Here is a 57671-nt window from a genome sequence, read left to right on the forward strand (position 1 = left end):
CCTGTCAACGGAACATTTTCTACGCCAGTAGTGATAGGTTGAATAACTTACACCTATCTGTTGAAGGTACGACTTCAACGGCAGGTCGCTTTGTTGCACCTGTAATTCTAATTCTTCAAATTCTTGTCTGTTCATAATAATTGAGGTTTGATTGTATTCACTGCCGCAAAGCTACAACCAAACCTCAAAGTGTAAAAGGTGCATTTCTTCGAATGCTTACATTCTTCAAATTCTTGTCTGTTCATAATAATTGAGGTTTGATTGTATTCACTGCCGCAAAGCTACAACCAAACCTCAAAGTGTAAAAGGTGCATTTCTTCGAATGCTTACTATGAAGCTGAAAAGATTTTTATTACCGATTCTGGCATGGAGTGGGCTGATGCTCACTTCCTGTCATTGTGAGCATGAAGAAGATGACGGTCTTTTATCTTCCCTCCAGGTTGGCAATGTGGTCTGTTCGGACGGGAATATATTGTCCATGGACAGATTCAGGCAGTCCGGCAAGGAACCTGTTGCCATAGTTTTCCATGTAAACCGTAGTGCTGAAACTGATAATCTTGGTTATGCAGTTTACATTCATGATATGGAACCGCTGGCTTTTGCTGACAGTCTTGGGATTGACCAGGGTACTTCTGCATCATTGACCGAAGAAGACGGAAACAAGAACACTTATTCTTTGTTCAATAATGATGAAGTCAAGTCACCGATGGCTATCAAAACTTTTGATTTGTGGAGTTATGGGCAATCGGCCTATATTCCTTCTGTCCGGCAACTCTCTTATCTATTCACGGTCCGACATCTGGTTAATGAATGTATAAGCGAAGTCGGTGGAACCCAAATTAATCTGAACCCGGGTGAATGCTGGTTATGGTCATCTACTGAAGTGGAAGGCCAGAAGGAGAATAAGGCCTGGCTTTATTCCATGCAGTCTGGTACTATTCAGGAAACACCAAAGGATCAAGCGCATAAGTTCAGGCCTATTATTTCGATAAATAATATATAGAAAATTAGTGAATAAGGGGTATCAGATACCCTTATTCGCTTGATGTTGCTTTTTCCATTCAATAATTTCTTCAAATTTCTTCTTATAATATAAATCCCTATGACTTGTATAATTCATTCTCATCCAAGTATCAAAATCGTTAAATTCATCCATATAATAGAATGAACTATTATCTTTATAATAAATATGTTTATTGATAAATTTATCGAAGTAAAATTTGAAACCATTCTTTTGGAATAAATCATAATAGAAGAAAAATGTCTTTATAGTCATAACTATTAAAGGCTTACACTTATCTTTTGAAGTCTTTAAATTTTGATTTATTCCCTTTTGATACCATTCATTAGCGATGGCAGACAATGGGACTTGAGCTATTTCAGAATTTTCCAATACTAATACAGGATAATAAAATGATATTGATTTTGGATCAATCGTATCCCATTTAAAATCAAAATTCTCTAATCTAACAATATGATTAACCAGTTGGCCTACACCTTCAGGCTTTTCTTTTTCTATTGCTTGTTTTACTCCATCTTTAAGACTCCAACGCTTCACGCTTAATTTATTCTCCAACTCATCGATAATATCATCTACACTTGCTTTTACTTTTAAATCTCCATTTAGTTTAATTGCTTTACATTCAAAAATAAAAGCACTATCACCTTCTCTAAAATAAAAATCAGGTTGATTTTCTTCCTCTTTAGTATTTATAAAATCCTCTTTTTTTATATCTTGCAGCAGAGGAAAACATTTATCAAGATTTCTTCCATCTAAACATTCTAATATAGAATGATCAAATAAATATTTCTCTACAAATGTGTCCTTATAGAATTGATTAAAGGATTTTTTTCTATATTTTAAATTATAGGATAATAAATCAAAATATATACTGTTATATAGCCTTTTATTCAATAATTGCTTATTGTATACTAAATATTTACCATCATTCATACTTATTAATGGTCGTGAACGAAATACAACAATATCTCTATTATCATCATCACTTTCAATATAGGCGTCTTCATTAAGAGATATTTTTTGAAGTACATTTGCATTAAATATATGATCGGGATCATTCAGTTTAACATCTAAAAAACCTAAACCTTGTTTAAATGCGACCAAGTTTAAACCGACAATAGTCAGGAAATATTCCCTCCAATCATTTATTGAAAAATGATTCAAAAAGGTCTTGTAAATAACTTCACATTCAAAGTTTGATGAAATAAATTCAAAAAAAGTCAAAGCATAATACATTTGCTCTGACAAATCAAGAGTCTCATTATTATTTGTAAATTCATTTGTCGCATAAAGTCCAACATACATCATACGTGCCAAATCATCTTTTTCCTTTATACTTGGCTGATATGGGGTAACCTTTTGTTCATTTATAGCCAATAATAAATCAAAAGTTTTAATTTCTGCCATATAAGAATTGTATTTGTCATGACAGAGTTCGGGCCTTATACTAAATATTAGTTTAAGAAACTCTAAGAAAGTTTTTTGAGATGCATATGACACATTATATGGTAAAGTTTTATTACGTTTGATATAATTATATATCTTATGCATCATTTCGTCGATTAACTCTGATTTATATGAAAAGAAGCGTTTCTTTTCCATGTCAGATATTCTACACAAACCGTAATTTTGTCCAAGAACTAAAACCATTCGTAAAAGCGTATTCCTAGAAAAATTATAGATTTCCTTCTTTATATCTAGAAATTTCCCTGGATATAATGAAGAATATTCCAATAATAATTGGGTATGAAATTCATATCCTTTTTTTGAATCTCCCATTATTATTCTTTTTGCGTTGTAGTTTTCAAGATATATTTCACGCCTACTTTCTGATAAACTGTTTTTTTTACGAGTATTCTTATTCCTTGAATAACAACGCCTTATATTCCCCTTAAGTGAGCATAAAATTTGATGTTTTTTATTCTTAAGTTTACGTATGCTCTTATGGCTTTTATATTTATGTTTCATATCTCTTATTCAGTTTAAAATTTCAAATCACATGAACATAAATGAGTTGCATATATAATCCTATTTCAGGTTCTCTTTCATATAATCACAATCTGATTCAGCGGCTAACAATTGATTATCTTCCTGTATCTCATACAGCTTTACACTTCTGTCATTCAAATATATATGATTAAGTGTATATGCTAATGACTCTAGCGTTTGCTCACGTATTACAGGTTTTAATTGGCATTCCCATATCGTAATACAATGCCATCCCATAGCAGCCAGTTCCTTTTGCTCCCTAATGTCCCGTTCTTTATTTCTCTGTATCTTGTTTTCCCAAAATTCTGTATTTGTTTTAGGAAGAACAGAATATTTACATCCATCATGACCGTGCCAAAAACAGCCATTTACGAAAATAACCGTTCTGTATTTTTTCAACACGATATCAGGATGTCCAGGCAGACGAGGATGATTCAACCGATATCGAAATCCACGGCTAAACAAATATTTTCTCACTAATAGTTCTGGTTTTGTATTTTTACTGCGCACAGCCGACATATTTCTATGACGTTGTTCTTTTGTCAATCGATCTGTCATATAATATATTTATTCAGCAATAAAGATTCTTCTTGAAATCAATATCAATGTAAATATGCATCCAATATAATCCTTTTTCAGAAAGTGGACTTCAATATCTATTTTTTAAATCTTATCTGAAGATTCAATTTAATATAAACCTCTCCATCCTCATTATACAATGAACCAAAGCAATATCTACTACGACTTGCACGTTCAAAACGTGTGTTATTATAAAGATAATCCTCCACATCATTTCTATTGTAGAAATGATAACAGACAATATCCCCATCCCTTTTAACAACAAGATATCCTCCGTTTGCGTCATATTGTCCTGTCCATTCTTTTGCTGGTGTCATACCTAACGCAGCATCAAGAAGTAAAACTTTCATTTTATGGGCATAGAAAGCTTCCTTATTAGCACCAGTAAAATTAAACGGATTACTTTCAGCTACCTTTTCAACAGCACTTCTTACTGAGGATGTTGAATCTGGTAGACTGTCTATAATCAAACAGTCCGCTATAAACTGTGGCATACAGCTATCCAGAAACAATAGGTTATTTTTGAAAACTGGATGATCAATATCATGGTACTCCAACTTACATCCCTTATCAAATATCGCTTTCATACGTGATAAATGCTCATCAATAGCGTTAATTTCCTGAATATCTCCAGCAGAAAGCGAAGTTCCAACTACACGATAAGTGATATTTGTGGTTTTTCCAGCATTTAGTAAAGTAGATGGAGTACCAAGCTGTGATTTAATACTGAATCCTAGAAGAGGTTTCATATTAGTACGTAAATCATGAATAACAATGTGAATATCTGACTTATCCAATGATTTGGCTTTAATCTTAGAACACCCCACTTCATTCATAAATTCTTCTGTCTGAGGTATTGAAAATGAAGCTCCCTTGGCATTCTTAATATCTTCCAAAAGCCTCATAGATTCTTCCATAAATTTATCCATTGATATACGCGCATATTCATTACCGTTTTCATCTATGATAACGATATTTTGCTCTATATCTGGTTTATATTCATATCTTTTGGATTCTTCACGTATTACATTTAAAATCGGGTAATACAAATCCAATTTATTCATGTCTGCATCTCCAGCATGAACCTTTCCTTCTCCTAGTAATCTGAATAGAGCATAAATTTCACTCCATTCCCCTTTATTTCCCGATAAAGCCATTTTCTTTAAGTGGTTTAAGTAATTGTTCTGCTGTAGCCTGAATTGCGGGAACAGCAACACTATTTCCAAATTGTTTATAAGCAGAGGCATCCGCTACAACTATTTTAAAAGTATCAGGATACCCCTGTAATCTGGCCCATTCACGTGGTGTCATTTTACGCCATCCTTGTTTATTTACTTCACCTTTAATTCTGGTTGTAGGAGTCAAGTCTGTTTGACGGAAATCTATAACAAGATTACTTTCGCGACCCATTCCTCCAACAACAATGGCATGCGCAACACCATCATCTGGGATAATATCGTATCCAAAGCCATTTCCCTTAGACTCATGTCTGGCTTTATGATTTATAAGAGTAGATATATATTGTGTTGAGAGATAATACTTTGCTGGAACAGGATTTTCTTCACGAACATCTATCCACTTCTTTGTTACTTCTTTCTGTTCAGGATATTTAAAATCATCTTTTTTTATTCCAAGATCTTTTCGAAAACCAACTATATATATACGTTCACGGTGTTGAGGAACACCGAAATACATAGCATTAACTATTTCAGGATCAGGAACGACATAACCAACTTCATCAAGAGTGTTAAGAATCGTTTTAAATGTTCGCCCTTTATCATGTATAACAAGTCCTTTCACATTCTCCAAGAAAAATGCTTTAGGTTGATAACGGCGTAGAATTTCTGCAACATCAAAAAACAAAGTTCCTCTAGTCTCCTCAAAGCCTAATTTTTTACCAGCAAGAGAGAAAGCCTGACATGGGAAGCCAGCACAAAGGATATCAAAATTAGCCGGAATCTTACTTTTTGTGCTTTCTTTTGTTATATCACCAAACGGCACTTCACCATAGTTGGCATAATAGGTTTTCTTAGCCTGTTCATCCCACTCTGAAGAAAACACACATTTGCCTCCCAAATTTTGCATTGCCATTCGGAATCCACCAATACCAGCGAATAAATCTATAAATGTAAATTTAGGATTCTCTGGTGCCTGAAACGGTGCTTGAAACAAATCTGGGAAAAGATAGGTTTGTAAAAGTACTGAAGATTCTCTTGCGCACTCCAAATCTTTTGTACAAATTTTCTTTTCACCTTTTATAAATTCATACCATAAGCCCAATATACTTTCTGCTTTGGATACATAAGGCAAGCTTATTTCAGAATCTTTCAATTGTAAATAATGGGTTATAAGAGCTGCCTGATCAATAAAAGAAATTATATTTCCATCATCATCTAAAGTTTCTTCTCCATATATTTGAACTTTACTTGCTTTCTTTTTACAGAAATCAAACAAGGAAAATGTTTTGTCTATACTCTTCATCGTTTGGAATTATATTTTATTAGGTACTCTTATTAACTCTTGAACTTCTACTTCTAATACTTGAGCTATCTTTATTAACATCTCTAAATTTGGTTGAAGATTATTAGTACACCATTTTGATATAGTTGCTTCATCTTTACCAAGCTTCTCAGCAAGTTGTCTATTTGTTATTTTTTTTTCTGCAAGAACAACTTTCAAGCGATTTAAATCTTTAGCCATAATCATATTAAACATTTATGCAAATATAGCGAAAAACCCCCAATTGCCCATAATAAATTGTATCAACATGAAAAAAACTTCAAGAATAAACAAACATTTGAAATATATTGCAAATGCTGTTTTCGTACTGCTACCATTTTTCTAACTCAGTCATTTAAACAAAATGATAACAGTCCGTCTCGATAATGCAGACTAAAGCTTCCACTGACGGAACGGCCTATATCCTTGAATACCCGTCTTAAAATACAGGCAAGCTGTTCCGACTGTTCGTATTTCATGCGATGCCCGGAACAACTTGCCTTATACTACAGAAACTTACTGGCTGACTTGCTTCGTATCCAGATACCAGGCAAGTTTCAGCCAACAGGTTCATCCTATCATGCAGATTAATCAGGCAGTTGCCAAAGACAGAACCTTTAAGGTTACGCTGCTCTTCACTTCAAAGGCTCTGACATTGGTAACTGATTTTCGATAACATGTCTGAAAACGAAAACAAGCAGGCCGTTCCGATGATGCAGGCTAAAGCTTGCAATGCCGGAACGTCCTATATCCCTGAATACTCGTCTTAAAATACAGGCAAGCTGTTCCGACTGTTCGTATTTCATGCGATGCCGGAACAACTTGCCTTATGCTCCAGAAACTAACTGGCTGACTTGCTTCGTATCCCGATACCAGGCAAGTTTCAGCCGACAGGTTCATACAATCATGCAGATAAATCAGGACTGTTGCCAAAGACAGAGCCTTTAAGGTTGCGCTACTCTTCACTTCAAAGGTTCTGACATTGGCAACCGGTTACCGGTGCTTTGTCTGAAAACGGATACTATGCTCTTCAGAAATCTTTGAATACTGAATATCAGGAAATCATTGGAGCATCATAGCCAGAACCGTTTCTTATGTGCAAAGGTACTGCGGACTGGAGAAACGCCAAGTGACGCTTGCACTTTCAGTCGGAGGACTTGACGGCAGCCTTCCGCAAATTTTCTCATACCTCAAAAATTTGGGTATTCCGTCTGCATCCTCTGACTTCACACTTGTCTTTTTCTCCCTTTGGTCCGCAGTTACAAATGCACATAAAACGGTTTTTCCCGGCCATGAAGCTCAATGAGCTTTACTGGAGGGAAAAGAATCGGAACTTCAAAATTCAAGTGTTATGCGAGCAAGAAAAATGAGTATCAAACAATATTTTAATTTTTAACTGATATGTGCAGATTGATGACAACACAACTGGCGGAAGCTCTGGAGGGTTATCCGTTCTACTCACAGGACGGCAAGGGAAAGGAGGCTGTTTGCCGTGCGGTTTTTGCCCTTGGTTCTGTAAGGTGGTTTATCCTTGAAGGAAACAGGGAGGATGACGATGTGATTCTATTCGGTATCGTAATCGGACTCATGGAGGATGAATACGGGTATATTTCCCTCAATGAGCTTTCGGATGTGGAGCTTGACCTGAGTGCTCAGGGGCTTGGCAAGCTTCAGGTAAGACAGCAGCAGAACTTTAAGCCGGTTCCGCTGAAACAGATTCAGGACAGCAGGCTTCAGGAATTTCATGCAAGGTTTGAATAGGCTGTAAGTAAACAGAAGTGGCCAGTCCTATCCGTCACGGACAAGACCGGCTGCTTATTATAGCAGGTAAATGAAAACAAAACTATAATTGTATGGTAAATGGAAAATTGTCGTAATATTTTTAATCTCTCTGCCCGACATGGGTGGAGCGTTTCTATGGAAAACAAGGATGGAATCCGGTATCTCAATTTCAGACGGAATACTTCGAGCGGTGTACCGTTCTGCTTTACCATTGAAGCCGGTGACGGTACAGCCGGCTGCATAGCAAAAGAAATATTCTCTTTCGTCAGTGCCGCTGTTCCTGAACAATGTGCAAGGGAATGGATGATTCAGTCGGGAGCAATGGAGCCGTCGGAGTTCCTTCAGGCCGTTTCCGACATGGAGGATGTCAGGCTAAGGGCAAGGCTGCTGGCTCTTGAACTTGCAGCCATGAATGTCAGATATAATGTCCTGGATACCATTCCATGGGACAGACTGAACTAACGGTGTTTCTTACGCTTGCGGCCACGTTTGGGCAGGCCAGTTTCCTTGTAGGCTATCAGGTCAGTTCCTCTGAACACCCTTTTTGCCTTATCAGGTATCTTCAGGAAAGCCAGCGGCTTTTCCAGATAACGGATATAGGCATAGATGGTGCAGCGGTGAACACCCAGATAGCGTGCTGCCTCCTTTACTGAATATGTCTTTTCCGGAACAACTTTCATTATTTCTCATGCTGGTTAATCTTTTCGTTTATTGGATGCCGTAAAGGTAAACATCTGATTATTAGCTGTCAATACGTCAAATATGGGATTATTCCGGAGATTGTGGGATTTGTATGGATTATGTGTTACCTGTCATATTCAATACGGCTGGGGTAAGGCGATTGATAACGAATCTTTTTTTATGAAAATCAGGAAGGCATATATTTGACGGTTGACAGCGTTGACAGCAAATCCAATGAAAATCCGACATAAAGTCTATCTGGGAAGTTTCTGTAATACAGTATATTATATTCTTTCTGATTTTTCTTATAAAGAATAGAGTATTATAATGTGTCAACGTTTGGCTATGGATTTTTAGCGGACTGAAAATTGTGGCTACGCCTGTCAACGTTTGTCAACGTATGATTTCTATGTGAAGTATCTGATACACTGACAGATACTCTCTGTCAACACTGTCACCATTGAAACGGGTGCATTTTATTATCTGAAAACATCTGATGCGAAAGGGATACATGGTTATCCCAATGTACCATTACAGCCACAGGTTTGTTCAGCATGCCTCTGCAGATATTTTTTTGCAAAGGTATCTCCGGCATTGCAAACGTCAAACACAGGGCTGAAAATCTTCCTCAAACGGGGTTGAGCGTATTTTCAGCTTCCCTTGTAGTTTGCCTTATTGAATGCCTGCGCTTCTGAGAACTGCAAAAATATCCTTCGGGCAAGCTGAAAAACTTGCAGACAGAAGGGAAAAAAATCAGAGCGTATGGTACAGATGGACGAAAGCATCAGAAAGCAGTTGGAAAAGCCACAGACATGGTTCTGCAAATATTTTCCCAAACGTATTCAGAATGTGGGCGAGAAGGAAATCGCCGACAGACAGTTGGTTTATGACTTCAAGGACGGAAGGTCTCATGAAGAGGTGGCACAGATGACGGCAGCAAGAATGATTGAGGAACACGGCAACAGATGCTCACAGTTGGTATTCATTCCGGTTCCGGCATCATCGGTAAGAAAGAATGAAATCCGGTATATGGACTTCTGCAAAAGGGTATGTGAACTCACAGGAGCAATAAACGGATATGACCATGTAAGGGTATGCGGAGAAAGACTTGCTATTCATGAAAACCGTAAGGCTGAAAAGGAAATCAGAAAGGTAAGCATCATCGAGTTTGATGAAGAGTGGTTCAGAGGAAAAGCAGTCATAGTCTTCGATGATGTAATCACACGCGGAATCAGTTTCGGTATGTATGCTAATCAGCTGGAGAGTTTCGGAGCGAATGTCATTGAAGGCATCTTCCTTGCAAGAACCCATTATAAAGTATAGAACTATGAACGGAATATTATCAGACAAATCAAAGTCACTGGCTTTCACGGGACACAGAACTATTCCCATAGAAAGGCAGAATGAAATAAGGGCACGGCTTGTTGAAGCCGTGTCGCTTGCATGCAGGTCAGGCATTACCTGTTTCTTCTCAGGCATGGCCATGGGATTCGACCTGATGGCAGCTGAAACTGTATTATCACTGAAGGGAAAGTATCCGGATATACGGCTCATTGCCGTTGTTCCTTTCAGAAGACAGAGTTGCCGGTGGCATTCCATGGAAAAGGAACGTTATCAGAATATAATTTCCAGGGCTGACCAGGTTATCGTATTGAGTGAACACTATTTTCACGGGTGTCTTCTAAGGCGCAATGACTTCATGCTGGAGCATTCATGTGGCGTGATAGCCTTTTATGACGGCAAGTCTTATGGTGGGACATTCTATACCTGCAGGGAGGCAATGAAGAAAGGCATGGACATAGTAAATCTGTACTGAAAACCAGTCCGGATTATACTGAAAATATTGTACAAAACAGATATGCAAATTTCTTGCATATCTCATTTATAATGCTTATATTTAGATAGTTAAACAAGTTATAAGAGGTGATTTTATGAATAATATCTACAACCGCTACATTTGGCTGCTGCATACAGTCTATCAGGAGAGAAAGGTCACTTTTGAAAGGCTTTGTGATATTTGGAAGCACCATTTCCTATACAATGGAAAGCCGCTGAGTCTGCGCACATTCCATCATCACCGGAAAATGATTGAGGAAAATTTTGATATAGTTATTGCGTGCAACAGAAAGGACTATACATATTATATCCAGAATCTGGATGAAATACTCGGTGACGGTTGCCGGAACTGGCTGTTCAACAGCCATATCATTGATGTGGCTTTGAAAAGCAGTCCGTGTCTGTTCCATCGTGTTGTACTGCCTGACATGTCTGGCGGTATTGAATACCTTCCTGATATATCGGAATGTATCAGCGATGGACATGAGCTGTACATATTCTACACCAATGACAAGGGCAATGAAGTGGAAGGCCGTTTCCGACCGGAAGGTTTGAAACTGTTTCATAACCGCTGGTATCTGCTCGGGTACAGGAACGGATCAGAGTTCTGTGCTGTGCCTCTTGATGCACTGACAAAAATCTATCTCAGCGGAAACAGGTTTCAGGCTGACTGCAGATTTTCGCTGGCTAATCGTCTTTCAGACTCTATTGGTGTTGTGGCTCCGACCGGACAGCAGCCGGAAGAGATTACTCTAAGGGCTTACGGTTCATTTGCAGATTATCTGAGAAAGCATCCTTTCCACCATTCTCAGGTGGAAAGGAATGATATGGGGACTTTTACGTCATTTGATTACACCCTTCTTGTGACTGACGAGCTGGTGAATGAAATCCTGGCTCTTGGTGATAAGGTGGAGATTGCTTATCCGGAAAAGTTGAGAATGAAGCTTTTTCAGAAAATTGGACGTATCAGAAACAGGTATATGGTAATATAGTTTCAACAAAAATATGATTGTAACCTTGTTACGGACAGTAAGTACAATCATTTTTAAAATCTTGAAGTAAATCTGCAACCTCCCTAAACATCTTACACGGCTTATTTATTAGACATTCTCCAATCTCAACATTGGCGTAAAGTCGTATTTTTGAATATAGCTTTTCCATATCAGTTAACCAGGCTACATTAAACGCTCTTATTAATAAAGATACTAATGCCGCATCATATGTATCAATATCTTCTTTTTCAAGACTAGGAAAAGTAGTATCAGCTTCCATTGCAATTTTAACATCAACTATTCCTGTAGGCATATTTCCAAAACCTATGAAAGAAGTTAAATTATAATTTTCACAGAACTCATAAGAATTACATGCTAATATAAAACATCTTTTTCCATAAAGTAGTTCTTGTATATTAGTTTCGTTTATCAGCACTGTAAATTCTCCATCTTGTGGCGAACCATATAATGTATCAGAAGCACCATGACCTAGAAAAATAATACTATCAGCCTCTTTAATTAAAGCATATGCTTCATCTGTATTTTCCGTTGTATCTTTGTGCCATCCTTCACATCCTTTTTCACATAAAAAGTCATATAAAGGAGAGAGAAAATCCGTAGATTCATCTTTGGGGTATATGCAAACTGTCTTATTCATTGATTTTTACTAAATATGCTATAGTTTGTTCTACTAATTCCTGAGTCCAGGAATCGACACGCTTGTCTGATTGCTTTTCAATCATGTCTGCAATTTCACCTAAAGTTTTACCTTTTAAAGGAGCATAACATGATTTAAATTCCATTTCTGAATGTTGACGTAACTGCTCTAAAAAATAATCATGTACGGTCGGTTCATCATCACGGTTTATCAGTCCTATTAATTTATCTTTATATTCATCACGTTTGACATAGTCAATTATTTGATATTCCATCAGCTTTCGAACAGCTTCAACTATTTCTTCTTCTGTTGCTTCTTGTAATTTAACTTTTCCCAGAACACGTTTGACGACAGCATTCCTATTACCTGAATACATAATAATCTTAAGATTTTTACGTAATTCAGTCAATATTTCTACTACATTAATACCATCAATATCATCTTCTGAAAGATTAAAATCTGTCAATGCCCAATTTATATGTTTAGAACTAATTAAATCTTTTATGCGTTCTTTCAACTTTCTGACATCAAGATGATCTGAGCCATCTTCTCTTAACTCAACATCTGTTGTACGAATACTTATTGCCTCAAATTCACATTTTCTTTTAAGCTGTTTCTTAAGTGCATCTATTATTTTTGACTGATCTACATCATCAATAATAAGAACAGTTACTTTCTTTTTCATATTATTGTAGTATTATACGGAATGTTGCCCCTTTAAGTTTATTAATATTATTACCTAAAAAACTGATAGTGCCATTCATATCTCTTTCTAAAGTATTTCGTATGGTACTTAAACCAATTCCATGACCACCTGGCCTATTTGTTACTCCTACTTCAAAAATAGTTTCTGGAGTGAAACGGTTAAGATCTACTCCATCACCGTCATCAGAAAAGTCAATTATAACACTTCTTCCATTTCTTTGAAATGAAACAAATACTTGAGTTGCGTTATTCTTTCTAGAATTACTTATTAGATTCTGGAATATAACTGAATACTCAAGAACCTTTACTTTCTTAACGTAAGATTCCAAGTCATGCTTTACGCAATCCACTTTAAGCGATCTTGAGAAAAAAGATAAAAACTCCTTGGTATATTCATATAAATCAACATCTGTAGATTCACGTAACAAAGAAGTATCAGCCTTTGTTATAAGACTGCTCAATACATGGATACGTTCAATATTGAATTCCATATCCCTGGTAATATCAATTAGTTCTTTCCTATCAATAACCTCTTCCTGAAGAATCTCTTTTTGAGATGAAACGAGGGAATTTAATTCTGCAGATGAAATTAGAACTGTATGCATCAAATCCTCGACTTCTTGTGAAGTATCCCTAGCAGAAATTAAATAGGTGTTCTTTTGTATTTGTGCATCACGTTCTTTCTCGGCTTTTTCCCTTGCAGCTTTCTCAGCCTCTTCTTTTCGCTTTGCCATAATGGCTTTTAGACGTTCTTCTTCAGCTTTTTTTTCGGCTTCCTCTTTTTCTTTACGCATTTTTGCCATCTCTTTCTCAAAAAGTTCGATTTTTGAAGACAAGTCAGAGTCATTCATTTTTTCAGCAATTTTACGTAAATCATTCAATACATTTAACTGAATTATCTCAGAAGCTGAGGCGTCTGAAACCAAGTCAGCAAGTTTAGTATTATAGTACTTAACATGAATGGAGCCATCATTAACCATGCTTTTTACAAGCTGTAGGAAATCCACTTTACTGCCTATGTTGTCATACACATAATCTGTATTATCTAAATCTTTACCATGTTTTAATTGTTCTCTTGCTTCATAAGCAAATTTTTCATCTTGGAAATAACTGTTTCTAATAAAACCTTCCCCCCATAATACTCCTACAACATACCTTTCAAGCCTACGATGAATCAATGAAAAGAAGTCTAATAATTCTTGACTAGCTTTTGTTTTTATCAAGCCTCCATCACGGCTAGAAACCTCCTTAAAATCTTCTACACGATTAGTCTCAACATCTACACGGCCAAACAAATCTCTAGTTCCAAGAAAACGATTGTATCCTTGCTGTGCTCTTTGATTTAGTCCCCATGAATCATCATTATATTCTCCATATGGCCATATTCTGAACCCATTTCTAAACAGAAAAACATTACCATAATTAACAGGTTGTACACCCATTTTTAGACTAAAATTATATTTAGCAGCACGATTAAGATAATATAAGTTTATAGAAACATTCTCAAGTTTGCCAAACTTATTTATCTCCTCTATTTCATACATAACTTCTCCTCGATCAGAAAGTTTTGTATGAATTATACCATCTTTTAAAATACTCTCTATTTGAGTAGTTTTAATTTTAAGTACATCATTTATGGTATTTACTATAACTCCTGTGACCTTAGAGTTCTCTAATTCTGCAATGGTAGCCCGTTCTTTATCAGTGAGTATCGGATTGTTTTTATGAATATTATTTATTTGTTCCGTTATTCTGTTATCTGATTCTACAAAATTAGGAGCAAATATTTCTATTTTATATTCATCCGTCTCAGAAAAAGGATTAATCATTTTTTCAAGAGACTTACGAAGTTCTATAATTTCATCCCATCCCCAATTTGTATGCAATACTGAAAATTCAAGGATAGTTCCAGTTGTAGAGTCATTAGGAAACTTGTGAATTTCAGTAGAAGACTTATGTTTTATACCTACAGTATCAAACTCAACCTTTTGTTTACCTTCAAAAGATTTCCAGTCTACAAATAATGTTTCTTCAGTATCAGATTCACTACTTTTTGTAATAAGAGTCAGGTAACGTGCTAATCTGTCACAAGAAATTCGACCTATACCTTTTGCACCAGCATAGTTCCTTTTAAATTTACTGCGATATGAATCATCTTCGGTACCATCCCTTTTAGCAGAAAAACCCACAAAAAGCCATTTATTCTTGAGTTCATCTAAAGTCATTCCTTTACCATTATCTGCTATGATAATCTTGTCAGTATCAAATGTTATATCAACCTTAGTTGCATGAGCGTCATATGAATTTTTAACTAACTCTAAAATGGCTATATTATCGCTCGTGATAAGATCTCTCCCTAATATATTTTTAAGTTCTGCACTGACTTTAAATTTCAACTCTTCCATGGTTCTTAAGCATTTTTTTTAGCACTAACCCAGCTTGTAAAGCAAATAAAGGCGGTATGGCATTACCGACTTGACTATAACGAGGAACCTCATGTTTTCGCATTTTTCCACCTGTAGTATATTTACTTTTAAATTCGTACCAGTCCGGGAATGATTGTATTCTGGCACATTCACGTACTGTCAATATACGAGGTTCATAATAATGGAGATAGTCATCCGGCATATTTGTTATAGTTGGAGCAATATCATTTGGATCTAGAATAGTAATACCACGCTGATGAATTCCCCATATCTCACGTACTTTGCCATCTATACGTTTTCCTTTTATAGGATAATCAGATAGAAGTTTTTCAAACATCATTTTTTTCCCTTCTGAATGATGGGCAAAACTATGACTGTTTGGTATAGTTTGCAATTTATGCAAACCCTTACGCATTAATTCTTGATAAGGTGATTCAATTTTGCCATATATACCTGAATTAAAACCTTTACGGTCTGGAGTTTCAACGATTCCATTCTCTTGTAACAAATCGGAAATTGCTTCTGAAACTGTACAAACCTCAGAAAGATTATAATGTTTAAGAAACTTACTCTTTTGAGTATCAAGTAAATCTACAAACCTTCGTGCTGACCCTTCATCTCCATCTTTAACTCCTACTAGTATAAAACGTTTTCTACGTTGTGGAATCCCGTATTTAGAAAAATCTATAACTAAAGCAATAACATCATATCCCAATGTCCGAAGTTTATCAGTAACTATCTGAGAATATGGTACAGCATCTTGATTTTTCTTCTTATCAAAAGCATAAGTAAAACCTTTTACATTCTCAAAAAGTATCAGCTTTGGTTGAACCATACTAATGAAATCAATATATGAAAAAACAAGCTGATTCCTAACATCATCTTCTATACGCTTACCTGCCATTGAAAATCCTTGACAAGGTGGACCACCGGCAACTAAATCAACCTTACCTCTTAATTGAATGAGTTGTTCAGAATAATTTTCATTAACTTCTATGATGTCAAGGCAAGATTGTGGTAACCACTTTGGCCACGCAAAATGTTTTTTCCCCTTAATTAAATTATAATTAAGAGTCTCAAAAGCATTTGCGTTTTTTTCAATTGCGAAAAGACCATCCCATCCTGCTTGATACAAGCCAAGAGATAACCCCCCACAGCCAGCAAACAAATCTATAACTGTATATTTTTTATCTTGCTTCATCATCTATAAGGCAAAAATAAACCTTTGTTAGAAGTATATTATAATTGTTATTCTATAAAGTGTTTATATAAGGCAATACTTGTTATTCATACTTTCCAAAGTATACCTAATATGAAAATCTATTTTATAATACTCTTATTCTTAATCTATAGTGAATAGATAATTCCTTAAAGAAACAATCAATAATACCACTATATTTAAAAGTACAAAATTACAAAAAAAATATATCATATACACTTTTTCTGTAGTTTTTTAACCTATCTGCATATAACTTTATACGCTAAGAATCCTATCCTACAAATCCTATTACTCAGCTACAACCTCAGTTTCAAGATCCAATCCGAAAGTTTCCTTCAATTGTAGATAATCAAAACACAAAGCCTTCGGCCGGTTAACTTTTACCTTCTTAACCTGCTCTCCATTCACAATGTCAATAGTATAATCTGGAAGTCCGCTGGGCAGAAGTATGGTGAATCTATCCTGCTTAAGGCCCAGGTATGAAGCATGGGATTTCAGGTAGGACATGATGGTGGACCAGTTCGAGCGGTTGGAGGTGGAACCTGCATTCCGGCTGTTGAACAGTGATGCTACGGCTGCTGTGTTCAGATAGAGAATAGGACGTGCTTCCTTAAATTCTATATCTTCCTTTACGGACAATGGACGGAAGGATTTCATATACCTTATACGGTAATGTGCCTTCTCAATACATTTCCCTGAAGTCTGGAATCCCTGAAGCATACTCCAGAAGTCCGCTATTTCCGAACTTTCCTGAGCCAGCTCATTCTGGTTGCGTATTCCTTTGATTGCTGTTTCAAAAAGCTCCGCATAGTTGAAAGGCACGTCAATGACTGTCTCCAGTGTCCTGAAGGTGGCCAGTGGAATAACCCAGTTACCGAATATACGGTCATGGATAGTTTCATTATCCAATTTCGCAGCCAGCTCACGCTTGGTGATGGAATATATTTCCAGAAAGTTCTTCTCAAACAATTCCCGGTGTCCCAATATCTCCAGGGTGAGGTGGGTAAGTCCCATGTTGCAGACTGATACAAGGTCTTCATAGGCTCTTTTCTCATTCTGGTTGAATGATGTCTTTGAAAAGGCAAGGAAGATGACACGGGTATAGAGCGCCATATCCTGTGTCGGCTTGTCCTGGCCGCAAAGGGCTACACCGGTAGTGACAATTGTCTGGGCTGCCATCCCGTCCGTATTCGTATTCTTCTTGGTCTGGCCGCCACCGCCCCAAAGTCCTTTCAGATAGGCTATCTTGCGGATGTCGAGGTCATTCTTATATTCGTCCAGCACGGCAAGAGTATTGACGGCCTGTGACACACGGTCGTTCATGGCCGGTACAGAGGTTACTCCAAGGTTGGGCGGATCTACTCCGTGCAGGAAAAAGGACTGGAGGGAAACAGCCAGGGTTGTCTTACCAGTTCCTTTCTCACCGAAAAGGTTCAGGATGGGAAAGTGGCGGGTACGTCTGAATATGATGTCACGGAAGAGGGTGGCAAGAAGGTAACAGAAGGCTACACTTGCATTCTCACCGAACACTTCCATAAGTCTTTTTACGTAATCATACAGTTTTATTCCGTTACGGTTCTCATGCACCATAAGTCTTTCAAACTGGAATATCTCTGGATTGTTAAGATAGATTTTTGAAGTGGCCGGTATATAGAAGGCCTTGCCGTTGATACAACGGACTATACCCAATTCGTCAACAGCATTGAATGTGTCTGCAAAAAATATTCCGTTTCCAAAAGCAAAGAACCCTTCAGCTGCATTCCAGCCGAGCTTTCTGATACGTTCTGCCGTATCGGTCTTTGAGTACAGGTATTCCTTTACACGGTTGAGTTTGTCTATCTTGGACAGCCATACATAGTTGCCCAGTGAGCCGACCTTCTGCTGAAAGTTGCTCAGTGAGCAGAGTTCTGACTCCTTCAGTTCTATTACCCGGCATACATTGTACATATTCCTCATACGGAAAATTCTGGTTCCGTTTATCTCATCCTCGATATGGAATAGCGGTTCCATAATGAAATTGGAGATTCTTGACGGTTCATCATCATCTTCACCGATGGAGTAGTAACAGTTTTCCCTGACGAACAGTCCGAACTGGCGAAGCAGTTCCGCTTCACGCTGCATCTCGTTCATGGCTGCAGGTTTGTCGTTCCTTCTCCTGGCTTCACCACGTGCCTGGGTAACGGCATCACGCCACAGCTTTACCTTGCCGTGCAGTCTGGAGAGTTGTTCTATACACTGGTCATACACAAGCTGGTCTTTTATATAGCGCAACAGGTCTGCTATTTCCGCAACACACTTTCTTTCCTCTACCATGGAACCGGCTACCAGAAAACGTTTCTGTGCCAACCAGATGATAAAATGCTTTTCCGGAAGTGAAGTATAATCTTCCCTGCTGCGGATATAGCTGTCGGCATCATTCTTGGCATATTGTACTTTTCCTTCTGCCTCGGATGGTATTTCTGCAAAAGGAAGTTCCCTGACTGTTACATGGAATCCTTTTCTTATGGCTGCAGCCCCATTGGTCATCACCGCCTCAAATCCAGGTCCGTATGGCTTGCCTTCCGCAATATCTGAATCTGGAATGAAACAGAGTGAGGATACATACTTCTTCAGCTGCTCGAACTGGCTGTCACTCCAGGCTGTTCCAAGTGACGCTACTGTATTGTCGTATCCAATCGACTGCATTCTCAGGACATCAGGAGCACCTTCTACAATGATATAATAGTCGGCATCACGCAGTCTGGCGGCACGGTCAATACCGAATACTGTTTCTCCCTTGGAGTAAATCATGCTTGTTGCCGAGTTGATATACTTGGGAGCTTTCCTGTTGTCTCCAATGTATCTGGCCGTATAGGCAATGATGCGTCCCCATCTGTTTCTCACGGGAATCATGATACGCTGGCGGAACATGGCGTATGTGTTGCCGTCCTCACCACGCTTGAACATACCGAGTTCATACAGCAGTTCTTCGTTCAGGGCCTTGCTTCTGCAGAAATCCATAAAGGCCTGGCCATCTTTCGGCGCATAGCCTATTCCGGCAAAGGCACAGAACTCCTCATGCCACCGGCCGTATGCGTAGGCCCTGGCATTAAGGCTCTCTTCCTTGTCTGTTGCTCTTAAATTTTGCAGGAAGAAAGACTGTACTGTATCGAGAACTGTCAGAAGTGACTCCCGGTGCCTGGCTTCGGCCAGCTGTTCCTCACTGCGCTCTTCACTGATGTATTCTACCGGAATATTATGGTTCCTGGCAATAAATTCCACGGCGGCACTGAAGGAAAGGTTTTCCTTTTCCATTATAAACGTAATGGAATCACCGCCACGGTTACAACTGAAACAATGGAAGAGATTCTTGCTTGGGGTAACGGCAAAGGAACCGGTCTTTTCGGAATGAAAAGGACAAAGTCCCATCAGGGTTGAGCCTTTTCTGGACAGTCTGACATAAGGACTGAGTACGTCTTCTATGGCAAGTTCCCTTACTTTCCGTATGGTTATTTCGCTTATCATAACGTACTGAGCAGGTTCCAACAATCGATTATTGACTGGCCGGAGTATTTCGGACGGCTGATATTATTAGGATTGAGCGGTTGGATATACCCGTTTTCTCTGTATTTTTTGAGTGTCTTGTTGCTGATACCGAGTTCAGCACAGGTGCGCTTGACTGAATAGACACCGTTTGGATCGCACGCTGGTCTGATTTCTTTCATTATTATAAAATCATTATGAATGTGCGATACAAATATCTGTCCGGCTTTATTGTTAAGCTGGTGAACAAAGGTTACTGATGCACATTCCTGTACCTACTATAATTGCTTTCTTTATATTTCATAGAGTATCACGGCTAAACTAAACAAATAAGGTTTATCAATATTAGAATGTTAGCCATAATATGTTTATCATTTATCTTTTTTGACCGATTTTTCTGCCTGTTTCGGCTGACTCTCATCAAAATAATCCTGGGTGGTACGCTGGAGAAGCCTGAGGTCTGCCGTGCGGTATTCCACCTTACCCGGTCTTTTATAGGAAACCACCTTTCCCTGACGTTTCCATCGTTCCACATTCCTGCGGCCAAAAAGCTCGTAAGCCTTCCTCTGGCTGATAAATTCAGGATCATCCTTGTCGGCTTTCAATTGCCTGACAATTCTTGAGGAGAGATCATTCAGGAATGTTTCGTATGGTATAAGATGGTCCAGAAACTGTAATATCTTCATATAAACCTGATTTGGTTTCTATATTGTTCGTTTGACCGTGATGGTTTGGTTTTCCCTGTCAGTCCTGGTCTTGAACTGACGGTTGTAGATGGCACCAAGCTCTGAGGCCTGTGTACGGACGCTTTTCAAACGTGAAATGGGGAATGAAACGGATTCACCTACTTCAAGGGCAACAAGTGCCGGACGGATTTTTTCTAAGTTTTCAGACATAATTGTTGGATGTTTAATATTTAATGTTTAACTTTGTATTCAACAAATGAATAGGTTACACCGCAAAGTAACATAAAATGGTTTATATAACCAAATATTTGTTTGATGATTTATTGTTTAAGATGTATTTATTGAAGGAATCGCATGGATAATGACATAAAACACGTGCATGTAGGGCAGGCTATCGACAAAAGACGCAACGAGCTTGGATTAAGCAAATCTGAGCTTGGGCGCAAAATAGGTGTACCGCAGCAGCACATAAACCGCATACTGGAAAGGGAGACAATGGAAACGAGCAGGCTTATTAAAGTCAGCGAAGCATTGGACTTCAATTTCTTTTCCCTTTTCTGTCCGAAACAACATCATATATCGGCACACCTTGCAGCCGTTTCATTGGATGGAAATGCAAATAATCTGATAGGTGATGCAGAACTGGCCGTACAGTTATCCAGCGAAAAGAAAGAAACAGAGAACCTGAGGGAAACAATCAAACTTCTGAAGGAACAGATAGAGAGTCTGAACTCACAGATTTTACGTCTTGATTCAAACCTGAAGGATAAGGATATAATAATTGAACTATTAAAAGAAAGGAGAAAGGAATAAGACATTAATTATTTCATCTGTAGTACCCATGCAGATAATTCAATGATTAAAACCATTTTGCAGCTTACCTTTTTCAAGTAATCCATAAAAAGGAAGAGTCCTGAAACTTACAAACTACTTACAAAGCAAAGGGAAGCTACTGATATTCAGATATGAATTAAAGAGGCACAAGCTGCAATTGAAGAATAAAATTTGCCATTAAATAAGTTTACGAGGTAGATAATAAAAAATTTATCTACCTCGTTTTCTTTATATCAATATGCATACAAAAAAACTGTACCTACATTATCCTGAAAACAATGAGGTACAGCTACACGAATAAACTAAAAAATTAATTATCTTAATGAAAATAGATATCTGAGTTATTTTTCTTATAAAACAAACTTATATTGTATTTTGTTCATTATAATTGATTTAAATTCCATAGAAATGTGCAGGATAACCATCTAGCAAACAATCCAATCTATTATTATCCATAAATATATTATTCATATATGAATAATCATTCGCACCGTATTTCAGACGCAGTGTAGTATAATTGGCATCATACCAATCCCAAAGAAACGAATATGAAGATTCCTGACGAAATCCGCGATTATCTATAGTCAGAATATAATCTTCCCCAGTATTATTGTCATAAAAGCGTAACTCCTGACGATGAAAATCGCCATTATTGTCAGTCCATTCCTCTACCCATGTCCTGCTACATAAATAATATGTGGCTTCTCGGTAATTATTGGTTCCGTTCCCTAATTCTATGCCTATACCTACATACTCACATGATGAGAATAAAATAGGAAATGTGGAGATTAGTGCCGAAAAAGCAATAACCTTACTTAAATTCTTCATGGTTTCCTCCTGTTCTTCTTAACTTCCTGATACAAAAGTACACACATCAATTCACTTACTATAAAGTAAATTCCTATATTTTAAGGGGAATTTCCCTAAATGTAATAGGGATACAAGAAAGGCATTATGACATGCTAATAAAAACAACATATCATAATGCCTTAATGTTATAGAAATTGAATGTAAATATCAGGCCATTGTTCCGCCAACAATATCAAGCAATTCGTTCGTAATAGCCTGCTGACGGCTCTTATTATATACCAAAGTAAGCTCCTGAATCAAATCGTTGGCATTGTCGGTAGCTATCTGCATTGCCATCGTACGGGCAGCATGTTCCGATGCTGCTGCGTCAAGCAATACCGTATAAATCTTCATCCTCAGAACCTTAGGAACAAGTGATTTCATTATAACTTCAGCCGAAGGTTCAATAATATAGTCTGAAGACTGTTCTTTTGCCTCAGAGTTGTCTGTATTGCCAACCTGTCCGTTTACATCAACCGGAAGATATGTTTCATGAGTCAGAATCTGTGATGATGTTGACTTGAAGTGATTATACAGCAAATCTACTTTCTGTATCTCACCTTTCAGGAATTTACTCATGAGTTCAGAAGCCAAATCAGAAGCATCCTGATAATTTGGTTTTCCACTCATGTGCTGATAATCTCCTGCCACTTCCATTCCCATCTTCTTTACTGCCTCAGCAATTTTCCTTCCTACAGGATAAATCAGGATATTCTCCTTTCCTACTTTAGCAGAATACTCGTCAACCAGAGCTGACAAATGTCTGATAACATTTGCATTATATCCGCCACAAAGACTGCTGTTCGAAGCAAAAGCCACTATTGCCACCTTCTTTACCTGTTTGTTGACAGAGAAAGGTGTCTGAACAGAAACGCCGGACGCCAAGAAATCTCTCAGAATTCCATGCAGCTTGTTCTCGTATGGAAGCATATTTTCTATAGCTTCCTGAGCCTTGTGCAGTTTTGCCGACGCCACCATCTTCATGGCCGAAGTAATCTTCAGCGTACCGTTTATAGAGTTTATTCTACTTTTAACTTCTTTCAGCGATGCCATAATATAATTACTGTTTATATTGAACTGCAGTTTCTGCTGCTACCTTTTCTATAATAGCCGTTACAGCATCATTTATCTGTCCGCTGGCCAAAACATCTATCACATCTTCCTTATGGTTCACACGAAGAGTTGAAAGGAATGTATCCTGGAAGCTACGTACCTTGTCAAGTGGAACTTCACGCATCAAACCGTGTGTACCGCAATAAAGGATTGCAATCTGCTCGCCAACCGGCATAGGTGAGTACTGAGGCTGAATAAGCAACTGGTTATTCTTACGTCCACGGTCGATGGCCATAGCTGTAACAGGGTCCATATCGCTGCTGAACTTAGAGAAAGCTTCAAGTTCACGATACTGTGCCTGGTCAATCTTCAGTGTACCGGCAACCTTCTTCATACTCTTGATCTGCGCACTACCACCCACACGTGATACAGAAATACCCACGTTGATAGCAGGACGGAAACCTTGGTTAAAGAGGTCTGTTTCAAGGAATATCTGTCCGTCAGTGATTGAAATCACATTTGTAGGAATATATGCTGATACATCACCAGCCTGAGTTTCAATAATAGGCAATGCTGTGAGCGAACCACCTGCCTTAACTTTTCCTTTCAGGCTTTCAGGCAGGTCATTCATCTGTTCTGCCACTTCCTGTTGGCTTATTATCTTAGCCGCACGTTCAAGCAAACGTGAATGCAGGTAGAAGATATCACCAGGATAAGCCTCACGTCCAGAAGGACGGCGAAGGATAAGTGATACTTCACGATAAGCTACAGCCTGTTTTGACAAGTCATCATATACTACCAATGCATGACGACCGGTATCACGGAAATATTCACCTATAGCTGCACCGGCAAACGGAGCGAAATACTGCATAGCTGCAGGATCAGAGGCTGTAGCTGCAACTACCACTGTATAATCCATAGCACCACGTTCACGGAGTGCATTAACTATACTTGCCACAGTAGAACCTTTCTGTCCTATCGCCACATAAATACAGTAAACCGGATTTCCTGCCTCATAATTAGAGCGCTGATTGATGATTGTATCAATAGCAATAGCTGTCTTTCCTGTCTGACGGTCGCCGATAATCAACTCACGCTGTCCGCGTCCTATAGGGATCATGGCATCAATAGCCTTCAGACCAGTCTGCAACGGTTCTGTTACAGGCTGACGGAAAATAACTCCCGGAGCCTTACGTTCAAGCGGCATCTCGAATGTCTCTCCAAGTATGTCGCCACGTCCATCCAATGGAACACCTAGAGGGTCTATTACACGTCCCAACATACCCTCACCCACATTGATGGAAGCGATGTGTTTGGTACGTTTCACTATCATTCCCTCCTTAATCTGGTCAGTAGGACCAAGCAGGACTGCACCCACATTGTCCTCTTCCAGATTCATTACCGTACCCATGATACCGTTCTCGAATTTAAGCAACTCGTTAGCTTCAGCATTACGCAAGCCATATATACGAGCCACACCATCACTCACCTGCAACACGGTACCTACCTCATCAAATTTAAGCGAGGTATCTATACCTTCAAGTTGCTGGAGCAATACTTCCGAGACTTCGCTGGGTTTTATAGTATTATCTGCCATTCTTAGTCAATTCAAATAATTAAACTATTCTTCTGTTCTTCTCAATAAACTGACGCTTAACTTTTTTAAGCTGGTAATCGACGCTGGCATCAAGACGATATCCATCTATTTCCATAATGTAACCGCCTATAATAGAAGGATCTATCTTAGAAGTTATTTCTATCTTAGAATTAGTTTTCTGGCTACCAATTTTTTCAAGATGCTTTACCAATTCCGGAACTTCGATTGCAGTTGTCAGTTTACCCATCAATATATGCTTCCTTTCCCTATACAGGTCAATATACGACCATGTCATGAATTGCAAGAATTTCTCTCTCTTACCATTAAGTACCAGCAAGAGGAAACGTTTCATTTCTTCAGTGACATCTTTACCTCCCGCTGCCTCAACAAGTAAATTCAATTTTTCTTGTTTCGTAACAACCGGATTATCAATAGTCCTTCTCAAATCAGGAACATTAGCAAAATGTCTGGCCAGCGTTTTTACCTCTTCATATATCTTGTCTTCATTGCCTCTGTCCATTGCAAAGTCCAACAAAGCCTTGGCATAACGCCTTGAAACAACTCCTGTATTCATACTAGGTTATTTAGAAGATTCAACCATTTCGTCCACCAACCGACTGATAAGTTCAGTCTGTTCCTTCTCATCGGCCAATTTTGTACGCATTACTTTTTCAGCAATACCTACAGAGAGTAAAGCCACCTGACGCCGGATATCGCGGATTGCACTTTCTTTTTCGGTTTCAATCTGCTTTTTCATTTCCTCCATCAAACGGTCACCTTCCAGACGAGCCTTTTCCTGAGCTTCTCTAATGATACGGTCACGCGTTTCTGTTGCCGATTTCAGGATTCGGGCTTGCTCCTCATGGGCCTGAGCCAGGATTTTCTCGCCTTCAATCTTCACGTTTGCCAATTGTTCGTTAGCTTCACGTGCAGCTTTAAGCGAGTTGTCAATATACGCTTTCCGATCGTCAACCATTTTGATGATAACAGGGAATCCGAATTTTGCCAACAAAAAGAAGACAATACCGAATACTACTACCATCCAAAACAGTAACCCCGGATCCGGAGTCAATAATCCCATACGCTGATTATTATAGGAACAATGTCAAAAGACAAACGATAATTGCGATAATAGCTACACCTTCAACAAGTGCTGCAATGATAATCATATTAGTACGAATATCACCTGATGCTTCTGGCTGACGAGCAATTGCTTCCATAGCTGAACCACCGATTTTACCAATACCAATACCTGCACCGATTACTGCAATAGCTGCACCAAGAGCAGCACCCAATTTACCTAAACCTGCACCTGCGGCAGCCTGTAATAAAATTGAAAGTAACATAATTATAAGTTTTTAAGTTTGTTATTTTTTAATTTATAAAGTAATAATTCTACTACGGCAATTTTGTCGTACATTTTCATCACTATTTTTTGTTAGTTTAATTTTCTTCTTTTTCCTTTACCTTGGAAAGACCGATAAATACGGCTGAAAGCATAGTAAACACATAAGCCTGAATGAAAGCTACCAGAAGTTCAAGAGCAGTCATGAATATACCAAAGGCCACTGACACAAAAGTCATTGTTCCATTCAATAACGGACCAATCTTCACTGTTATGAAAATTATGGACAGCAAACTGAGAATAGCTGCGTGGCCTGCCATTATATTGGCAAAAAGACGAATCATAAGAGCGAAAGGCTTAGTGAACAGGCCAAAGAATTCTATCACCGGCATCATAGGTATAGGAGCCTTAAGCCATACCGGTACATCAGGCCAAAATATATCTTTCCAATATTCTTTGGTTGCAAAAGCATTCGTAAAAAAGAAAGTCAGCAAAGCCAGCACGAGTGTAATAGCTATATTACCTGTTACATTGGCACCTCCAGGAAATATTGGAATAAGTCCCATCAGGTTATTGACCAATATAAAGAAAAATGCAGTCAGCAGATACGGTGCATAACGTTCATAACCAGGACCTATACCTTCCTTGATTACATCATTATAAATCATTAGCACCATCGATTCTACCATACCTACACCACCTCTTGGCGCACCGTTCTCTACAGGATGTTTTTTATACCATCTAGCACATCCAAGAACTATCCACACCAGAATAGTGCTGTTTATTATAAGTCCAACAACATTCTTTGTTATGGACATGTCCCATGGACGAACTTCCTCGCCTGAAGAATTACGCTCTACTATCTTTCCGTCGTATGTTCCACCTTCGGCAATATAAAGTCCTTCATACTCACCATCTTCAAGTTTCTCAGATGAGAATACATGCCATCCGGTACTGCTTTTCACTATTACCGGCAATGGTATTGTGATATGAGTATCCCCTATGCTGAGAATATGCCAAGAGTAGGCATCGTTGATATGTCCGAACACCAGTTCATTGACATCCACTTCACCACCTTCATTAGAAGTCTCGGCAGATGCGAAACCCGATGTAAAAACCATCAGTAACACCAAAGTCCATATATAACGTACTTTTTTCATTGTTTCTGTTTTAGTTTTTTCTTCTTTATAAGTCTCAGTTCGATATTAGTAAAATATACAGTTTCGAATATCAGAAAAGAAATATAGAATACCAGAAAGGTTGCAAAAAAAGCCACAATTTCATGCTGTACCGCATAACAGTATATAGAAACTATCAGCACACTGACAAGAAACTTTGTTCCTTTGCAAACCAGAAACAGTGGAACCATCTTATCTTCTCCCAACCGATAAGCCAGAGAAAACATGTTGATGTAGAACAGACCAAAGAGGTAAAAGAACACAGGAATGGCAGGAAACCATGGAAAATACCTGTCTGGTATAAACAAATGGTAAATCAAACCTATCACAACAGACAATATCAAAGTCAATATTGTCATTTTTTTTATAAATATCCTCTTTGCCTTGAGCAAAAACATGTTTTTCAGATTTTTCGGTTTATAATTCTACGCACACTGAGACCAAATTATCTTTAACCTCAACGAATCCTCCTGTAATTTTCAATCTTTGCGTATCTCTCTGCACCCTGTAATGTGCCTCGCCACACTGATAGACCACTTCACCATCCTTTAACGAAGATATTATCGGAGCGTGGTTTACAAGCACCTGAAACTTTCCCAGTTCACCCGGAAGTTCCACCCAGTTGACAGGACCATCGAAGAGAGTACGCTCCGGTGAAATAATCACCAGATGCAAATTCTTCCTGTCCATAGGCGTTATGCTTTAGCAGCCTCAAGCAGTTTCTTTCCTTTCTCTATGGCATCTTCGATAGTTCCTACATTAAGGAATGCCTGTTCCGGCAAGTAGTCAACTTCACCGTCAAGAATCATCTTGAATCCCTTGATTGTATCTTCTATTGAAACCATAGCACCAGGAACACCTGTAAATTGTTCTGCCACGGCAAACGGTTGTGAAAGGAATCTCTGTACCCTACGAGCACGGTTCACAGTCAGACGGTCCTCGTCAGAAAGTTCATCCATACCAAGAATAGAGATAATATCCTGAAGTTCCTTGTTACGCTGAAGAATCTGTTTAACCCTCTGTGCAGTCTCGTAATGCTCCTTACCCACAATCAGCGGATCAAGGATACGCGATGTAGAATCCAGTGGGTCAACTGCAGGATAGATACCAAGCTCGGCAATCTTACGGCTCAACACTGTAGTAGCGTCAAGGTGAGTAAATGTAGTAGCCGGAGCAGGGTCTGTCAAGTCATCGGCAGGCACATATACAGCCTGAACTGATGTGATGGAACCATCCTTGGTAGAAGTGATACGTTCCTGCATCTTACCCATTTCAGTAGCCAGAGTAGGCTGGTAACCTACAGCCGAAGGCATACGTCCTAAAAGCGCAGAAACCTCAGAACCTGCCTGAGTAAAACGGAATATATTATCGATAAAGAACAATATGTCCTTAGGGCTGTTTTCTTCAGTCTTGCGGTCACGGAAAGATTCGGCAAGTGTCAATCCTGACAGAGCTACAGACTGACGTGCGCCAGGAGGTTCGTTCATCTGTCCGAACACCATCGCAACCTGCGATTTCTCTACTTCCTTATAGTCAACTTTCGACAAATCCCAGTAGCCTTCATCCATACTCTTCTGGAATTCCTCACCATAGCGGATAACGCCTGATTCAATCATTTCCCTAAGCAAGTCGTTACCTTCACGAGTACGTTCACCCACACCGGCAAAGACAGAGAAACCATTGTGTTTCTTTGCAATATTGTTAATCAACTCCTTGATGAGCACAGTCTTACCTACACCTGCACCACCAAACAATCCGATTTTACCACCTTTCAGATATGGTTCCAAAAGGTCAATAACCTTAATACCTGTAAATAAAACCTCCTGAGTTGTTGCCAAATCCTCAAAACGTGGAGGCTCGCGGTGTATAGGGAAACCGTCCTTCTTGTCCAGTTCGGACATTCCGTCTATTGTCTCTCCCACTACGTTCATCACACGTCCTCTGATCTGTGCTCCCACCGGCATGGTTATAGGCTGTCCGGTAGGTACAACTTCCATTCCGCGTTTTAGTCCGTCTGTACTGTCCATAGCTACTGTACGTACAGTATCCTCGCCTATATGCTGCTGTACCTCAATAACCAATGTACGACCATCCTTGCGGACTACAGTCATTGCATCGTGTATTTTCGGCAGTGCAACTTCGGCATCCAATCCCTCCAGATCGAAGTGAACATCCACAACCGGACCAATTACCTGCGAAATATGTCCAACGATTTTTGACATAAACTAATCTGTTAAATAATTATCTAAATTGTATATCGCAAATTTAATATATTATCCAGTAAAGATGTACCATAATGTAACATTTTTTAGCCGTTAAACAATGTTATAGGACATAATAAGAGAAATATTTCCCAATACCATTTACATATTATCACACCACATAAAGACTTTTTATACTTTATATTATAGCATTGACTTTTCTTCTTATTGCAATTATGTTATATGCGGACACAAACAGGAACAATATAACTCCTACCATACATGAAACAACTATTCCACCGTCATCAATACCTTGTATCATATCAGACAACACACCGGAATACATTCCTCTTATTACAATCAATAAAAACACGGCTATGACCAGCACCGCAAAGTTTATCGCAACCGTTAGTATCTGATATGGCATCGAAACACGTGATGCACTGTATCCCATAAGAATTAGATTCTCCAATTTATCAGTGTTTTTCTGTAAAAGCAGATATATGCTCAACAATAATATATAGAATGACAGCGCACTTATTACAAGTCCTATTGCCATGACTATTCCTACAGCCATCTTGAGAAACCATGTAATTTTTCCTGCATCCAGTTTATTATCCTCAGTTTCATATCCGTTATCTCCGAAAAAACGTGCTATTCTTTCATCAGCAGGATTATCCACTTCTATGATTATTCTTGAAGGCTTCAGTTCATTGCTTCCGCCATATTTATGATTTGCCAGATTCATAAACGATTCCGGAACGAGAATTGTATTCAGTCGGTTGGAAAATCCCACTATACGACCTTTCTTCATTTCACTCATTCCATTGCCGGAAATGTATAAATCCAGCGATACCATACCTATCATTCCTTCAGACAACTGTGGAAGATTTCTGCTTCTGGCAAAACCGAAATTGTACAGGTTAAGATAGTTTTTGGGAATTATTATCGGGATTTCCTTTTGTCCTTCTACATATTTCCAGTCATCTGCCTTCACATCCACAAAATTGTCGGGAACAGATTCAAGAAACATTGCCGTGCTCATATTCATTCCTCCGAAAGATACTCCGGCAGAAACCTTGAATTGTGCAGGTTGGAATTCTCCTACTTCCACCGTGAAAGGCTGCGACTTGATATCTTCCACCTCACGCGAAGAAAAAGCAGAGCTTTTCCCTGACAGACTTCCGATAGTACTTACTTTCTTTGTGACAACTACATAATCTTTTTTTATGAAGCTATCCTCTTCCTCAAACACAGGCGACACGTCACTATAGAACTGAACGCCAAGCATCACAATAACCATACCGCACAGATTGGCAATAAAAAATCCGGCCAATTGTGACACGCTTATATGTTGTCTTAATAATTTCCAAAGCATATTCCTATCTACTTAAAGTTTTATTTCCTCACTATAATTCATCTGTAAACGGCGACCGATGGATGTCACTATCACTCCTACCCCTCTCTCCTTTATTTCATTTTCAATAATCGAAGCCATAATTTCGCCATTTGCATTGTCCAAATGACTGACTGGCTCATCCAGGAAAAGGAAGTCTGAAGGCTGACACAACATCCTTATAAACGCTACTCTCTGCTGCTGCCCAAACGACATCCTGCCTATAGGTTCCGACCATTTATTGTCAATGCCCAACATTTCAAACCATTGTCTGATTTGTTTTTCTTCTCTAAACGCAGTAAGGTTATTTTTCAGTATGACATTTTCTCCGGCCGTAAGTTCAGGAAAGAGCCTGAGTTCCTGAAACATCAAACCTATGTTATTTTGTCTCATGGAAGTCCAATCTTTGCCGGAGAATGTTCTGATATCCGTTTCGTCAAAACATATTTTCCCCTCATAATCTTTCCTGTATCCGTATATAAAACTGATAAGCGACGATTTTCCTGTACCGGATGCAGCTTCAATCAGATAAGACTTTTTTTTCTGAAAAACAACATCTCTTCTCCAGATACCGGAATCCATCTTTTCTACAGACGAGAATATAGAAGGTACGATATTATTCAAACATATTTTTTCCACCTTATATCACTTTATTAAATTCTATGGGTACACATGCAGACGACAAATCTTACATTATCTATAATTCAGCAATGTAGCCAATGGATTTTTATTGTTATCTTTCATCAATATCTCAATATGCACATTTTCTCCATCGGCAGATTCCACTGTAAGACAATCAAGTCCACCGAAGAAAGCCAATGCAGAAGCCATAGTTCCCTTGAGATGCTTCAAGTCAAAAATACGATTTAACGACGTCAAATCAGAAACCATAAAGAACTTCTGACCGGCTACCCTGTCACCCCATTTGCGATTTCTCAACGAGAGTCCCAACACACGCCTGTCAATCAATGACTCCTTGTTGGTTACATATAATTTCCCGTCCTTCACTCCTATCCATAATGATAAAGGACCGGAAGACAGTCCTACAAGACTTCCGTCAACAGTCTTGAATTCATATCCTTTGTCACCATAATTTTTCAGAACTACCTGCCCTCCTGAAAGCAGAGCCATAGCTTTAAGTCGCTCAAAGGACTCCATAAAAGAATCAGAATTCACATCTGCATATGCTATGAATTCTCTTCCGTCAGTACCGGACATAGCCAAAGCCACATCTCCGCTTATCGCATTGAAAATCGAACGAAAATCCAAAGGTATCATGGAGTTGTCAAAATATCTTCTCATAGCCGGATTTTCGCACAAGAAATCATAGAATTCGCCTCCTTTAATATTTGCCGTTGCCCAAAAAGGAGTACTCGACGGGAACATATCAAGGTAATTGCCTTTTATACTTGAAGTCACCTGCTGTTTCTTCTCAAGGATATTTTTCATCACTTTATCGTCAATCATTGTCTCTATATCAACAACAGTTTTTCCCTGCTGAAAATCAACCACCGACAAAGCTTTTACATCTTTCAGCTTCAGTTCGGCAGAAACTCCCATTGTCAACGGATATACAGCCTCCTGAGGCAAGAGTTCAAGCGATGTCCACATCACTATATCACCATTCTTGCTCTCGATAGATGTAAAATCTTCTGATGCGGAAAATCCTTCACCGTCTTTCTGTCTCAACCACATTGAAGCCTGACGCACCAACGATTCAGGGTCTGACCCCTTATTGTCAGCAACAAGAATAAAAGCACTTTTACTATACGCCAGAAGCCAGTCTCCAACTATAGTCCACCTGCATCCGTCTGCCTCTTTCACCGACAAACACAACTGCTGCTTTTTGAGAACATCAAGAAGTTTTTCCAATTTATCCCTGTCGGTAACCTTTACAAGCAAGCCACCCATTTTTGCCTGTTCACCGGCAAATAAGTAAATCTTATCCTTTAGACCTAATCCACTCTCCGTGCCATCATCAAAGATCTTTTCTATCAAAGCATCCGATCCTGTCAATCCGCTCTTAACCATATTTTCCAGCTTGTCAAGAAGAGGTTTGTCAACTTTTTCACCACTGAGCCCCATCTTCTCCGACATGGAATTCAAATCAACAGCCACAACTGCCGCCGATTTTGACGGGATGGCATTTCTATAATCAGAACCTTTATCACATGCCGACATAATAAATGCCAGTACAAGAATATATATAAATCTTAGTTTCATACCTTTATCCGATTATACATTATTATTCAGCGTTCAACAGATTCATAGTATGAACGGCAACCAATGCCGCCGTTTCAGTACGCAAACGCGACTTTCCCAAACTTACAGGCTTAAAACCTTTCCTGATGGCTGTTTCCACTTCCTCTACACTGAAATCACCTTCAGGACCGATCAGCACCAAAACATCATTTCCTGGCACTATTGCATCTTTCAACAATGTTTTTTCACCCTCATTGCAATGAGCAATAAACTTATCGCCCTTGAAGTCCATATTCATGAACTTTTCAAAATCAGTCATTTCATTTATCACCGGCTTACGGGCTTTCAAAGACTGTTTTACTGCAGATACGACAATTTTCTCAATTCTTTCTGTCTTAATAACCTTACGTTCGGAATACCTGCAATTAAGGAAAGTAATCTCGTCAAGACCTATTTCCGTAGCTTTCTCGGCAAACCATTCTATTCTGTCCATCATTTTGGTGGGAGCCATAGCTATATGCAGATGACCTTTCCATAATGGTTCTTGGAATATTTTTTCTTTAATACTTACTTGGCATCTCTTTGAAGTGGCAGCACTTATCACTGCCTTATAGAAATACCCTTTTCCATCGGTAAGTAGAATTTCATCTCCAATGTTCAAACGTAAAACTCTCACACAATGTCCTGCTTCTTCTGCAGGCAATTCCGGATCTGTAAGAATGTCAGGTGTATAAAATACGTGCATAATAATAAACTTGATATAAAAACGAACAAATGTAGCTATTTTTTCCGACACATCTGATGCTACATACGTCTAAATTAAAACGACATGTCATTTAACAAAGATAAACAAATAGAAATAATACATTATATCATCCCAAAAAGATTTTTTATATACATTTGCTGATAATAACAAGAAAAACAAACACACATGAAAAAATTACTATTAATTATGCTGGCGATTATGCCATTTTTCGCTATTGCCAAAGACAATAAAAAAAATGACAATTCGAATCCAAAATATTTGGAAGGTGCAATAACTTTCAAAGATGACAAGATAACATTCGAGGATGAAATAAAAGTCCCGACAATGACAAAAGATGAACTATACAAATCAATGCTCGAATGGGCCGAGAAAAGATTTGTATCCGATAATAAACTAACAAGCCGTGTAGTATATACAAATGAGGAAAACGGTGAAATTGTAGCATCGGCAGAGGAATACATCGTATTCAGTTCTTCGGCATTGTCATTAGACAGAACAAGAATCTACTATCATTTCTACATTCAGGTGGAGAATGGTACATGCCATCTCACAATGAGCCGTATCAGATATTGGTATGACGAAAACAGAGACGGAGGTGAACGCTATTCTGCCGAAGAATGGATTACAGACGATATGGCACTGAACAAGAAAAAAACAAAACTGGCACCTATCTGTGGAAAATTCAGACGTGAGACTATAGATTTGAAAGATGAGCTGTTCAGCTCAGCAAGAGAAAGTCTGGGACAAAAGCTTATTGACAATCCTACAACAACTCCTGTACAGTCTCCTGCCAATACATCAGGAAAAGTTTCCGTATCACAATTACCGGGAAACCTCAACGATATAGCTGCCAAAGGTAGAATTACAATAACATCCGGAAATAAAGAAACCGAAGTGTCACATCAGTCATGGGGAGGCTTCGGAAAACTGTTCAACAAAGACGTTGCATATATCCTCATAGACAAGAAGAATTCCGAGATATGTAAAAATATGGAAGAAAACTCAGAGTATAAGATTTCATTCTATGTAGGAAAATCAATAGATGCTGCAATCATCATAGAATGTAAGAAGACCATGACACAAAATATGTCTTCAGAAGAACTTAAATCTCTAAATCAGAACATCGACACTTCTAAAGAATATATAATGTATATATGCGAAGTGACATCAGCTGAAATAAACAACCTGTAAATCATATACATAATAAAATCATCAAAGCCAACCTCCGACGGTTGGCTTTTTTCATATAAAAAAGTTATATTCTGTTCAAATACATCACCTAACAATAACAATATTACAAAAAAACATATAACTTTACCCACAGTTTTAATGTATGAAATACACTATATAAACATAAACTCTTAATATCTTATGAAAAATAGAAAAACATGGCGTTTCTTCGCATTGGCCGGCTGCGGAATCCTCTTGTTCTCATGCCAGGAACCGGCCTACAAAAACACTTCATTATCGCCCGAAGAAAGGGCTGAAGACATTATCAGCAGATTAAATCTGGAAGAAAAAGTATCGTTAATGCAAATGAACTCACCTGCCATTCCACGACTTGGAATAAAGAAATACGACTGGTGGAACGAAGCATTACACGGTGTAGGAAGAGCCGGAACAGCAACTGTATTTCCACAATGTATAGGTATGGCTGCATCATTTGATGATGAGTTATTATACGATGTATTCACAGCCGTTTCCGATGAAGCCAGAGCCAAGAATACAGAATTTTCCAAATCCGGAGACTTGCAAAGATATCAGGGACTTACTTTTTGGACTCCTAACGTAAACATCTTCAGAGACCCGCGTTGGGGAAGAGGTCAGGAAACCTATGGTGAAGACCCGTATCTGGCAGGAAGAATGGGTATCAGCGTAGTAAAAGGATTACAGGGACCTGACTCCACAAAATACGACAAGCTGCACGCATGTGCAAAACACTATGCAGTACACAGCGGACCGGAATGGAACAGACATGTGTTCAATGCCGAAAATATTGATCCTCGCGACTTATGGGAAACTTACCTTCCGGCATTCAAGGATCTGGTGACAAAAGCCGGAGTAAAAGAAGTGATGTGTGCCTACAACAGATACGAAGGCGAACCATGCTGTGGAAGTACAAGGCTTTTGCAGCAGATTTTGCGCGATGAATGGGGATTTAAAGGTATCGTTCTGTCCGACTGTTGGGCTATAGCCGATTTTTATACTGAAGGACATCATAACACTGAACCTGACGCTGAGCATGCGAGTGCAAAAGCTGTACATTCAGGAACAGACCTGGAATGTGGCGAGAGCTACGGTTCGCTGGTTGACGCCGTAAAACAAGGATTGATAAAGGAAGAGACTCTCGACAATTCATTGAAACGCCTTATGACAGCACGTTTCGAGCTTGGCGAAATGGACGAAAATGTATCATGGAAAGAAATCCCTTACAGCGTTGTAGATTGCAAAGAACATAAAGACCTTGCATTGAAAATGGCTGAGGAATCACTTGTCCTACTTCAAAACAAGAACAACATACTCCCATTAAACAGGAATATGAAGATAGCGGTTATCGGTCCTAACGCTAATGATTCTGTAATGCAGTGGGGTAACTATAATGGATTTCCAAGCAAGACTATAACATTGCTTGAAGGACTGAAAGAAATCATTCCCGAATCACAGATTATATACGAACAGGGATGTGACCACACTTCTGAAGTATCTTTGCAAAGTCTGTTCGATTTGTGCAGTGCCGATGGCGAAAAAGGATTCAAGGCTTTGTATTGGAACAAGATGAAGCAGGAAGGCGATCCTGACGTTACCGCTCATGTAGGTACTCCTTTCCATTTCACCACAGCCGGTGCCACAGTATTTGCTCCTGGCGTAAACCTCGGAAATTTCTCGGCAAGATATGAATCGGAACTGAAACCGGTAAAAGATGAGACTATAGCATTCAGCTTCCAGACTCAGGGATATATCAGATTATATATAGACGGAAAAGAAGTTGCATCGGGACTAAACGTTAAGAACTCGCATGCTTACGAGATGAACGTCGAAAAAGGAAAAACATATGACATAAAGGTTGATTATGTTGCTACAGAAGGAAACTGTGCGACACTGAATTTCGATTTCGGACGCGAAGTTCCATTAAACCTTTCTTCAACCGTAAACAAAGTAAAAGATGCAGATGTAGTTATATTTGCAGGTGGTATTTCACCTCAGCTTGAAGGCGAGGAAATGCCTATCAGAATACCAGGATTTAACGGTGGAGACAGAGAAAGTATAGAACTGCCAGCAATACAGACCAAGTTGCTTGCCGCACTGAAAAAAGCCGGAAAGAAAATCGTTATGGTCAACTTCTCAGGCTCGGCTATGGCACTTACAAAAGAAGCACAGCTGTGCGACGCTATCCTTCAGGCATGGTATCCAGGACAGGCTGGAGGTAGAGCTGTAGCGGCAACTCTTATGGGTGACTATAATCCTGCCGGAAGACTTCCGCTCACTTTCTACAAGAGCACAAGCCAATTGCCTGACTTCGAAGATTACTCACTGAAAGGACGTACATACAGATATTTCACAGACGAACCGTTATTCCCGTTCGGCCACGGTCTTAGTTATACATCTTTCAAATATGGAGACGCAACTTTAAGTTCTCAAACTATAAAGGCTGATGAAACACTTTCGCTTGAAATTCCTGTAAGCAATGTAGGCAAACGCGACGGAGAAGAAGTTGTTCAGGTTTATTTGCGCCGTCCGGACGACAAAGAAGGCCCTATTTTGACTTTAAGAGAATTCAAACGTGTAAATATAGGTCAGGGAGAGACAAGCAATGTGAAATTCCAACTTACTCCTGAAAGCTTTGAATGGTTTGACACAAACAGCAATACTATGCATACACTTGAAGGTGAATACGAAATCCTTTATGGTGGAACATCAGACATCAAGAAGCTGAAATCGGCTAAGGTTACGATAGCCGAATAATCTACATACAGTATAAAAACAAATCAGGCTGCCCTCATGGACAGCCTGATTTGTTTTTATATATAAGAAAGTTCTATCACCTCTTAGGAATATCTACCGATTTTTCACTTTGTCCCTTCAGATGCTCTGAAAAATAATCTACAAGTCTCCAGTAGAAATATTCATTCATATCTCCAAAAGCATGACGTTGTCCCGGAAGATATAGCATATCGAAACGCTTGCCTGCCCTGATAAGCGCATTTACCACGCGTGTAGTATTTGCCGGATGAACATTGTTGTCTATGTCGCCGTGAACCAGCAAAAGATGACCTTTCAATTGCTTTACTATCTCAGGGTTAGTAGCTATCTTATATACGAATGTAGTATCACCTTTTTCAGAAACAGTTTCTTTCACTCCATGGTGTGTTTCACTCCACCAGCGGTTATAGATACGGTTATCATGGTTTCCTGCGCATGAGACTGCAGCCTTGTAGAAATCAGGATACTGGCATATTGCGGCTGTTGACATAAAACCGCCACCGGAATGACCGTGAATACCTACCTTATTTATATCTATATATTTATATCGTGCAGCCAGCTGCTCAACCGCTGCCTTGTGGTCTGCCAAAGGATAATCGCGCATATTGCCGTAACCATAATTGTGATACCACTTCGAACGGCTTGGATGTCCTCCTCTCTGACCTACAGAAATGACGATAAATCCAGCCTGAGCCAAACGGTCGGTACGGATACTCATGCGTGTAAACGGATAATATACAGCCTCAACCTGAGGTCCCGGATATACATAGTCTATGATAGGATATACCTTTGTTGAATCAAAGTCATATGGTTTGTACATCACTCCATAAAGGTCTGTCACACCATCGGCAGCCTTAACCTTGAAAAGTTCAGGGAACTTATATCCCGCAGCCTTAAGGTTTGAGAAATCACTTTCCTGAATAGTCATCACCTTGTTTCCGTTTCTGTCAATCAGGTCTGCACACGGCACCGTGTTTACACGCGAGAAATTATCTACCGCAAACTGTGCATCGTCCGACAATGAAATCTGATGGAAGTAATCTCCTTTTGTCAGTCTTGTAAGCCCGCTTCCGTTTACATTTACCTTATACAGATGTTCGTAATAAGGGTTCTCATCCTTTTCCTTACCGTTTGCCAGGAAATATACGGTACGTGTAGCCTCATCTATCTTCAATACCTGCTCCACATGCCATGGTCCTTCGGTAATTCTGTTCTTCAGATTTCCCTTGTCGTCGTATAGATAAAGATGCGCCCAGCCGTCGCGTTCGCTCCACTGTATAAATTCCTTACCTCCGTTCAATACATGTATAGGACGAGTTTCCTGATAAGTATTCATGCGTTCCTTCACTATTGGAACGATGGAATCCTCTCCTACTGTATATGTACACACGTCAATACGGTGAAGATCTCTGCTATATCGTGTAACGAAGAAACGGTTATTGTCACCCTGCCATACCGAAGGACGGAATTCCATGTCTCTCTGTTTCTTTTCCATTGGTTTTTCTTCAAGTCCCAACCACTGGTTCTTCCATGCCGACACTTTAATCTCCTTACGTGTGTTCGATGTCATATCGAATATATAGAGATGTTCTTCCGGTGCCTCCATTTCCCCCGGCATCTGATACTTGTATGTCTCAAGTGTAGGGCGAGGTTCAGCTATGGAATTTATTACCCACAAAGGCTTGACAGCCCTGTCATCCGAAACTATAGTAACAAAATGCTTTGAATCGGGCGACCAGCAGCCCCATGCTCTACGGCGCTTGCCATTACATAGAGTGTCTGTATTCAGTATGCTGTAAGGAATACCATAGCCGAAATCAGGCATACCGTCTGTGGTAAGCTGAATTTCTACTATTGTACTGTCTTTCTCATCCTTCTGAGCCTTACGGTAGTCGGCAATGCTCATACGATACAGGTTGCAGTCCTTGGCATACACCACAGACTGTCCGTCGGGTGAAACAGACGCCCAGCCTAGTTTCTTAGGTTCTTTTTCCTTATCTGCAAGGTGAGTCAGTTTCTTTGAAGGAAAATCATACGAAAAATAGAAAACCTTCTTTTCGGTTTTATTGTCCTTATCATTTTTTTCATCCTGCGATGACACTACTTCGAAAGTAAAAGTACGTCCGTCAGCTTCAGCCTTAAGATTCTTAACAGGAAGCTGTCTTGCCTCAAACGGGTCTTTCACTATTTCAGTGAGTTGTGCTGCCAGCTTATCACGGTCGAACAACAGTTCCTTCTTCTTTTGCGATGGGTTTACCACATACCAGAACTTACCTTCGGAAGTCTTATATTCATACCAGAAGCCGTTTCCATTCTGAAACCAGTGAGGATCGACCATGGTAGAAAACAACATGTTTTTAAGCTTACTTTCGGTAAACTTTTCAGCCTGCAGATATTCCGGAAGTCTTTCCTGGGCCTTGCCCAATGTAGCAGAAAGCATCATACTTCCCAATATTGCAGAAAACAAAATTCTCTTCATATTTCGATATTTAATTATAACAAGAATCTAAGTACGTCATTGAAGTTTGCCCAGATAAGCAATGCAAAAAGCAGGAACATACCAACCATCTGAGCATGTTCCAGGAACTTGTCGCTAGGCTTGCGGCGGGCCACAATCTCATAGATAAGGAAGAGCACATGTCCACCGTCGAGTGCAGGAATAGGCAGAATGTTCATAAATGCCAATATAATAGACAGGAATGCTGTCATTGACCAGAAACGTTGCCAGTCCCAAACCTTAGGGAAGATGCTTCCGATAGTACCGAAACCACCCACACTCTTGGCTCCTTCCTTAGTGAATACATATTTAAGGTCGTTCACATACCCTTTCAATGTATTTACACCAAGAGTAACTCCTGCAGGGAATGACTCGAAGAAACCGAATGAACGCACCGTAGGAGTGTAGTTAAGCAGTCCTCCAAAGGCAGCCACTTTGAACTGCTCGTCAGTAGTCACATTTACGGTATCTCTTACTCCCGCACGCGAATACACCAAAGAGAATTCCGCTGTAGTCTTTTCTGCAACTTCAGCCCTAAGTTTCAAATCGGCAATCTGGTTCTGGAAGTCATTCCATGAATTAAGAGTTTTTCCGTTGACAGCTATAAGCGAGTCGCCTTTCTGTATTCCGGCATTTGCAAATCCGCCACCTGCAAGCACTGAATCGACTACATTAGGATGGAATACATCAACAAACATAGGATCCTGCTGTGCCACATCAATAAGGCTCAATTCAGGCATGGCAATATTGACAGTTTCTCCATTACGCAATACAGTCACTTCCTTAGCTTCAACCATACTGCGTATCATATCCATACCGAAACGGTCAAGTTCTTTTCCATCGGCACTGATTAGTATATCACCATCGCGGAAACCTATTTCCTGAGCAGTTTCGTTAAACTTCAACCCATAGCTCATATCCTTGAGTGCGATATATTTGTCACCCCATGTGAACAGAATCATTGAATAGATGAACAAAGCCAGAATGAAGTTCATCATCACACCTCCTATCATCACCAGCAATCTCTGCCATGCAGGTTTTGAACGGAACTCCCAAGGCTGTGCAGGCTGCTTCATCTGCTCGGTATCCATCGATTCGTCTATCATACCTGCAATTTTACAGTATCCGCCTAACGGCAACCATCCTACACCATATTCCGTATCCGAATTCTTAGGCTTGAATTTGAACAAAGAAAACCATGGATCGAAAAATATATAGAATTTCTCAACCCTTATTTTGAATAAACGCGCAAAAAAGAAGTGTCCTCCTTCATGTACTATGACCAGAATAGACAAGCTTAGCACCAATTGAAGGGCACGGATAAAAAATGTCTCCATTGATTTTTCTTACTTTTTTTAATAGGTTATTGACTAAAAGCCCGAATTTATGACAAACTCTGCAGCTATACGGCGTGCTATAGCGTCAGTCTCTACATAATCCTGATATGTAGGGTTACTGATGAAAGCCACCTTATTCATTGTTTTTTCGATTACATCACTCATACCCAGGAAAGATATCTGGTCTTTCAGGAAAGCTGCAACAACCACCTCATTGGCTGCATTCAATATACAAGCCATATTACCTCCACGGTTCATAGCCTCGTATGCAAAAGCAAGGTTTCTGAAACGTTTTGTGTCAGTAGCTTCAAATGTAAGTGTATTGCATTTCATGAAATCAAGACGTTCGCCCGACAGACTCTCGCGTTTAGGATAAGAGAACGCGTATTGTATCGGCAGACGCATGTCTGGTACACCAAGCTGGGCCTTTACCGCACCGTCCTTATATTCCACCATAGAGTGTATGACCGACTGTGGATGAACCACCACCTCAATCTGTTCAGGCTTAACTCCAAAAAGCCATTTGGCCTCTATAACTTCAAATCCTTTATTCATCATAGAAGCAGAATCTATGGTAATCTTTGCTCCCATACTCCAGTTAGGGTGCTTCAAAGCCTGTTCCTTGGTTACTGTTGCCAGTTGTTCCATGCTGAATGTACGGAAAGGCCCTCCTGATGCAGTAAGAATAACCTTACTGATAGGATTATTCATTTCAAGACACTGGAATATTGCCGAGTGTTCAGAGTCAACCGGCAAAATAGGAGTCCTGTACTGCTGTGCAAGTTCTGTTATAAGCTCTCCTGCAACTACCAGTGTTTCTTTATTGGCAAGTGCAATTGTTTTTCCGGCCATTATGGCATTCATGGTCGGTTTCAGACCTGCATAACCCACCATTGCAGTGAGAACTATATTGACCGGTCCCGATTCCACTATCTCACACAATGCTTCAGCTCCAGCATAAACCTTTATAGGCAGGTCAGCCAAAGCATCTTTAAGTTGCTGATACTTATCTTCGTTTGCTATAACTACAGCCTCAGGCTGAAACTTTCTGGCCTGTTCAATAAGTTTTTCTACTTTATTATTAGCTGTCAGAGCATACACTTCGTATAAATCAGGATGTTCCTCTATCACTTGTAAAGCCTGGGTACCAATAGACCCAGTAGAGCCCAAAATTGCTATCTGTTTCTTCATAATCTTAGAAAACTACATATTTTTCCGGATTGATTGGCGTACCCCTGTGCCAAAGTTCAAAGTGAAGATAATGTCCGCTTGGCTTTTCCTTACTTTTTCCCACCAAAGCAATGACATCGCCACCTTTTACCTTATCTCCAGGTTGTTTCATCAATGAACCACAGTGTTTATATATACTGATAAAATTTTGCGAATGCTGGATTTGTATTACGTAACCATCGTCTATTGTATATGCAGCCATGATTACAGTTCCATCCAATACAGCCAGAACGTTTGCATTAGGACCAGTTATCACATCTATCCCGTAATGTTTCTTTTCAGGATCGAAATTCATATCCATAACTCCGTTTACAGGCTTGAAAAACACCAGTCCTGCCACCGCATTCCCTGTATCTATGGCACGCAAATTATACCGTTCCTTCTGTTCATACTGCTGACGGAATTCCTCTTCTTCCTTAGTTCTTTCCATAAGCTGTTCAGCACGCAGATTGGTGAGCGAATCTATCGACTGAACCGTGTCAGCCTTTATTTTTCCACTGAAAATATCCTGTATATTCATTATATACATGTTCTGTTTTTCCAATGCCTGTCTCAATGAATCAGCCCTTAAAGCATTGGCGACAACCATTTCGCGCACCTCACTGTTCATATAACCAGGCAAATAGTTTCTCAGTGGCGTAAATGCGATTATCAACGCAGCAATAATAAATATTACAGTGCAAGCAAATATAAGGACAGAAAGCCCATTCAGTTTGGAAACATGTATTCCTACCACCTCTTCCAACGTATTTTCGTTGATGATAGTCAGTTTATATTTAAACTTAATATTATGCCAAAACGCCTTACGTCCTTTCTTTCTCATGCTCATCAGTTTTTATTATTCCAACAATCCTTCAGGAATATCCACTTTCACACACTTCTTCTTATGGTCAATATCAAGTATGAATTCTTCGTGTGCAGGCAACAGGATCTCGCTTCCGTCTTCCTTTTCAATAACGAACAGTACATTTATAGTAGCGTCATCCACATCAACTATCCTGCCAAGTATTCCATGATTTACATCATTCACTTCGAAGCCCACAAAATAGTTCCACGATGTTACTTCGTCCTGTTCCTCCACATATTTCATAGGGAAAAACACTTCCACATTGGTAAACATTCTGGCCTTTTCTGCCGTATCCACATCCTCAAATTTCACCAAAGCAGAATTATCCGAACGGAAACGATATTCCTCTATAAAAAACGGTACAAGAATCCCGTCCATAAGCAAAATAAGATAATCACAATCCACACGGTCGAATATATCATCAGTGAAAGTAAAGGAAACCTCTCCTTTCACCCCATGAGGTTTGTTTATCACTCCTATTTTATATACTTCTTCTTTTCTAATCATCTGTATTAATTAAATTCTTGTGATACGAGCCCCCAGTGCAGTCAGACGTTGTTCTATATTCTGATATCCACGGTCTATCTGTTCTATATTGTGAATCCGGCTTGTGCCTTCTGCTCCCATGGCAGCAATAAGCAACGCAATTCCGGCACGTATATCCGGCGAAGTCATATTTCCACCTCTCAGACTGAAATTATGGTCATGACCGATAACTACTGCTCTATGCGGATCGCACAATATTATCTGTGCTCCCATGTCTATGAGTTTGTCAACAAAGAACAGCCTGCTTTCAAACATCTTCTGATGTATAAGCACACTACCCTTAGCCTGTGTAGCCACTACCAGCATAACACTAAGCAAGTCAGGAGTAAGTCCAGGCCATGGTGAATCGGCTATAGTCATAATAGATCCGTCTATGAACGACTCTATTTCATAATGTTCCTGCTGGGGCACCAATATGTCATCACCTTTCTGCTCGAGTCTGATACCCAATCTGCGGAAGCTGTCAGGGATTATACCAAGGTTCTCATACGAAACATTCTTAATGGTAATTTCACTTCTGGTCATAGCTGCCATAGCTATGAAACTACCAACCTCAATCATATCAGGCAATACAGTATGAGTGCAACCTTTCAATTCCTTTACACCTTCTATAGTAAGCAGATTTGATGCTATTCCGGAAATCTTTGCTCCCATACGGTTCAGCATCTTGCATAATTGCTGAAGATAAGGTTCACAAGCTGCATTATATATAGTCGTCACTCCCTCGGCAAGTACAGCAGCCATAACAATATTGGCTGTACCCGTCACAGAAGCCTCGTCAAGCAACATGTATGTTCCTTTCAAATTATCTGCAGAAAGCGTATATACCCCACGTTCCGCATCATATTCGAATGAAGCTCCCAGTTTCTGAATACCGATAAAATGTGTATCCAGTCGGCGTCTGCCTATCTTGTCTCCCCCCGGCTTTGAAATCATAGCCTTACCGAAACGCGACAACAGTGGTCCGACAAGCATAACAGAACCTCTCAGTTTGGAACATCTGAGCAAAAACTCCTCACTTTCCAGATATGACAGATTTACGTTATCAGCCTTGAACGAATAAGTGTCAGCATTCAGTTTTGAAACCTTCACCCCCATGTCGCTGATAAGTTGAATCAGATTGTTCACATCCAGTATATTAGGGATATTATGAACCGTAACTTCTTCCGAAGTGAGCAATGTGGCACATAATATCTGCAGAACTTCATTCTTTGCTCCCTGAGGTGTTATCTCTCCATGAAGTTTGTGTCCGCCTTCTATTACAAATGAGCTCATATTCTTAATTATTAAGTCAGTCTGTCATTAGTCATTCCACACGATGACATATGATAACCGACAATTACTTATCATTATTGTTTTTACGCTTCTGCTGATTGTTGTTTGTCTGACGACGGCGTTGCGTAAACACACGATGTTCAAACATTTTCACATCATCTACAGTAATTTTTATTCTACCGTCGGACAACTCACACAGGTCGTCAACAATTCTCTGATTATCGACACCATCCTTATTCCAGTTCTGATAGTCCTTCTTCATCTGGTTGGCAATAAGATTGATGAGCTGTCTTTTCTCTTCACCTTCCTCATATCCTGCAGCAACATTAATCATATCCTGCACAAAACGGCCATAATGCTTATAACGCAATTTTGACTGAGGATAAGGAACCCTGTCAGGCTTCACATGCAGGCTTTCCTTCTTTACAATCTCCACCGGATAATCAATATCAAGCTTAAAATCAGACATAATAGCCAAATGATCCCAAAGTTTCTGATTCAGGTCTGCATTGTCCTTATATTGCGGAAACATTCCGCGCATAATCTTGATTATAGTGTTTGCACATATCTGCCTTTGCTCACGGTCTTTTATCGTAAGCGCATGGTCAACCATGTTCTGCACACTTCGTCCATATTCAGGAAGCGGAAGACGGCGTTGCTGTGTATTGTATTCCATATATTCGTAATAATGTTTATATCAAAGTAGTTTTTTAGGCGTAGAAGCTACAAATTCTTTCAGATAGAAAGGTTCAAAATAAGCTACATCCTTATAATCTTCACAGGCGATAGCCTTTTCTGCCAAAGGGAACATCCATTTTGCCAGCGGATGAATGTCATCAATGAAATGAGCGTTAGTATGAGTAATCTTTTCGCGACATTTCGCAGCACCGTTACCAAAGAAATAAACCGGATGTTCGTCAAGGAATTCCTTATAAGAATTCTCGTCTATTATGTCGGCACTGATTTCACGACAAGCCTTCAAAGAACGGTCGTATATTGCGGCATACACCTCCATACGGCGAGCATCAATCATAGGACACAGCAAAGCATCGTCGGGCAAATCATGATTGAGAAGCACAGGAACACACATCACTTCCAGCGTAGGAATACCTATCAGATGAATATTTCTGCCATAGCAAATACCTTTTGCCATAGAAACTCCTATTCTCAGTCCGGTATATGAACCAGGCCCGCAACTCACTGCCACTGCATCGAGCGGAATAGCATGATTATCAACAAACGACAAAGCCTCATCAACATACACACCAAGCACTGTGGCATGAGATGGTCCGTTAAAATCTTCCTTTGTAAAAATAGAAGCTCCGTCCTGACTTACAGATACGGAACATACTTCTGTAGAAGTCTCAATATGTAAAATACACGACATAGTTTACTTTTAATATATTATTGTCTGCAAATATACACTTTTTATCCCACTCTCTTTCTATAAATTCCTCACTTTTCCTTACTTTTGCAAAAAAATAGAATTTGTTATGATACAATCAATGACCGGTTACGGTAAATCAACAGTTACTTACAACGATAAAAAAATTATCGTAGAGATAAAATCACTAAACAGCAAGGCACTTGACGTATCAGCCAGAATAGCCCCATTGTACAGAGAAAAAGAAATGGAAATCAGAAACATGATTTCCAAAAGTCTTGAACGCGGAAAAGTTGACTTCAGCCTGTGGATAGAAAAGGAAGCTTCGGACGCAGCAACTCCTATCAACGCCGCACTGCTCCAGAATTACTACTCACAAATAAAGAATATATCAGAAACTTGTAATATTCCATTACCTTCCGACTGGTTTGCCACCCTGCTCCGCATGCCCGACGTACTGACAAAGGTTGACATGCAGGTGCTGGAAGACGAGGAATGGGAAGTGGCCAAAGGTGCTGTGGAAGAAGCCATCAATGCACTGGTAAACTTCCGCAAACAGGAAGGAGCAGCTCTTGAAAAGAAATTCAACGAAAAGATTGACAACATCGAACGTCTGCTCGCATCCATCGAACCATTCGAAAAAGAAAGAGTGGCACGCATAAGAGAAAAAATCACCGATGCACTGGAGAAGACAATAAGCGTTGACTATGACAAGAACCGTCTGGAACAGGAACTGATATACTATATCGAAAAGCTTGACATCAACGAAGAGAAACAACGTCTCGCCAACCACCTGAAATACTTCCGCGAAACAATGGCAGGCGGACACGGTCAGGGCAAGAAGCTTGGATTCATAGCTCAGGAAATGGGACGTGAAATCAACACTACAGGCAGCAAGTCAAACCATGCAGAAATGCAAAACATAGTAGTCCAGATGAAAGACGAGCTGGAACAAATCAAGGAACAGGTATTAAACGTAATGTAATCATGGGAAAACTTATAATCTTTTCAGCCCCATCAGGTTCAGGCAAATCAACAATAATAAACTATCTGCTGAAACAGAACCTTAATCTGGCATTTTCAATCTCGGCAACAAGCCGCCCGCCACGCGGTACAGAACAGAACGGAGTGGAATATTTCTTCCTTACTCCTGATGAGTTCAGACAGAAAATAGCAGATGGAGAGTTTCTTGAATACGAAGAAGTATATACCGACCGCTTCTACGGAACACTGAAATCGCAAGTCGAGAAACAGCTTTCGGAAGGTCAGAACGTGATATTCGATGTTGATGTAGTAGGCGGATGCAACATAAAGAAATTCTATGGCGAACGTGCCCTCTCCGTATTCATCCAGCCACCATCAGTGGAAGAACTGCGCAAACGACTTAACGGACGCGGCACAGATTCTCCGGAAGTGATAGAAAGCCGTATAGCAAAAGCCGAGTTCGAGCTAAGTTATGCCGACAAGTTCGATGTAGTGATAGTGAACGACGTGCTGGAAAAAGCACAGGCCGAAGCACTTGAAACCATCAGTAATTTCCTGAAAAAATAATATGGCCAGAAATCCTAAAAAGATAATGCAACTGATGGCGATTTTAACAATCGTCATCGGTTTTGCAGCTATTGCCGTAGGCATAGTGGCAATCGCCAAGGAAGAATATATAATAGCTACAGCCATGATACTGGTTGCGGCATGGCAAGTTGTCAACTACAGATTATGGAAGAGAAGAAGTTAAGAACAGGCATTTTCGGAGGCTCGTTTAATCCAATCCACATAGGACATCTGGCATTGGCCAACTACTTGTGCGAGAATGATTACATTGACGAATTATGGTTTCTCGTTTCCCCACAAAACCCGTTCAAGCAAAACGAAAAGCTTCTTGACGACAAGACCCGTCTGAGGATGGTGCACGCTGCTGTAAGTGGATACGGACGTTTCCGCGTCTCCGATTTTGAGTTCAGTCTTCCCAAACCTTCATATACCATAAATACCCTTAACAAACTGTCCGAAACATACCCTGACAGGGATTTCTACCTGATAATCGGAGCCGACAACTGGGCGGCTTTCGACCGTTGGAAATCGCCGGAAGAAATCATATCAAAGCATCATGTATTGGTCTATCCACGACTAGGATATGATATTCCAGAAACGTTGCCACAAAACGTAAGAGCCGTTGACAGTCCATTGATAGAAGTAAGCTCAACCTTTATCCGCCAGAGTATATCACAGGGTAAAGACGTGAGATATTTTCTGCATCCTGCGGTATATGAAATTATAAATAATGAAGGGCTATATAAATAAAGAAAGAAAACGTGCGCACGTTCGAAACAAAATGGACGCCCATTCGAGACAAAATGGACGCACGTTTTACCAGAAACGTGCGTTCATTTTTTTTAAACGTATCAAGACTTATTCTGACACTGTTCCGTCTTCGCTCTTAACCAGCAGAAGAACCTCATTATCAGCAACATCCATAAGCGACAAAGTTCCGTCTTCATTAACAACGAATGAAGCTACTTTATTCATGGCAGAAAGGACCTTACGCTCTGTTTCCATACCAGGACCTGCCATCATGGTGCTTATCATCTGACCGAATTTAAGAGAAGAAGGATTGCCCTCTTCCTGAGAGAATGAACCGTTGATGATGTTGCATCCGCCGTTTCCGTGGACAGCGTTCTCTGCCACATTGAATGAGATGAAAGGAGTCTTGTCAGCAACCTCCACAGCAGCACCTTCCACCTTTGTTATATTCCATTTGCCATTGATGTCATTTACTGATACGGCAGGAGCTTCTTTCTTTTCGAGCGACATCAATACATTGCCGTCCTTGTCAGTAAGCTCTACTCCGGCAGACGAAGCCTGATATCCGGCAACCTCGTTCAATGCCTCAAGAACTTTCTGTTCTGTTTCCATGTCAGGACACATCATACGTGTCGCACCTACTCCGGTAAATCCTATTTTGCCCGGATTGACAGAGTCAACCTCTACTCCACCCATTATTCTGTTACATCCGGCATTTCCGTATATACGTCCTTCTGCAAGATTAAAACCTATGTAAGGATTGCCTGCTACCTGTTCACCCTTTACAGATACAACATTCCACTCGCCCGAAATATCTACTGATTTGCCTGTTGTTCCACAAGATGACAAAACAACCGCAGCAAAGGCTGCTGCACTGATTAACATTTTCTTCATACCTTTTTCCTGTTTTTTATATTTCAAATACTATAACAAAAACAATTATCCATTGTTCACACAAAAGTAACAAACAATGTTATTGTTTTTTCTATTCTGATATAAAAATAATGATATTTGAACAATACTGCATGCAATTTTGAAAAAAGTCTTATCTTTGCATATTGAACGGTAACGTTTACCGGGAATTAAAATTTCACATTAATATATTAAATGAGTAAAGTATTGATTATCGGTGCAGGCGGTGTAGGTACCGTTGTTGCACACAAGGTGGCTCAGCATCCTGAAGTTTTCACAGAAGTGATGATTGCTAGCCGCACCCAGTCAAAATGTGACGCGATTGTAAAGGCAATCGGCAACCCAAACATCAAAACCGCTAAGGTAGATGCAGACAATGTGGCCGAACTGGTGGCTTTATTCAACAGTTTTAAACCCGAAATCGTTATTAACGTAGCTCTTCCTTATCAGGATTTGACTATCATGGAAGCTTGCTTGCAGGCAGGAGTGAACTATCTTGATACAGCCAACTATGAGCCAAAAGACGAAGCTCATTTCGAATACAGCTGGCAGTGGGCTTACAAGAAACGTTTCGAAGATGCAGGTCTGACTGCCATCCTCGGATGCGGATTCGACCCGGGAGTGAGCGGTGTATATACTGCATATGCAGCTAAACACCACTTCGACGAAATGCATTACCTTGACATCGTTGACTGTAATGCAGGAAATCACCACAAGGCATTTGCTACAAACTTCAACCCTGAAATAAATATCCGCGAAATCACTCAGAACGGACGTTACTGGGAAGACGGAAAATGGGTAACTACAAAACCTCTGGAATTCCACAAGGATTTGACTTATCCAAACATCGGTCCGCGCGATTCATATCTGCTTTATCACGAAGAGCTCGAATCGCTCGTAAAGAACTTCCCTACCATCAAGCGTGCACGCTTCTGGATGACATTCGGACAGGAATACCTCACTCACCTGAGAGTGATACAGAACATCGGTATGGCAAGCATCGAGCCTATCAACTACAACGGAATGGAAATCGTTCCATTGCAGTTCCTGAAAGCCGTATTGCCTAACCCACAGGATCTTGGCGAAAACTACGAAGGCGAAACTTCTATCGGTTGCCGTATCCGCGGTGTGAAAGACGGAAAGGAACGTACATACTACGTTTACAACAACTGTTCTCACCAGGCTGCTTACAAGGAAACAGGTATGCAGGGAGTAAGCTACACTACAGGTGTTCCGGCAATGATAGGTGCCATGATGTTCCTGAAAGGATTATGGAAACGTCCGGGAGTATGGAACGTGGAAGAATTCGATCCGGATCCATTCATGGAAGCATTGAACATGTACGGATTGCCATGGCATGAAGTGTTCGACGGAGATTTGGAACTTTAATACAATAACATAAAAAGTCCGCTTCGGAATATGTATCCTCAGTATGACTTATTCCAGAGCGGGCTTTAATTATCTTTATATATACCATGAATGTAGGAGACAAGGCGCCCGACTTTTTGGGACTGAACGAAAAAGGCGAAGAAATACGCCTGAGCAATTACAAAGGAAAGAAAGTAGTACTTTACTTCTATCCTAAAGACATGACCAGCGGATGTACTGCACAGGCATGCAATCTGCGCGACAACTACGAGGCTCTGCAAAATGCAGGATACGAAATTATAGGTGCAAGCATACAGGATGCCAAATCGCACCAGAAATTCATTGAAAAGAACAGTCTGCCATTCACCATCATTGCCGATACGGAACAGAAACTGGTTCAGGAATTCGGTGTTTGGGGTGAAAAGAGCATGTACGGAAGAAAATATATGGGAACTTTCCGTACTACCTTCATCATCAACGAAGAAGGGGTGATAGAAAGAATCATTTCTCCTAAAGAGGTGAAGACAAAAGACCACGCAGCACAGATTTTAAAATAATAACAACATATAAACTCAATCATATATGGCAAAGAAAGACGAACTGGAATTTGAAGGTGGCATAGACAGCCCTTCAAAGCCTAATAACTCGGAAAAACTGAAGGCACTGCAGGCTGCCATGGACAAGATAGAAAAGAACTTCGGAAAAGGTTCAATCATGAAAATGGGTGATGACCATGTGGAAGAAGTTGAAGTAATCCCTAGCGGTTCAATAGGACTTAATGCCGCACTTGGTGTAGGCGGTTATCCTAAAGGACGTATCATAGAAATCTACGGTCCTGAATCATCAGGTAAGACCACTCTGGCAATACATGCCATTGCAGAAGCACAGAAGGCAGGCGGTATAGCAGCTTTCATCGATGCTGAGCATGCTTTCGACCGTTTCTATGCTGCAAAACTTGGAGTTGACATCGACAATCTGCTTATCTCACAGCCGGACAACGGTGAACAGGCTCTCGAAATTGCAGACCAGCTGATCCGTTCATCAGCTATCGACATCATCGTTATCGACTCTGTAGCTGCACTTACTCCTAAAGCTGAAATAGAAGGCGACATGGGCGACAACCGCGTAGGTCTTCAGGCACGACTGATGTCGCAGGCACTGAGAAAGCTTACATCAACCATTAACAAGACAAACACTACCTGTATCTTCATCAACCAGTTGCGCGAGAAAATCGGTGTAATGTTCGGTAACCCTGAAACTACTACCGGCGGTAACGCTCTGAAATTCTATGCGTCAGTAAGACTTGACATACGCCGTACTACACAACTGAAGGACGGAGAAGATGTTATCGGTAACCAGGTAAGGGTGAAAGTTGTGAAGAACAAAGTAGCACCTCCTTTCCGCAAAGCCGAATTCGACATTATGTTTGGCGAAGGTATCTCCAGAAGCGGAGAAATAATAGACCTGGGAGCTGAACTAGGAATAATCAAGAAAAGCGGATCATGGTATAGCTACAATGATACAAAACTGGGACAGGGAAGAGACGCAGCCAAAGTTTGCATACAAGACAATCCTGAACTGGCAGAAGAACTTGAAAAACTGATTTTCGAAGCTCTTAAAGACAAAGAATAAGGATATATCATAATAAAAAAGCCATTCACAAACCAAGGTTCTTTTTACGGACACGATATAAAAAAACGTAAAAGATAAAGCTTGATATATGTGAATGGCTTTTTTTTATTTAAATTTACGCTGTTGTAAATCAAAATAAATATAATCATAAAAAATCTCGATTATGAAAATATCGCATTTAGTATTATCGGCAATATTACTTTGTATCTCAACTGTAGCACTGGCACAGAAAAAAATATCCTATCGTTTCGCCACAAAGGCTGAAGCACAAATGCTTATCACAGACATAGATAACTTCACCAATAAATTGAACAGCCTGGATATAAATTTACGTCTGGGAAAAGAAGACGGAAGAAAATCAGAACTGCTCAGACTTGCGATGAACGAGACATTGAACTGGAGCGACGAAGACAAGAAAAAGATTACAGCAGCGTTCAAATCGCTTCAAGCGAAGATAGACAAACAAAAACTGAAAATAAAATATCCTCATGAGATTATACTTGTCAAGACATCAATGAAAGAAGAGATGAACGTAACGGCATATACCAGAAAGAACTGGATTGCACTGGGAGAGGATTTTATCAATAAGGCGACAAAAGATAATCTGGAATATCTTCTTGCTCATGAAATGTTTCATCTTTTAACTAGAAGCGACAAGAATTTCAAAAAATCTGTTTATTCTGTAATTGGATTCGAAGTAACTGACAGAGAACTGTTTTTCCCTATAGACATAGTGGAAAGGAAAATCTCAAATCCGGACATCGAACAGTACGACAGCTATGCCGAATTTACTATTGACGGAACAAAACAGAAATGCTCGATGATTATATATTCAGACAAGGCATACACTACCGGAGGACTTGGCGACTATCTGAACGTAGGTCTTATACCGCTGGATGAAAATCTTATACCTTTGCGCACAGACGGCAAGACCATCATATACGGTATTGACAAGGCTGAAGATTTTTATGACAAAGTGGGAAGAAACACTAAATACACAATAAATCCGGAAGAAATTCTGGCAGACAATTTCGCTTATCTGCTCATTCAGAAAAAAGATTTGCCTAACCCGGAAATAATCAAAAATATAGCAGCCATACTGAAATAATTCATATTGTGGGATGAAAAGAATCGGATTATTGTCTGACACGCACGGATATTGGGACGAGAGGTATCTGAAATATTTTGAGGAATGTGACGAGATATGGCATGCAGGAGACATAGGCTCAAAAGAAGTCATGGACAGGCTTGCCGAATTCAGGCCGTTCAGAGGTGTATATGGCAATATTGACGGACAGGATATCCGCAAAATACTACCTGAAACAAACAGATTTACCGTAGAGGGTGCCGATGTCATTATGAAACATATAGGAGGATACCCAGGAAAATATGACAACAGCATAAAAAAGGTATTGCAAGAGTCCTCTCCCAACCTATTCATAAGCGGTCATTCGCATATTCTGAAGGTGAAATATGACAATGAACTAGGCTTCCTGCACATCAATCCGGGAGCTGCCGGCAAATATGGTTTTCACACCGTACGTACGCTTGTGAGGTTCAATATCAATAATTGTAACTTCTCAGACCTAGAGGTAATTGAGCTAAAAGATTAATTGCAAAAATATTTGTCAGTTAAAGAAATCTTTCCCAAATTTGCACTCGAATTATAAACACTTTTTATGAAAACGTATTTAGTCACAGGAGCAGCAGGTTTCATAGGTTCTAATTACATCAAATACATTCTGAAAAAACACGATGATATTAAAGTCGTAATATTGGATGCTTTGACGTATGCGGGAAATCTGGCTACAATAGCCAGCGATATTGACAATGAACGCTGCTTTTTTGTAAGAGGTAATATATGCGACAGCGAACTTGTAGAACGTCTGTTTGCTGACTATAAATTCGACTGTATCGTGAATTTTGCAGCAGAAAGTCACGTTGACCGCAGCATAGAAGACCCTCAGTTGTTTCTACAGACCAACATATTAGGCACACAAAACCTCATGGATGCAGCCCGTAGAGCCTGGGTTACTGGCAAAGATGAAACAGGCTATCCTACATGGAGAAAGGACGTGAGATTCCATCAAGTTTCTACCGATGAAGTTTATGGCTCGTTAGGTTCGGAAGGATATTTCACTGAAACCACTCCATTATGTCCACATAGCCCTTACAGTGCATCAAAGGCAAGTGCGGACATGATTGTCATGGCATATCACGACACATACAAGATGCCGGTTACAATAACCAGATGTTCAAACAATTACGGTCCTTACCACTTCCCTGAAAAACTTATTCCGCTTATAATAAAGAATATACTAGAGGGGAAAAGACTGCCTGTATATGGCGACGGTTCGAATGTAAGAGACTGGCTATACGTGGAAGATCACTGTAAGGCCATTGATCTGGTGGTTAACAAAGGCAGATGCGGAGAGGTTTACAACGTAGGCGGACATAACGAAAAGAAAAATATAGATATAGTAAAGCTGACAATAAGCACCATCCACGACATGATGGCGGAGAAACCTGAATTGAGAAAAATACTAAAGAAAAAGGAACTCAACGAAAACGGTGAAATATCTATAGACTGGATTAATGATTCGCTAATTTCTTACGTAAAAGACAGATTGGGACACGACAAGCGTTATGCGATCGATCCAACAAAGATTTCTGAAGAGTTAGGATGGACACCGGAAACAAAATTTGAGGACGGTATAGTAAAAACCATCGAATGGTATCTGAACAATCAGGAATGGGTGAAAAACGTAACAAGCGGGGATTATCAGAATTATTACGAAAACATGTATAAAAACAAATAAATGTTTTCATAAAACATAAAGCGGTGCAAGGTTCATAATGAATTTTGCACCGCCGTTTTTTTTTATATAAAAAATGGTTGTATATCTTTAACTTCCTTCTCTATTATTATAATAAAAAGACATTCCATAATATAACAATTATTATTACAAAAAGAATAAAGTTATCACTCTTATAATATAAATATACGTAAAAATTACAGTATAAACATCAAATCATCACCCCATATACGGCATAAAATATATACAAAAGTGTTATATAACAGTTCTAACATTTTTTATTAAATTTTCTTTTTAAAAAATAAGTAATCTGTTAACTTTGCAAAAAAGAGAATTATATCGTATTTGATTAATTTATGAAAAACAGTTGAATGATGAAACTATACGGCTACAAACAACAATATTTAAGGTTTGTAATATATGTATTTATATTACAAGTTGTTTGCCATATACCAATAAAAGCACAAACAACGGAAGATGAATTGAATTCACTGGTCAGGGATTTTAATGCCCGCATTAATACAGAAAAAAAATGACTTTGAGCAATATGCCGACTCCGTAAAAAAAGCTTATAATGACTATATTGAGAAAGCGACAGCTGAATTTAACATATATAAAAACAATATCCAAAAAGTTTGGGGAGGTGATTCTATAGTCCTTGATTCAAAATATGAATGGGTTGAATATAGTGATGATTTTCTATCACGTTCTATTGTAAATTTCGAGAAAGGCAATGCTTTGGTAGAAATTGCAGTTGATCCGAACGCCAATCAGGAAGAAATTGACGAAAAGCTTACAGAAGCTATATACAATTTAATGGTCAGTCGGGGAAGCACTTGCCCCTATCGTTCACAAGTCGATCAATCCAAACCTATTACCCAAAATCCAATATTAGATGGATTACTGGATTTGTCGGACTATCATATAGATTTGTCTTCAGAAAATGTAATGAGCCTGAGAAGCTCGACCTCAAATAAGAAGAAGACTCCACCACAACCAGTAGTCAGAGGTGGAGAACTGAAAATACCTCAAAAAACAGAATCTCAAAAGCATTCACGAAAAGACAAAACTCTGGCAAGAATCAAATTGGATAAGAAAGAAAAAAGTAAAGAAGAAGCTGCGCTGACACAGAGTGAAAAAACTCAAAATCTAAATAATAAAACCAAGGAAAATATTGCCTACCAAGTAGCAAAGCAAATCAACAAATCAGTAACTAAAGTAACAGGAAAAGACGGAAGCAATCGAAAAATTGTTTACATTAATTTGCCTTTAGTTAGTGACAATATATCCAAGTCTGCTGCTTTGTACAAAGACATCGTTAAAAAATATAGCAATAAATTCCAGATTGAACAGCCATTGATCTTTGCGGTTATAGAACAGGAATCAAGCTTCAATCCTCAGGCTACAAGTCATATTCCGGCATATGGACTCATGCAGCTTGTTCCAACATCCGGTGGAGTACATGCATACAGTTTCGTTTATGGTGTAGAGAAAGTACCCACAAAGAGTTATTTGTTTGATCCTGAACG

At 39.5% G+C, this 57671-nt stretch carries 58 protein-coding genes (1 of these 58 running past the window's edge); 21 read left to right on the forward strand and 37 right to left on the reverse strand.

The window, feature by feature from the left end; all coding sequences use genetic code 11:
* Window positions 1–331 precede the first annotated feature (331 nt).
* On the forward strand, window positions 332–1003 hold the full coding sequence (locus OCV82_RS12245; RefSeq protein ID WP_154044706.1) for a hypothetical protein: 672 nt from the start codon (window positions 332–334) through the stop codon (window positions 1001–1003).
* A gap of 21 nt (window positions 1004–1024) precedes the next feature.
* Here OCV82_RS12245 and OCV82_RS12250 read toward each other — a convergent pair whose 3' ends face one another.
* From OCV82_RS12250 to OCV82_RS12270, 5 genes are all read right to left on the reverse strand, one after another.
* Window positions 1025–2989 (reverse strand): hypothetical protein, encoded by a 1965-nt coding sequence (locus OCV82_RS12250; protein ID WP_115648673.1) that lies wholly within the window; start codon window positions 2987–2989, stop codon window positions 1025–1027.
* Between the two features lie 60 nt (window positions 2990–3049).
* Window positions 3050–3568, reverse strand: coding sequence for a very short patch repair endonuclease (locus tag OCV82_RS12255; RefSeq protein ID WP_115648672.1), 519 nt, complete (start codon window positions 3566–3568; stop codon window positions 3050–3052).
* Window positions 3569–3666: 98 nt separating this feature from the next.
* On the reverse strand, window positions 3667–4746 hold the full coding sequence (locus tag OCV82_RS12260; RefSeq protein ID WP_115648671.1) for an HpaII family restriction endonuclease: 1080 nt from the start codon (window positions 4744–4746) through the stop codon (window positions 3667–3669).
* Window positions 4727–6070, reverse strand: coding sequence for a DNA cytosine methyltransferase (locus OCV82_RS12265; protein WP_115648670.1), 1344 nt, complete (start codon window positions 6068–6070; stop codon window positions 4727–4729). Before OCV82_RS12265 ends, OCV82_RS12260 begins: the two co-directional genes overlap by 20 nt.
* A gap of 9 nt (window positions 6071–6079) precedes the next feature.
* Complete coding sequence (locus OCV82_RS12270; protein ID WP_115648922.1) at window positions 6080–6289, reverse strand: helix-turn-helix transcriptional regulator; 210 nt, start codon at window positions 6287–6289, stop codon at window positions 6080–6082.
* 295 nt (window positions 6290–6584) lie between these two features.
* Between OCV82_RS12270 and OCV82_RS12275 the strand changes: the two genes are divergently transcribed.
* From OCV82_RS12275 to OCV82_RS12285, 3 genes are all read left to right on the forward strand, one after another.
* Entirely contained in the window at window positions 6585–6764 is a 180-nt protein-coding gene (locus OCV82_RS12275) for a hypothetical protein (protein WP_154044661.1), read from the forward strand.
* 725 nt (window positions 6765–7489) lie between these two features.
* The gene (locus OCV82_RS12280; protein ID WP_154044662.1) at window positions 7490–7849 is read left to right on the forward strand and encodes a DUF2958 domain-containing protein; all 360 of its coding nucleotides are present in this window, start codon (window positions 7490–7492) and stop codon (window positions 7847–7849) included.
* A 99-nt stretch (window positions 7850–7948) separates the two neighbouring features.
* Window positions 7949–8332, forward strand: coding sequence for a hypothetical protein (locus OCV82_RS12285; protein WP_115648667.1), 384 nt, complete (start codon window positions 7949–7951; stop codon window positions 8330–8332).
* Here the strand turns inward: OCV82_RS12285 and OCV82_RS12290 are convergent.
* Window positions 8329–8550: a helix-turn-helix domain-containing protein gene (locus OCV82_RS12290; protein WP_007835189.1), complete on the reverse strand. Its 222-nt coding sequence runs from the start codon at window positions 8548–8550 to the stop codon at window positions 8329–8331. The genes OCV82_RS12285 and OCV82_RS12290 overlap by 4 nt on opposite strands.
* Window positions 8551–9313: 763 nt before the next feature.
* Between OCV82_RS12290 and OCV82_RS12295 the strand changes: the two genes are divergently transcribed.
* The 3 genes from OCV82_RS12295 (at window position 9314) to OCV82_RS12305 (ending at window position 11379) form a co-directional block, all read left to right on the forward strand.
* Window positions 9314–9874 carry a phosphoribosyltransferase gene (locus OCV82_RS12295; protein ID WP_046452642.1) on the forward strand — a complete coding sequence of 187 codons (561 nt, stop codon included), beginning with the start codon at window positions 9314–9316 and terminating at the stop codon, window positions 9872–9874.
* A gap of 4 nt (window positions 9875–9878) precedes the next feature.
* Entirely contained in the window at window positions 9879–10367 is a 489-nt protein-coding gene (locus OCV82_RS12300) for an SLOG family protein (protein WP_115648666.1), read from the forward strand.
* A 115-nt stretch (window positions 10368–10482) separates the two neighbouring features.
* Window positions 10483–11379 carry a helix-turn-helix transcriptional regulator gene (locus OCV82_RS12305; RefSeq protein ID WP_115648665.1) on the forward strand — a complete coding sequence of 299 codons (897 nt, stop codon included), beginning with the start codon at window positions 10483–10485 and terminating at the stop codon, window positions 11377–11379.
* 28 nt (window positions 11380–11407) lie between these two features.
* Here the strand turns inward: OCV82_RS12305 and OCV82_RS12310 are convergent, their stop codons facing one another.
* The 8 genes from OCV82_RS12310 to OCV82_RS12345 all read right to left on the reverse strand — a co-directional run bounded on the left by OCV82_RS12310 (window position 11408) and on the right by OCV82_RS12345 (window position 20805).
* Window positions 11408–12037, reverse strand: coding sequence for a hypothetical protein (locus OCV82_RS12310; protein WP_115648664.1), 630 nt, complete (start codon window positions 12035–12037; stop codon window positions 11408–11410).
* Entirely contained in the window at window positions 12030–12722 is a 693-nt protein-coding gene (locus OCV82_RS12315; protein WP_115648663.1) for a response regulator, read from the reverse strand. Before OCV82_RS12315 ends, OCV82_RS12310 begins: the two co-directional genes overlap by 8 nt.
* Window position 12723: 1 nt before the next feature.
* On the reverse strand, window positions 12724–15147 hold the full coding sequence (locus tag OCV82_RS12320; protein ID WP_239481287.1) for an ATP-binding protein: 2424 nt from the start codon (window positions 15145–15147) through the stop codon (window positions 12724–12726).
* Complete coding sequence (locus OCV82_RS12325) at window positions 15128–16372, reverse strand: DNA cytosine methyltransferase (protein ID WP_154044663.1); 1245 nt, start codon at window positions 16370–16372, stop codon at window positions 15128–15130. Before OCV82_RS12325 ends, OCV82_RS12320 begins: the two co-directional genes overlap by 20 nt.
* A gap of 303 nt (window positions 16373–16675) precedes the next feature.
* On the reverse strand, window positions 16676–19891 hold the full coding sequence (locus tag OCV82_RS12330; protein WP_154044664.1) for a DNA primase: 3216 nt from the start codon (window positions 19889–19891) through the stop codon (window positions 16676–16678).
* Window positions 19888–20091, reverse strand: coding sequence for a hypothetical protein (locus OCV82_RS12335; RefSeq protein WP_005815674.1), 204 nt, complete (start codon window positions 20089–20091; stop codon window positions 19888–19890). Before OCV82_RS12335 ends, OCV82_RS12330 begins: the two co-directional genes overlap by 4 nt.
* A 189-nt stretch (window positions 20092–20280) precedes the next feature.
* Window positions 20281–20595, reverse strand: coding sequence for a hypothetical protein (locus OCV82_RS12340; protein WP_115648660.1), 315 nt, complete (start codon window positions 20593–20595; stop codon window positions 20281–20283).
* A gap of 18 nt (window positions 20596–20613) precedes the next feature.
* Window positions 20614–20805, reverse strand: coding sequence for a hypothetical protein (locus OCV82_RS12345; RefSeq protein WP_025069085.1), 192 nt, complete (start codon window positions 20803–20805; stop codon window positions 20614–20616).
* Between the two features lie 144 nt (window positions 20806–20949).
* Between OCV82_RS12345 and OCV82_RS12350 the strand changes: the two genes are divergently transcribed.
* Complete coding sequence (locus OCV82_RS12350; RefSeq protein WP_115648659.1) at window positions 20950–21408, forward strand: helix-turn-helix domain-containing protein; 459 nt, start codon at window positions 20950–20952, stop codon at window positions 21406–21408.
* A gap of 414 nt (window positions 21409–21822) precedes the next feature.
* Here the strand turns inward: OCV82_RS12350 and OCV82_RS12355 are convergent, their stop codons facing one another.
* From OCV82_RS12355 to OCV82_RS12420, 14 genes are all read right to left on the reverse strand, one after another.
* A complete protein-coding gene (locus OCV82_RS12355) occupies window positions 21823–22257 on the reverse strand; it encodes a hypothetical protein (protein ID WP_154044665.1) in 435 nt (144 codons plus the stop codon).
* A gap of 189 nt (window positions 22258–22446) precedes the next feature.
* Window positions 22447–23331, reverse strand: a complete 885-nt coding sequence (locus OCV82_RS12360) for a F0F1 ATP synthase subunit gamma (RefSeq protein WP_154044666.1) — start codon at window positions 23329–23331, stop codon at window positions 22447–22449.
* 7 nt (window positions 23332–23338) lie between these two features.
* Window positions 23339–24928: a F0F1 ATP synthase subunit alpha gene (atpA, locus tag OCV82_RS12365; RefSeq protein WP_154044667.1), complete on the reverse strand. Its 1590-nt coding sequence runs from the start codon at window positions 24926–24928 to the stop codon at window positions 23339–23341.
* Between the two features lie 19 nt (window positions 24929–24947).
* Complete coding sequence (locus tag OCV82_RS12370) at window positions 24948–25502, reverse strand: F0F1 ATP synthase subunit delta (protein ID WP_154044668.1); 555 nt, start codon at window positions 25500–25502, stop codon at window positions 24948–24950.
* A gap of 6 nt (window positions 25503–25508) precedes the next feature.
* Window positions 25509–26009, reverse strand: a complete 501-nt coding sequence (gene atpF / locus OCV82_RS12375) for a F0F1 ATP synthase subunit B (protein ID WP_154044669.1) — start codon at window positions 26007–26009, stop codon at window positions 25509–25511.
* 10 nt (window positions 26010–26019) lie between these two features.
* Window positions 26020–26274 (reverse strand): ATP synthase F0 subunit C, encoded by a 255-nt coding sequence (atpE, locus tag OCV82_RS12380; protein WP_154044670.1) that lies wholly within the window; start codon window positions 26272–26274, stop codon window positions 26020–26022.
* Between the two features lie 97 nt (window positions 26275–26371).
* A complete protein-coding gene (gene atpB / locus OCV82_RS12385; protein ID WP_154044671.1) occupies window positions 26372–27433 on the reverse strand; it encodes a F0F1 ATP synthase subunit A in 1062 nt (353 codons plus the stop codon).
* Window positions 27430–27810: a hypothetical protein gene (locus OCV82_RS12390; RefSeq protein WP_262543644.1), complete on the reverse strand. Its 381-nt coding sequence runs from the start codon at window positions 27808–27810 to the stop codon at window positions 27430–27432. The genes atpB and OCV82_RS12390 overlap by 4 nt, the downstream gene beginning before the upstream one ends.
* A gap of 58 nt (window positions 27811–27868) precedes the next feature.
* On the reverse strand, window positions 27869–28141 hold the full coding sequence (locus OCV82_RS12395; protein WP_154044673.1) for a F0F1 ATP synthase subunit epsilon: 273 nt from the start codon (window positions 28139–28141) through the stop codon (window positions 27869–27871).
* A 5-nt stretch (window positions 28142–28146) separates the two neighbouring features.
* Window positions 28147–29673 (reverse strand): F0F1 ATP synthase subunit beta, encoded by a 1527-nt coding sequence (atpD, locus tag OCV82_RS12400; protein ID WP_154044674.1) that lies wholly within the window; start codon window positions 29671–29673, stop codon window positions 28147–28149.
* A gap of 178 nt (window positions 29674–29851) precedes the next feature.
* Entirely contained in the window at window positions 29852–31030 is a 1179-nt protein-coding gene (locus OCV82_RS12405) for an ABC transporter permease (RefSeq protein WP_154044675.1), read from the reverse strand.
* A gap of 12 nt (window positions 31031–31042) precedes the next feature.
* Entirely contained in the window at window positions 31043–31687 is a 645-nt protein-coding gene (locus OCV82_RS12410) for an ATP-binding cassette domain-containing protein (RefSeq protein WP_394802662.1), read from the reverse strand.
* 54 nt (window positions 31688–31741) lie between these two features.
* Window positions 31742–33271, reverse strand: a complete 1530-nt coding sequence (locus tag OCV82_RS12415; RefSeq protein WP_154044676.1) for a DUF4836 family protein — start codon at window positions 33269–33271, stop codon at window positions 31742–31744.
* Window positions 33272–33293: 22 nt separating this feature from the next.
* On the reverse strand, window positions 33294–33995 hold the full coding sequence (locus OCV82_RS12420; RefSeq protein WP_154044677.1) for a 16S rRNA (uracil(1498)-N(3))-methyltransferase: 702 nt from the start codon (window positions 33993–33995) through the stop codon (window positions 33294–33296).
* A 186-nt stretch (window positions 33996–34181) separates the two neighbouring features.
* Here OCV82_RS12420 and OCV82_RS12425 point away from each other — a divergent pair, with 186 nt between their 5' ends.
* Both OCV82_RS12425 and xyl3A read left to right on the forward strand, forming a co-directional pair.
* Window positions 34182–35207 carry a DUF4468 domain-containing protein gene (locus tag OCV82_RS12425; protein ID WP_154044678.1) on the forward strand — a complete coding sequence of 342 codons (1026 nt, stop codon included), beginning with the start codon at window positions 34182–34184 and terminating at the stop codon, window positions 35205–35207.
* A 180-nt stretch (window positions 35208–35387) separates the two neighbouring features.
* Window positions 35388–37979 carry a xylan 1,4-beta-xylosidase gene (xyl3A, locus tag OCV82_RS12430; RefSeq protein ID WP_154044679.1) on the forward strand — a complete coding sequence of 864 codons (2592 nt, stop codon included), beginning with the start codon at window positions 35388–35390 and terminating at the stop codon, window positions 37977–37979.
* 76 nt (window positions 37980–38055) lie between these two features.
* Here the strand turns inward: xyl3A and OCV82_RS12435 are convergent, their stop codons facing one another.
* The 8 genes from OCV82_RS12435 to tsaB form a co-directional block, all read right to left on the reverse strand.
* Window positions 38056–40476, reverse strand: a complete 2421-nt coding sequence (locus OCV82_RS12435; protein WP_154044680.1) for a S9 family peptidase — start codon at window positions 40474–40476, stop codon at window positions 38056–38058.
* A 14-nt stretch (window positions 40477–40490) separates the two neighbouring features.
* Entirely contained in the window at window positions 40491–41831 is a 1341-nt protein-coding gene (rseP, locus tag OCV82_RS12440; protein ID WP_154044681.1) for an RIP metalloprotease RseP, read from the reverse strand.
* Window positions 41832–41864: 33 nt separating this feature from the next.
* A complete protein-coding gene (dxr, locus tag OCV82_RS12445; RefSeq protein WP_154044682.1) occupies window positions 41865–43022 on the reverse strand; it encodes a 1-deoxy-D-xylulose-5-phosphate reductoisomerase in 1158 nt (385 codons plus the stop codon).
* A gap of 4 nt (window positions 43023–43026) precedes the next feature.
* Window positions 43027–43884: a murein hydrolase activator EnvC family protein gene (locus tag OCV82_RS12450; protein WP_154044683.1), complete on the reverse strand. Its 858-nt coding sequence runs from the start codon at window positions 43882–43884 to the stop codon at window positions 43027–43029.
* A 15-nt stretch (window positions 43885–43899) separates the two neighbouring features.
* Window positions 43900–44415 carry a ribosome maturation factor RimM gene (gene rimM / locus OCV82_RS12455; protein ID WP_154044684.1) on the reverse strand — a complete coding sequence of 172 codons (516 nt, stop codon included), beginning with the start codon at window positions 44413–44415 and terminating at the stop codon, window positions 43900–43902.
* A 9-nt stretch (window positions 44416–44424) separates the two neighbouring features.
* A complete protein-coding gene (gene murA, locus OCV82_RS12460; protein WP_154044685.1) occupies window positions 44425–45729 on the reverse strand; it encodes a UDP-N-acetylglucosamine 1-carboxyvinyltransferase in 1305 nt (434 codons plus the stop codon).
* 64 nt (window positions 45730–45793) lie between these two features.
* Window positions 45794–46405, reverse strand: a complete 612-nt coding sequence (locus OCV82_RS12465; protein WP_154044686.1) for a DUF4290 domain-containing protein — start codon at window positions 46403–46405, stop codon at window positions 45794–45796.
* Between the two features lie 21 nt (window positions 46406–46426).
* Complete coding sequence (gene tsaB / locus OCV82_RS12470; protein ID WP_154044687.1) at window positions 46427–47116, reverse strand: tRNA (adenosine(37)-N6)-threonylcarbamoyltransferase complex dimerization subunit type 1 TsaB; 690 nt, start codon at window positions 47114–47116, stop codon at window positions 46427–46429.
* A gap of 106 nt (window positions 47117–47222) precedes the next feature.
* Between tsaB and OCV82_RS12475 the strand changes: the two genes are divergently transcribed.
* Genes OCV82_RS12475 through nadD form a run of 4 tightly spaced genes read left to right on the forward strand, consistent with a single transcriptional unit; the run spans window position 47223 to window position 49414 of the window.
* Window positions 47223–48098 (forward strand): YicC/YloC family endoribonuclease, encoded by an 876-nt coding sequence (locus tag OCV82_RS12475; RefSeq protein ID WP_154044688.1) that lies wholly within the window; start codon window positions 47223–47225, stop codon window positions 48096–48098.
* Window positions 48099–48100: 2 nt separating this feature from the next.
* Window positions 48101–48664 (forward strand): guanylate kinase, encoded by a 564-nt coding sequence (gene gmk, locus OCV82_RS12480; protein ID WP_154044689.1) that lies wholly within the window; start codon window positions 48101–48103, stop codon window positions 48662–48664.
* A 34-nt stretch (window positions 48665–48698) separates the two neighbouring features.
* Window positions 48699–48848, forward strand: a complete 150-nt coding sequence (locus OCV82_RS12485) for a hypothetical protein (RefSeq protein WP_309148277.1) — start codon at window positions 48699–48701, stop codon at window positions 48846–48848.
* Window positions 48830–49414, forward strand: coding sequence for a nicotinate (nicotinamide) nucleotide adenylyltransferase (nadD, locus tag OCV82_RS12490; protein ID WP_154044691.1), 585 nt, complete (start codon window positions 48830–48832; stop codon window positions 49412–49414). Before OCV82_RS12485 ends, nadD begins: the two co-directional genes overlap by 19 nt.
* 108 nt (window positions 49415–49522) lie before the next feature.
* Here nadD and OCV82_RS12495 read toward each other — a convergent pair whose 3' ends face one another.
* A complete protein-coding gene (locus tag OCV82_RS12495) occupies window positions 49523–50308 on the reverse strand; it encodes an META domain-containing protein (RefSeq protein ID WP_154044692.1) in 786 nt (261 codons plus the stop codon).
* A 213-nt stretch (window positions 50309–50521) separates the two neighbouring features.
* Here OCV82_RS12495 and OCV82_RS12500 point away from each other — a divergent pair, with 213 nt between their 5' ends.
* From OCV82_RS12500 to OCV82_RS12530, 7 genes are all read left to right on the forward strand, one after another.
* The gene (locus OCV82_RS12500) at window positions 50522–51715 is read left to right on the forward strand and encodes a saccharopine dehydrogenase family protein (protein WP_154044693.1); all 1194 of its coding nucleotides are present in this window, start codon (window positions 50522–50524) and stop codon (window positions 51713–51715) included.
* A gap of 86 nt (window positions 51716–51801) precedes the next feature.
* Window positions 51802–52251 carry a thioredoxin-dependent thiol peroxidase gene (gene bcp, locus OCV82_RS12505; RefSeq protein WP_154044694.1) on the forward strand — a complete coding sequence of 150 codons (450 nt, stop codon included), beginning with the start codon at window positions 51802–51804 and terminating at the stop codon, window positions 52249–52251.
* Between the two features lie 25 nt (window positions 52252–52276).
* Window positions 52277–53326 carry a recombinase RecA gene (recA, locus tag OCV82_RS12510; protein WP_154044695.1) on the forward strand — a complete coding sequence of 350 codons (1050 nt, stop codon included), beginning with the start codon at window positions 52277–52279 and terminating at the stop codon, window positions 53324–53326.
* A 163-nt stretch (window positions 53327–53489) separates the two neighbouring features.
* Window positions 53490–54434 (forward strand): hypothetical protein, encoded by a 945-nt coding sequence (locus OCV82_RS12515; RefSeq protein WP_262543652.1) that lies wholly within the window; start codon window positions 53490–53492, stop codon window positions 54432–54434.
* Window positions 54435–54447: 13 nt separating this feature from the next.
* Window positions 54448–54939: a metallophosphoesterase family protein gene (locus OCV82_RS12520; RefSeq protein WP_154044696.1), complete on the forward strand. Its 492-nt coding sequence runs from the start codon at window positions 54448–54450 to the stop codon at window positions 54937–54939.
* Window positions 54940–55005: 66 nt separating this feature from the next.
* Window positions 55006–56145, forward strand: a complete 1140-nt coding sequence (gene rfbB, locus OCV82_RS12525; protein ID WP_154044697.1) for a dTDP-glucose 4,6-dehydratase — start codon at window positions 55006–55008, stop codon at window positions 56143–56145.
* A 504-nt stretch (window positions 56146–56649) separates the two neighbouring features.
* On the forward strand, window positions 56650–57671 hold the 5' portion of the coding sequence (locus OCV82_RS12530) for a murein transglycosylase domain-containing protein (protein WP_154044698.1). Its footprint extends 286 nt past the window's final position; 1022 of the gene's 1308 nt are visible here — the first part of the coding sequence; its start codon is at window positions 56650–56652; its stop codon lies off the right edge, out of view.

Source organism: Bacteroides cellulolyticus (genome assembly GCF_025567135.1).
Lineage (GTDB): Bacteria > Bacteroidota > Bacteroidia > Bacteroidales > Bacteroidaceae > Phocaeicola > Phocaeicola cellulolyticus.

Excerpts from the sequence above, each read along its gene's own strand:
- OCV82_RS12390 (WP_262543644.1), bottom strand. The coding sequence starts at position 27,810 with ATGACAATATTGACTTTGATATTGTCTGTTGTGATAGGTTTGATTTAC.
- rimM (WP_154044684.1), bottom strand. The coding sequence starts at position 44,415 with ATGATTAGAAAAGAAGAAGTATATAAAATAGGAGTGATAAACAAACCT.
- OCV82_RS12320 (WP_239481287.1), bottom strand. The coding sequence starts at position 15,147 with ATGGAAGAGTTGAAATTTAAAGTCAGTGCAGAACTTAAAAATATATTA.
- OCV82_RS12285 (WP_115648667.1), top strand. The coding sequence starts at position 7,949 with ATGGAAAATTGTCGTAATATTTTTAATCTCTCTGCCCGACATGGGTGG.
- atpB (WP_154044671.1), bottom strand. The coding sequence starts at position 27,433 with ATGAAAAAAGTACGTTATATATGGACTTTGGTGTTACTGATGGTTTTT.
- OCV82_RS12265 (WP_115648670.1), bottom strand. The coding sequence starts at position 6,070 with ATGAAGAGTATAGACAAAACATTTTCCTTGTTTGATTTCTGTAAAAAG.
- tsaB (WP_154044687.1), bottom strand. The coding sequence starts at position 47,116 with ATGTCGTGTATTTTACATATTGAGACTTCTACAGAAGTATGTTCCGTA.
- recA (WP_154044695.1), top strand. The coding sequence starts at position 52,277 with ATGGCAAAGAAAGACGAACTGGAATTTGAAGGTGGCATAGACAGCCCT.
- xyl3A (WP_154044679.1), top strand. The coding sequence starts at position 35,388 with ATGAAAAATAGAAAAACATGGCGTTTCTTCGCATTGGCCGGCTGCGGA.
- OCV82_RS12290 (WP_007835189.1), bottom strand. The coding sequence starts at position 8,550 with ATGAAAGTTGTTCCGGAAAAGACATATTCAGTAAAGGAGGCAGCACGC.
- OCV82_RS12295 (WP_046452642.1), top strand. The coding sequence starts at position 9,314 with ATGGTACAGATGGACGAAAGCATCAGAAAGCAGTTGGAAAAGCCACAG.
- OCV82_RS12495 (WP_154044692.1), bottom strand. The coding sequence starts at position 50,308 with ATGAAGAAAATGTTAATCAGTGCAGCAGCCTTTGCTGCGGTTGTTTTG.
- OCV82_RS12335 (WP_005815674.1), bottom strand. The coding sequence starts at position 20,091 with ATGAAAGAAATCAGACCAGCGTGCGATCCAAACGGTGTCTATTCAGTC.
- OCV82_RS12360 (WP_154044666.1), bottom strand. The coding sequence starts at position 23,331 with ATGGCATCGCTGAAAGAAGTTAAAAGTAGAATAAACTCTATAAACGGT.
- OCV82_RS12420 (WP_154044677.1), bottom strand. The coding sequence starts at position 33,995 with ATGCACGTATTTTATACACCTGACATTCTTACAGATCCGGAATTGCCT.
- OCV82_RS12310 (WP_115648664.1), bottom strand. The coding sequence starts at position 12,037 with ATGAATAAGACAGTTTGCATATACCCCAAAGATGAATCTACGGATTTT.
- atpF (WP_154044669.1), bottom strand. The coding sequence starts at position 26,009 with ATGGGATTATTGACTCCGGATCCGGGGTTACTGTTTTGGATGGTAGTA.
- OCV82_RS12305 (WP_115648665.1), top strand. The coding sequence starts at position 10,483 with ATGAATAATATCTACAACCGCTACATTTGGCTGCTGCATACAGTCTAT.
- OCV82_RS12330 (WP_154044664.1), bottom strand. The coding sequence starts at position 19,891 with ATGATAAGCGAAATAACCATACGGAAAGTAAGGGAACTTGCCATAGAA.
- OCV82_RS12500 (WP_154044693.1), top strand. The coding sequence starts at position 50,522 with ATGAGTAAAGTATTGATTATCGGTGCAGGCGGTGTAGGTACCGTTGTT.
- OCV82_RS12245 (WP_154044706.1), top strand. The coding sequence starts at position 332 with ATGAAGCTGAAAAGATTTTTATTACCGATTCTGGCATGGAGTGGGCTG.
- murA (WP_154044685.1), bottom strand. The coding sequence starts at position 45,729 with ATGAGCTCATTTGTAATAGAAGGCGGACACAAACTTCATGGAGAGATA.
- OCV82_RS12405 (WP_154044675.1), bottom strand. The coding sequence starts at position 31,030 with ATGCTTTGGAAATTATTAAGACAACATATAAGCGTGTCACAATTGGCC.
- OCV82_RS12425 (WP_154044678.1), top strand. The coding sequence starts at position 34,182 with ATGAAAAAATTACTATTAATTATGCTGGCGATTATGCCATTTTTCGCT.
- OCV82_RS12350 (WP_115648659.1), top strand. The coding sequence starts at position 20,950 with ATGGATAATGACATAAAACACGTGCATGTAGGGCAGGCTATCGACAAA.
- bcp (WP_154044694.1), top strand. The coding sequence starts at position 51,802 with ATGAATGTAGGAGACAAGGCGCCCGACTTTTTGGGACTGAACGAAAAA.
- OCV82_RS12520 (WP_154044696.1), top strand. The coding sequence starts at position 54,448 with ATGAAAAGAATCGGATTATTGTCTGACACGCACGGATATTGGGACGAG.
- nadD (WP_154044691.1), top strand. The coding sequence starts at position 48,830 with ATGGAAGAGAAGAAGTTAAGAACAGGCATTTTCGGAGGCTCGTTTAAT.
- OCV82_RS12515 (WP_262543652.1), top strand. The coding sequence starts at position 53,490 with ATGAAAATATCGCATTTAGTATTATCGGCAATATTACTTTGTATCTCA.
- OCV82_RS12260 (WP_115648671.1), bottom strand. The coding sequence starts at position 4,746 with ATGGCTTTATCGGGAAATAAAGGGGAATGGAGTGAAATTTATGCTCTA.
- OCV82_RS12475 (WP_154044688.1), top strand. The coding sequence starts at position 47,223 with ATGATACAATCAATGACCGGTTACGGTAAATCAACAGTTACTTACAAC.
- rseP (WP_154044681.1), bottom strand. The coding sequence starts at position 41,831 with ATGGAGACATTTTTTATCCGTGCCCTTCAATTGGTGCTAAGCTTGTCT.
- OCV82_RS12300 (WP_115648666.1), top strand. The coding sequence starts at position 9,879 with ATGAACGGAATATTATCAGACAAATCAAAGTCACTGGCTTTCACGGGA.
- OCV82_RS12250 (WP_115648673.1), bottom strand. The coding sequence starts at position 2,989 with ATGAAACATAAATATAAAAGCCATAAGAGCATACGTAAACTTAAGAAT.
- OCV82_RS12345 (WP_025069085.1), bottom strand. The coding sequence starts at position 20,805 with ATGTCTGAAAACTTAGAAAAAATCCGTCCGGCACTTGTTGCCCTTGAA.
- OCV82_RS12415 (WP_154044676.1), bottom strand. The coding sequence starts at position 33,271 with ATGAAACTAAGATTTATATATATTCTTGTACTGGCATTTATTATGTCG.
- rfbB (WP_154044697.1), top strand. The coding sequence starts at position 55,006 with ATGAAAACGTATTTAGTCACAGGAGCAGCAGGTTTCATAGGTTCTAAT.
- OCV82_RS12450 (WP_154044683.1), bottom strand. The coding sequence starts at position 43,884 with ATGAGAAAGAAAGGACGTAAGGCGTTTTGGCATAATATTAAGTTTAAA.
- OCV82_RS12280 (WP_154044662.1), top strand. The coding sequence starts at position 7,490 with ATGTGCAGATTGATGACAACACAACTGGCGGAAGCTCTGGAGGGTTAT.
- dxr (WP_154044682.1), bottom strand. The coding sequence starts at position 43,022 with ATGAAGAAACAGATAGCAATTTTGGGCTCTACTGGGTCTATTGGTACC.
- atpD (WP_154044674.1), bottom strand. The coding sequence starts at position 29,673 with ATGTCAAAAATCGTTGGACATATTTCGCAGGTAATTGGTCCGGTTGTG.
- gmk (WP_154044689.1), top strand. The coding sequence starts at position 48,101 with ATGGGAAAACTTATAATCTTTTCAGCCCCATCAGGTTCAGGCAAATCA.
- OCV82_RS12255 (WP_115648672.1), bottom strand. The coding sequence starts at position 3,568 with ATGACAGATCGATTGACAAAAGAACAACGTCATAGAAATATGTCGGCT.
- OCV82_RS12325 (WP_154044663.1), bottom strand. The coding sequence starts at position 16,372 with ATGATGAAGCAAGATAAAAAATATACAGTTATAGATTTGTTTGCTGGC.
- OCV82_RS12270 (WP_115648922.1), bottom strand. The coding sequence starts at position 6,289 with ATGGCTAAAGATTTAAATCGCTTGAAAGTTGTTCTTGCAGAAAAAAAA.
- OCV82_RS12485 (WP_309148277.1), top strand. The coding sequence starts at position 48,699 with ATGGCGATTTTAACAATCGTCATCGGTTTTGCAGCTATTGCCGTAGGC.
- OCV82_RS12355 (WP_154044665.1), bottom strand. The coding sequence starts at position 22,257 with ATGAAGAATTTAAGTAAGGTTATTGCTTTTTCGGCACTAATCTCCACA.
- atpE (WP_154044670.1), bottom strand. The coding sequence starts at position 26,274 with ATGTTACTTTCAATTTTATTACAGGCTGCCGCAGGTGCAGGTTTAGGT.
- OCV82_RS12370 (WP_154044668.1), bottom strand. The coding sequence starts at position 25,502 with ATGAATACAGGAGTTGTTTCAAGGCGTTATGCCAAGGCTTTGTTGGAC.
- OCV82_RS12315 (WP_115648663.1), bottom strand. The coding sequence starts at position 12,722 with ATGAAAAAGAAAGTAACTGTTCTTATTATTGATGATGTAGATCAGTCA.
- atpA (WP_154044667.1), bottom strand. The coding sequence starts at position 24,928 with ATGGCAGATAATACTATAAAACCCAGCGAAGTCTCGGAAGTATTGCTC.
- OCV82_RS12395 (WP_154044673.1), bottom strand. The coding sequence starts at position 28,141 with ATGGACAGGAAGAATTTGCATCTGGTGATTATTTCACCGGAGCGTACT.
- OCV82_RS12465 (WP_154044686.1), bottom strand. The coding sequence starts at position 46,405 with ATGGAATACAATACACAGCAACGCCGTCTTCCGCTTCCTGAATATGGA.
- OCV82_RS12435 (WP_154044680.1), bottom strand. The coding sequence starts at position 40,476 with ATGAAGAGAATTTTGTTTTCTGCAATATTGGGAAGTATGATGCTTTCT.
- OCV82_RS12340 (WP_115648660.1), bottom strand. The coding sequence starts at position 20,595 with ATGAAGATATTACAGTTTCTGGACCATCTTATACCATACGAAACATTC.